Below are 53,659 nucleotides of genomic sequence, written 5' to 3'. Positions count from 1 at the left end.
TCACCACGCGGCGGGCGCGGCGGACATGCTCCCATTTCGCGGCCAGCGGTTCGTTCAGCCAATCCGCGGGGGTGGCCGCGAAATCATGCAGATGCACGCTGTCATCCTCGGACGGGAAGCGCGACAGCCAGACATCCTCCATGGTGAAGGGCAGGATCGGCGCCAGCCAGGTCACCAGCCGGTGGAACAGCAGATCCAGCACCGTCCGCGCCGCACGCCGCCGCGGGCTGTCCGCCGCGTCACAGTACAGCGCGTCCTTGCGCACGTCGAAATAGAAGGCCGACAGATCGACGGTGCAGAACTGGAACAGCGTCTGGAACACGCCCTGGAAATCGAAGGCGGCATAGCCCTTGCGGACCTGGTGATCCAGCTGCGCCAGCCGGTGCAGCACCCATTGCTCCAGTTCGGGCATCTGCGCGGGCTGGATGCGCTCGGCCTCCTCGAACCCCGCCAGCGCGCCCAGCAGGAAACGCAGCGTGTTGCGCAGCCGGCGATAGCTGTCGGCGGTGCCCTTCAGGATCTCGGGGCCGATCCGCTGGTCGGCGGTGTAGTCGGCCTGCGCCACCCACAGGCGCAGGATATCGGCGCCGTACTGCTCGATCACCTTGGCGGGCACGATGGTGTTGCCAAGCGACTTGGACATCTTCATGCCCTTCTCGTCCAGCGTGAAGCCATGCGTGACCACGTTGCGATAGGGCGCGCGGCCCTTGGTCGCCGACGCCTGCAGCAGCGAGGACTGGAACCAGCCGCGATGCTGGTCGGTGCCTTCCAGATAGACGTCGGCGATGCCGTCCGGCGCGCCATCCTCGCGGTCGCGCAGCACGAAGGCATGGGTCGAGCCTGAATCGAACCACACGTCCAGCACGTCCATGACCTGCTCATAGGCCTCGGGGTCCGCGATCCCGTCCAGCATGCGCGTCTTGAAGCCCGCGCTGTACCAGACATCCGCGCCCTCCGCCTCGAAGGCCGCGACGATGCGCTCGTTCAGCCGCGCATCGCGCAGCAGGAAATCGTCATCGGTGGGCTTCGCCCCCTTCCTGACGAAGCAGGTCAGCGGCACGCCCCAAGCCCGCTGGCGCGACAGGACCCAATCGGGGCGGTTCTCGACCATGGAATGGATGCGGTTGCGCCCGGTCTGGGGCCACCACTTGACCAGCGTGTCGATGCTGGTCAGCGCCCGCGTGCGGATCGTGTCGCCATGCGCACCCATGCCGTCATCCAGCGGCTTGTCGATGGCCGCGAACCATTGCGGCGTGTTGCGATAGATCAGCGGCGCCTTGGACCGCCAGCTGTGGGGGTAGGAGTGCTTGATCTTGCCCTTGGCCAGCAGCGCCCCCGCCCAGGCCAGCTGCTTGATGACGCTGACATTGGCGGGGCCGTCCTTGCCGTCCGGCGCGATGATCGCCTCGCCGCCGAAGATCGGCAGGTCGCGGCGATAGCTGCCGTCGGGTTCGACGTTATAGGTCATTTCCAGATTGAAGCGCAGGCCCAGCTGATAATCGTCATCGCCATGGCTGGGCGCGGTGTGGACGAAGCCTGTGCCGGCCTCGTCGGTGACATGATCGCCGGGCAGCATGTGGACGGGGTAATCCCATTCCCCGTTTCCACCCTCCACACCACGAAGCGGGTGAGCTAACGTCATGTGCCTCATGCGGTCAGCCGGAACGGCCATTAACTTTCTAAATTCCGTGACTTTCGCAGCTGCCATAACGGATTCAGCGAGTGCATCTGCGAGAATAATTTTCTCACCCGCAACAGCCGTTGCGTTATCCGCAACGGCTTCCACTTCGTAGATGCTGTAAGAGATGGTTGGATTGTAGGCGACCGCCCGGTTTTGGGGGATAGTCCATGGCGTGGTTGTCCAGATTACAAAACTTGCGCCAAGGAGTGCCCTCAGATCAGCTTCGAGTGTCTCCGGGTCATTTGGCGCTTCTGTACCGACCCATGTCGCAGCCGCGGCGCCCAACGGACGGAACCGCACCCAGATCGTGTGGCTGGTATGGTCGTGATACTCGACCTCGGCCTCGGCCAGCGCGGTCTTCTCAACCGGAGACCACATCACCGGCTTTGACCCCTGATAGAGCGAGCCGTTCATCACCAGCTTCATGAACTCGGCCGCGATGACGGCCTCGGCGTGGTAATCCATCGTCAGATAGGGCCGGTCCCAGGCCCCGGTCACGCCCAGGCGCTTGAACTCCTCGCGCTGGATGTCGACCCATTCGTCGGCGAAACGGCGGCATTCCTGGCGGAACTCGACCATGTCGACCGCGTCCTTGTCACGGCCCTCCTTGCGGTACTTCTCCTCGATCTTCCATTCGATGGGCAGGCCGTGGCAGTCCCAGCCCGGCACATAGCGCGCATCGAAGCCCATCATCTGATGCGACCGCACCACGATGTCCTTGATCGTCTTGTTCAGCGCGTGGCCGATATGCAGATGCCCGTTGGCATAGGGCGGGCCGTCATGCAGCACGAAGGGCTTGCGCCCCGCCGCGCTGGAGCGCAGCCGGTCATAGACGCCGATCCGCGCCCACCGCGCCAGCCATTCGGGTTCGCGCGCAGGCAGGCCCGCGCGCATCGGGAATTCGGTCTGGGGCAGAAACACGGTGTCGCGGTAATCGGGGGCGGTGGGCGTCGTGGCGTCGGCCATCGGGGCGTTCCTTCAAGAGAGGTTCGGACAAGGCTGACCCGGCGGTATGAAACCTCACACCGCCGGGCTGCTAATTCGAGATCCGAACGCCGCAAAATCCATCCGCCCTCTATAGGAACCGCCGCCCATGGCTGCAAGCGGCGAAGCTGGCGCGGTCCGGGCCGCGCCGCTAGACTGCGTGCCATGGACCCGCGCCCCGCCCCCCTGACCACTCCCGCCACCCGGCGCGAGGCCACGCTGCGCCGCTTCGTCGCGCGCCGATACGGGCTGCGGGGGACGCTGGCGCTGCATCGGCACGCGCTTGGCGCGGACCTGCTGCGCGCGCCGCTGAACGTGATGCTGGCGCCCGTGGCGCTGATCCTGGCCGGGCTGGGCTGGGCCGCGGGGCGGCTTGGCGCGCGCCGTGCCGGGGCCTGGCTGCGCGGGCGGCGGGTGTTCCTGCCGTCGGACATGTCGCGGGTGATCGCGGCCGACCTGACCGCGCTGATGGCCGATCTGCGGGCGCAGGGCCTGGCCCCCGACGCCCCGCCCGACCGCATCGCCCGCGCCATCCGCGCCCATGTCGAGACCCGCAACGCCGTGGCCGAGATCACCACCTCGCTGATTGTGCTGGCGACCGGCATCCTGCTGTTCCAGCGCGCGACGCCGGGGCTGATCTCTCTGGCCGGGCCCTTTGCCGAACTGCGCGCCCATGGCGCGGCGGTGCGGGATTTCGCCTTGGGCGACACCTTGGGACGGGCCTGGTATTGGGCCTTTCCGGTCGAACTGTCGCCGTTCTATGTCATCGCGACCGGGGTGATAGTGGCCGTGGCCGGGTCGCTGGTCACGACCTTCGCGGGGCTGGTGGCGGACCCGGTGCAGGCTTGGACCGGCCTCCACCGCCGCCGCCTGTCGTGGATGCTGGCCCGGCTGGACGGGGCCGACGACCACGACGCCCCGGCCCCCGAACATCTGCTGGCGCGCTTGGGCGATGTGATCGACGCGGGCCTGCTGGCGCTCAGGTCCTGGCGGGGCTAGCCGCGACCGCGATAGGTCGGCACGCCCTGATCGGGCAGCCACAGGCCCGCCGGTGCGGCCCCCGTCTGCCAGAACACGTCGATGGGCATGCCGCCGCGCGGATACCAGTAGCCGCCGATGCGCAGCCATTGCGGCTCCAGCAGGTCGGCGATGCGGCGGCCGATGCCCACGGTGCAATCCTCATGAAAGGCGCCGTGGTTGCGGAAACTGCCCAAAAACAGCTTCAGCGATTTCGATTCGACCAGCCAGTCGCCGGGGACATAGTCGATCACCAGATGCGCGAAATCGGGCTGGCCGGTCAGCGGGCACAGGCTGGTGAATTCGGGCTGGGTGAAGCGCACGGCATAGGTCTGGCCGGGCTGGGGGTTGGGGACCCGCTCCAGCACGGCCTCGTCGGGGTGCTGCGGCAGGGGGGTGGCGCTGCCCAGCTGGGTCAGCGCGTCGGTGTAATGGGCCATGGGATGCTCCTGTTTTGTCCGGGTGGGCTGCGACCGGGTCGCCTTCCTTACGGCGGCACGCGGCCCCTTGCAACCAGGCGGCCCCTGTCCCAGATGCGACGGATGGACCCCCGTTTCGACATCACCGAAGCCGAGATCTCCCGCGTGGTCGCGGTCTTCTATGGCGCCGTGCGCCGCCACGAGGTGCTGGCCCCGATCTTTGCCGAACATGTCGGCGACTGGCCCGCGCATGAGGATCGCATCGCGGCCTTCTGGAAGGGCGCGATCCTGCACAAGGCGGGCTACAACGGCAGCCCGATGCGCGCGCATTTGTCCGCGGGCAACGTCCGCCCCGAGCATTTCGAGATCTGGCTGGCGCTGTTCGATGAAGCTTTGCGCCGCACCCTGCCGCCCTGGTCGGCGCGGGCCTGGTCGCAGCTGGCGCATCGCATCGGCCAGGGGCTGCGCGCCGGGGTGCAGAACATCGACGCGGGCCGCGCGGGGCCACCGGTGCTGCGCTAGCGCCGCGGCGGTCGCGGCTTGTAGAGCGGCAGCCGCCAGCCGAAGGCCAGGCTGCCCGCGCGCAGCACCCAGACCACGACCGCCCCCGCGATCAGCGCCTCGGCCCGCGCGACGCCCAGCCCGTCCAGCGCCACCGCCGCCACCGCACCGCCAAAGGCCGCGGTCAGATACAGCTCGCCCTGCTTGAAGACCAGCGGCACCTCGTTGCCCACGACATCGCGCATCAGCCCGCCGAATGTGCCGGTGGCGATGCCCATGATGACCACGATGACCGGGCCGAACCCGCCCTCCATCGCGACACCCGCGCCTGCGGCCACCGCCACGGCCAAGGCCACGCTGTCCAGCCAGACGAGCCAGCGCTGGCGGCTCTCCAAGAGATGCGCGGTCCAGAACACGGTCAGCGCCGCCCCCGCCGCCAGCAGCACATAGGACGGGTTGGCGACCCAGAACACCGCCTCGCGGTTCAGGATCAGGTCGCGCAGCGTCCCGCCCCCCACCGCCGTCAGCGCCGCCATGAAGACGAAGCCCACCGGGTCCAGCTGCGCCCGGCTGGCCACCAGCGCCCCGGTCAGCGCAAAGATCAGCACCGAGCCGTAATCCAGCACCGTGACCAGCGCATCCAGCGTCATTTGAAGGGCGCCATCCCCGCACGGGCCAGCTCGTCGGCGCGCTCGTTCTCGGCATGTCCCGCATGGCCCTTGATCCAGCGCCACTCGACGTCATGCGTCGCCTGCGCGGCATCCAACCGCTGCCACAGTTCGACATTCTTGACGGGCTTCTTGTCCGCGGTCTTCCAGCCGTTGCGCTTCCAGCCGTGGATCCACTGGGTCACGCCGTTCTTGACGTAGTTGCTGTCCGTCACGATCACGATCTGGCTGGGACGCGTCAGCGTCTCCAGCGCGCTGATCGCGGCCATCAGCTCCATGCGGTTGTTGGTGGTCTGCGCCTCGCCGCCCTGCAGCTCGCGCTCCTTGACCACGGTGGCGCCGTCCAGCGCGCGCATCAGCACGCCCCAGCCCCCGGGGCCGGGATTGCCGCTGCAGGCGCCGTCGGTCCAGGCGAACAGCTCAGGCATCCAGCCCCACAGCCCCCGGCAGCGCCGCGACCCGGTCCAGCCAGGCCGTGACCGCCGGGAACCGCGCCATGTCGAACCCGCCCCGGCTGCCCGCCGTATGGGTATAGGCATAAAGGCAGATGTCGGCCAGGCTGACCGCATCGCCCACCAGCCAGTCGCGCCCGGCCAGATGCCCCTCCATCCGGCCCAGCAGCCGATGCCCTGCCTCCAGGAGCGCGGCCATCCGCTCGGGCGTGGCATCCGCGGCCCGATGCGGATAGGAGGCCAGCGCGGCGCGCACGGCGATCACGCCCTCATGCTGGTTCTGCTCCCAGAACATCCAGGCCAGCATCTCGGCCCGCGCCACCGCATCCGTGGGCCAGAACCGCGTCCCTTTGCCCAGCCAGCACAGGATCGCGTTCGATTCGGGCAGCAACCGCCCATCCGGCAGTTCCAGCACGGGCGCCTTGCCCAAGGGCAGCCGCCCCTCCCGATGCGCCGCCTCCAGCGCGGGGCTGCCATATTCGACGTCGATCATCGCGCAATCGCGGCCCAGCAGGGCCAACAGCAGCCGCACCTTGTAGCTGTTGCCCGAAGACGGCATGGAGTAGAGCCTCACCAGAAACCCCTTCTTCTTCATGAAAATATCCCGGGGTCCGGGGCAGAGCCCCGGCGCTCTCCGCCCAGACCTCAGGCCGCGGGCTCGCGCAGCACGCGCGGCACCTTGAACTCGACCCGCTCGACGGCGGTCTCGACCACCTCGATGGTCACGTCGAACCGGTCGCGAAAGGCGTCGATCACCTCATTGATCAGCACCTCGGGGGCGCTGGCCCCGGCGGTGATGCCGATGCTGCCGATCCCCTCCAGCGCGCGCCAGTCGATCTCGGCCGCCCGCATCACCAGCTGCGCATAGCCGCAGCCCGCCGACCGGCCGACCTCGACCAGACGCTTGGAGTTGCTGGAATTCTCGGCCCCGATCACCAGCAGCGCATCGACATGCGGCGCGACCGCCTTGACCGCAGCCTGGCGGTTGGTGGTGGCATAGCAGATGTCCTCCTTGGCCGGGCCCACGATGGCGGGAAAGCGCGCCTGCAGCGCCGCCACCACGGCGGCGGTGTCGTCGACCGACAGGGTGGTCTGGGTGATGAAGGCCAGACGCTCGGGGTCGCGCACCGCGATCCGGGCCACGTCGGCCACGTCCTCGACCAGGATCACCTCGCCCTCGGGCAGCTGGCCCATGGTGCCCAGCACCTCCGGGTGGCCCGCATGGCCGATCATGACCATCTGCAGACCCGCCGCGTGATGACGCTCGGCCTCGATATGGACCTTGCTGACCAGCGGACAGGTCGCGTCGACATAGACCATCTGGCGGCGCTGCGCCTCGGCGGGAACGGCCTTGGGCACGCCATGGGCCGAAAAGATGACCGGCCGGTCGTCGGGACAGTCGTCCAGCTCCTCGACGAAGACTGCGCCCTGGTCGCGCAGCTGGTCGACGACGTATTTGTTGTGCACGATCTCGTGGCGGACATAGACTGGGGCGCCCCATTTCTGCAGCGCCATCTCGACGATCTTGATCGCGCGGTCGACGCCCGCGCAAAAGCCGCGCGGCGCGGCCAGATAGAGCTTCAGGGGGGGCTTGATCTGTTCCATTCCCCTCAGGTAGCGCGAAGCCCCGCCCTCGTCCAGCACCAGAAGGTCACAACCGCCGGACCGCCGCGCCGCTCAGCGCGCCAGCGCCAGAAGCCCCGCCACGTCCAGATGCACCTCCAGATGATTGGCCAGATCGTCCAGCGCGGCATCCACCCCGGCCTCGTATCCGGGCTGCGATGCGACCCCCAACCGGGCCAGGAACGCCGCCCGGAACGCATCGTCCGAGAACAGCCCGTGCAGATAGCTGCCCGCCACCCGCCCATCCGCGCTGGTGGCGCCGTCGGGTTCCGGGATATGGGCGAAGGGGCGCGCGCAGTCGGGACCGGTCGTGCGGCCCATGTGGATCTCATAGCCCGAGACCGGCTGGCCCAGGGCCGTGCCGGTCACGCGGATCACCCGCTTGTCGGGCGACATGACCGTGGCCACGTCCAGAAGGCCCAGCCCCGCCACCTGCCCCGCCACCCCGTCCGCGCCCGAGGGATCGTCGATCACCCGGCCCAGCATCTGATAGCCGCCGCAGATGCCCAGCACATGGCCCCCGCGCCGGTGATGCGCGGCCAGGTCGATGTCCCAGCCCTGCGCCCGCAGGAAGGCCAGATCGCCCAGGGTCGATTTCGACCCCGGCAGGATCACCAGATCCGCATCGCCCGGAATCGCCCGGCCCGGCCCCAGCATGGTCAGCCGCACCCCCGGCTCGGCCGCCAGCGGGTCCAGGTCGTCGAAATTGGCGATGCGCGACAGGGTCAGGCAGACGACATGCAGCCCCGCCCCCCGCCCTGCCCGCAGATCGACCGCATCCTCCGCCGGCAGGCGATGCGCATCCGCGAACCACGGCACGACGCCGAAGCCGCGCCAGCCGGTGCGGGCCTCAATCATCCTGTAGCCGTCGTCGAACAGGCGCGGATCGCCGCGGAACTTGTTGATCAGGAAGCCGCGGATCATCGCGGCGTCGTCCGCGTCGATCACCGCCTGGGTGCCCACGATCTGGGCGATGACCCCGCCCCGGTCGATGTCGCCCGCCAGCACCACGGGCGCCCCCGCCGCGCGGGCAAAGCCCATGTTGGCGATGTCGCGCGGGCGCAGGTTCACCTCGGCCGGGCTGCCCGCCCCCTCGACGATCACCAGGTCATGCGCGGCCGACAGGCGCGCGAAACTCTCCAGCACGCCCGCCAGAAGGCGCGGCTTCAGGGCCTGGTAATCGCGCGCCTCGGCCCGGGCGATGGCGCGGCCCTGAAGGATCACCTGCGCGCCGCGGTCGGTCTCGGGCTTCAGCAGGACGGGGTTCATGTCGGTGACCGGCTCCAGCCCGCAGGCGCGGGCCTGCAGGGCCTGGGCGCGGCCGATCTCTCCGCCGTCGGCGGCGACGGCGGCGTTGTTCGACATGTTCTGCGGCTTGAAGGGCGCGACCGACAGGCCGCGCCTGCGCGCGGCGCGGCACAGGCCCGCGACCAGCATCGACTTGCCCACATTCGAGCCGGTGCCCTGGATCATCACTGCCGGCATGGGACACTCTCGCTTGCCATCACCCTGACAGGTGACTAGATAGGCGCGTCCGTGAATGAAAGGCCGAAAGCCGTGGAAAACGTCATCCTGACCGTCCATCTGATCCTGGCAGTATTGCTGGCCGGGGTCGTCCTGCTGCAGCGTTCCGAAGGGGGCGGGCTGGGCATGGGCGGCGGCGGCGGTGGCGGCGGCGTGATGTCGGGCCGCCAGGCGGCCAACATGCTGACGCGCGCGACCTGGATTCTGGGCACGGCGATCTTCGTGACCTCGATCGCGCTGACTATCCTGGCGGCGCGCGAGGCCAGCAACGGCTCGATCATGGACCAGTTCGGCGGCCAGGCCCCGGCCGAAGCCCCCGCCGGGGCGCCCGCCCTGCCGGGCATCGGCACCTATACCCCGCCGCCCGCGACCGGCGGCAACCCGCTGACCCCGCCCGCGCCGGACGCGGCCACCCCGGCCGCACCCGCGGCGGAAGCACCCGCGACGGAGGCCCCTTCGACCGAGGCCCCCGCAACCGCGCCGGCCGACGCGCTGACCCCGCCCGCCCCCGAGGCCGCGGCACCGGCAGCCGAGGCCCCCGCGACCACGGCCCCTGCCGCAGAGACCCCGGCGGAGACGCCCGCAACGGAGGCCCCGGCCGAAGCACCCGCCACGGAGGCCGCGCCCGCGCAGACGGACACGACGACGGACACGGCCCCGGCGGCACCCGCCCCGGCCAACTGATCAAGACACCATCACGGGGCGGTCGTAGGATCGCCCCGATCCACTTGCGGTCCGTTGCGACCACGGGGCGAATCGGGTATCTCGCCGGTCCCGTGGTCTGACCCATTCGGACGGGCCGAACCTGAACCGCACATCACGGGGGCCTCATGGCGCGTTACATCTTCATCACCGGCGGCGTCGTGTCGAGCCTTGGCAAGGGGCTGGCATCGGCGGCACTGGGGGCGCTGCTGCAGGCGCGGGGATTCACCGTCCGCCTGCGCAAGCTGGACCCCTACCTGAACGTCGATCCCGGCACGATGAGCCCCTTCGAGCATGGAGAGGTCTTCGTCACCGACGACGGCGCCGAGACCGACCTGGACCTGGGCCATTACGAACGCTTCACCGGCGTGGCCGCGCGCAAGACCGACAGCATCAGCAGCGGGCGCGTCTATTCCAACGTGCTGGAGAAGGAACGCCGGGGCGAATACCTGGGCAAGACCATCCAGGTCATCCCGCACGTCACCAACGAGATCAAGGACTTCCTGTCGATCGGCGATGACGAGGTCGACTTCATGCTGTGCGAGATCGGTGGTACGGTCGGCGACATCGAGGGCCTGCCCTTCTTCGAGGCGATCCGCCAGTTCATCCATGAGCGGCCGCGCGGCGAGTGCATCCTGATGCACCTGACGCTGCTGCCCTATCTGGCCGCCAGCGGCGAGCTGAAGACCAAGCCCACGCAGCACAGCGTCAAGGAGCTGCAGTCGATCGGCCTGGCGCCCGACGTTCTGGTCTGCCGGTCCGAGCACGCGATCCCCGAGAAGGAGCGCGCCAAGATCGCGCTGTTCTGCAACGTGCGTCCCGATGCGGTCATCCCGGCCTATGACCTCAAGACCATCTACGAGGCGCCCCTGGCCTATCACCGCGCGGGTCTGGACCGCGCCGTGCTGGACGCCTTCCAGATCAGCCCCGCGCCGCGCCCCGACCTGTCGCGGTGGGAGGACGTGATGGACCGGCTGGAGCATGCCGAGGGGCAGGTGAACATCGCCATCGTCGGCAAGTACACCCAGCTTGAGGACGCCTACAAATCCATCGCCGAGGCGCTGACCCATGGCGGCATGGCCAACAAGGTCCGCGTCAAGGCCGACTGGGTCGACAGCGAAAAGCTGGAGGGCGAGGGCGCGCATCTGCTGGACGGCTATCACGGCATCATCGTGCCGGGCGGCTTCGGCGAGCGCGGCACCGAGGGCATGGTCGCCGCCGCCCGCTATGCCCGCGAGAAGAAGGTGCCCTATCTGGGCATCTGCCTGGGGATGCAGATGGCCGTGATCGAGGCCGCGCGCAACCTGGCGGGCATGCCCGACGCGGGGTCCGAGGAGTTCGACCACGAGGCCGGGCAGACGCGCTTCACCCCGGTCGTCTATCACCTGAAGGAATGGGTGCAGGGCAACTATACCGTCAGCCGCAAGGTCGGCGACGACAAGGGCGGCACGATGCGCCTCGGCGCCTATACGGCCGTTCTGACCGAAGGCTCGCGCATCTCCGAGATCTACGGCGGCGCGACCGAGATCGAGGACCGCCACCGCCACCGCTACGAGGTCGACGCGACCTATCGCGAACAGCTGGAGGAGGCGGGCCTGCGCTTTTCGGGCATGTCGCCCGACGGCAAGCTGCCCGAGGTCGTGGAATATGCCGACCACCCGTGGTTCATCGGAGTGCAGTCCCACCCCGAGCTGAAGTCCAAGCCCTTCGAACCGGCGCCGCTGTTCGCGGGCTTCGTGCGCGCGGCCATGGAGGAAGGGCGGCTGGTCTGACCGCGCCCGACCCCTCTCCCGCCTCGCTGGACGCCGCGCTGTCGCTGACCGCGCGGCGTTATGCGTTCGAGCGTCGCCACACGGTCGCGGGCAGCGCCTTCGCGGCCTTCTTCCGGCGCGACGTGGCGGCGATGGCGCGGGCCGCGGTCGCCGCGCGCCCCGAGACGCTGATGGTGCGCGCCAGCACCGGCGCGCCGGGCTGGGCCGCCGTCCCCTGGGTCGCGTGGTTCGCGCCGCAGGTCACCCGCAGCATGCGCCACGGCCTCTATGTCGCGGGTTTCGTCGATCCGCTGACGGAACGGGTGGTGCTGTCGCTGCAGCACGGGGCGGCGGATGCGCTGCGCGACCTGGGCCCCGAGGCCGGGCGCGCCGCGCTGCGCGCGCGGGCGGCGGACACACGGGCGGCCTTGGGCGATGCGGTCGGAGCGGGGCTGATGCCCGGCCCCTGCCCGCTGGCGCCGCCGGGCGATCTGCCGCAGGGCTATCGCGCGGGGTCGGTGCTGTGGCGCGACTGGCCCGCGGGGACGCCGGACCCCGCGGGGTTCGGCGCGGTTCTGACGCGGCTGCTGGACCTCTATCGCTTGGCGGTCGCCGGGTGATTCGCGGCCCGGGCGGTCAGTCCTCCTCGGCGACCTGGCGGCGGGCCTCGTCCATCAGGCGGGCCATCTGGGCGCGGATCGTGGCGGCGTCGGCGACGCCCTCCAGGTCGGCCTCCAGTTTGCGGAAGACATCCTCCTCGCCGGGTTCCTCGAAATCGGCGCTGACCACGCTCATCGCATAGGCGCGGGCGTCGTCGCCTTCATGGCCCAGCTGTCCGGCCGCCCATTCGCCCAGCAGGCGGTTGCGCCGGGCCTCGGCGCGAAAGCGCAGATCGGCGTCATGGGCGAACTTGGTCTCGAAGGCGCGCTCTCGGTCGTCGAAGGTGGACATGGGACACTCCTGTCTGCTCCTGCCCGAAGATAGGGCGGCGTCCCCCGGCCCCGCAAGGCTCGTATTGCCCCCGACAGGCAATCCGGGGTAAGCCGCACCTTCAGGGACATGCGAAAGGACGGTGGGCCCATGGCACCGCGGCGCAAGAAGATTTACGAAGGCAAGGCCAAGATCCTCTACGAGGGCACGGAACCCGGCACGCTGATCCAGTACTTCAAGGATGACGCGACCGCCTTCAACGCGCAGAAGCGCGCCACCATCGAAGGCAAGGGCGTGCTGAACAACCGCCTGTCCGAGTTCTTCATGAACGGGCTGACGAACATCGGCGTCCCGAACCACTTCATCCGCCGCATCAACATGCGCGAGCAGCTGATCCGCCAGGTCGAGATCATCCCGCTGGAGGTGATCGTGCGGAACTTCGCCGCCGGGTCGCTCTCCAAGCGCCTCGGGCTGGAGGAGGGCGCGGCCCTGCCCCGCCCCATCGTCGAGTACAGCTACAAGAACGACGAGCTGGGCGATCCGATGGTGTCAGAGGAATACATCATCGCCTTCGGTTGGGCGACGCAGCAGGACCTGGACGACATCGTCAGCCTGGCGCTGCGCGTGAACGACTTCCTGTCAGGGGTGTTCTACGGCGCGGGCATCAAGCTGATCGATTTCAAGATCGAGATCGGCCGGGTCTGGGACAACGACTTCATGCGCCTGATTGTCGCCGACGAGATCAGCCCCGACAGCTGCCGGCTGTGGGACGTCAAGACCGGCCAGAAGCTGGACAAGGACGTGTTCCGCCGCGATCTGGGCAACCTGACCGACGCCTATACCGAGGTGGCGCGCAGGCTGGGCCTGATGCCCGCGAACACCACCAGCCTGAAACCGACCGCGATCAACTGAGAAGGAACGCCGCCATGAAGGCACGTGTCACCATCATGCTGAAGGACGGCGTCCTGGACCCCCAGGGCGAGGCGATCCGCCATGCCCTGGGGGGCCTGGGCCACAAGGACGTCGCGGGCGTCCGCCAGGGCAAGCTGATCGAGCTGGACCTGACCGGCACCGACCCCGAGGCCGCCCGCGCCGAGGTGGCCCGCATGTGCGAGGGCCTGTTGGCCAACACCGTGATCGAGAAATACTCGATCGAGATTGCCTGAGAGTCGGGCTGACGCCGCGGCAGCCTGCCCTTATGGGCAGGTTGTCCCCTGCACCCCGTTGCAAAACGCGCGCGTTTGACGCCCAATGTGCGGATGATGACCCAGAACCAGCCCCCCCGGACCGCCGACGCGCCTGACGAACCGGTCATCGCGATCAGAGGCCTGCACAAGTCCTATGGCCCGCTGGAGGTGCTGAAGGGTGTCTCCATGACCGCGCCGCGCGGCCATGTGATCAGCCTGATCGGATCGTCCGGGTCGGGCAAGTCCACGCTTCTGCGCTGCTGCAACCTGCTGGAGAACAGCCAGGCCGGCGAGATCCTGTTCGAGGGCGAACCCGTCCGCTGGAAGGGCCAGGGGCAGAACCGCCAGCCCGCCGACCGCGCCCAGGTCACGCGCATGCGCACCAACCTGTCGATGGTGTTCCAGCAGTTCAACCTGTGGGCCCACATGACGATCCTGCAGAACGTGATGGAGGCCCCGGTCACCGTGCTGGGCGAGGACCGCGCCGCCGTCGAGGCCCGCGCCCGCGCCCTGCTGGCCAAGGTCGGCATCGGCGACAAGGCCGACGCCTGGCCCGCCCAGCTGTCGGGCGGCCAGCAGCAGCGCGCCGCCATCGCGCGCGCACTGTGCATGCAGCCCAAGGCGCTTCTGTTCGACGAACCCACCAGCGCGCTGGACCCCGAGCTGCAGCAGGAGGTGGTGAAGGTCATCAAGGATCTGGCCGGAGAGCATCGCACGATGATCCTGGTCACCCATGACATGCGGCTGGCCGCCGATGTCAGCGATCACGTCGTGTTCCTGCATCAGGGCGTGATCTGCGAGGAAGGCCCGCCGGACCGGCTGTTCGGGAACCCGCAGACCGAGCGTCTGCGCGGCTTCCTGTCCGCGACCATGGCGACATAAGAAACCAACAGGAGAGACCCCCGAATGAAATCCCTGACGATCGCCGCGGCTGCGCTGGCTCTGACCGCGGGCCTGGCCCAGGCCCAGACCATCCGCATGGGCACCGAGGGCGCCTATGCGCCCTACAACTTCATCGACGACGCCACCGGCGAGGTCACCGGCTTCGAGATCGAGCTGGGCAACGAGCTGTGCAAGCGCGCCGAGCTGGACTGCACCTGGGTGCGCAACGATTGGGATTCGATCATCCCGAACCTGGTCTCGTCGAACTACGACACGATCATGGCCGGCATGAACATCAACGAGGAGCGCAAGGCGGTCATCGCCTTCACCCAGCCCTACACCCCGCCGACGCCCTCGGCCTATGCGGCGCTGGCGGCTGACGTCGATGTCGAGGGCGGCATCGTCGCGGCCCAGACCAGCACCATCCAGGCCGGCTATGTCGCCGAGAGCGGCGCGACGCTGATCGAGTTCCCGAACCCCGACCAGGCCGTCGCCGCCGTCCGTAACGGCGAGGCCGACGCGATCCTGGCCGACCGCGACTTCCTGGCGCCCATCGTCGAGGAATCCGGCGGAGAGTTGGTCTGGGTCGAGGGCAAGGACCAGATCGCCCTGGGCGAGGGCATCGGCATGGGCCTGCGCCAGTCCGACACCGAGCTGCTGGAGAAGTTCGACGCGCAGATCACCGCGATGAAGGAGGACGGCAGCCTGAACGCGATGATCACCAAGTGGTTCGGCGACGACGCGCTGCTGTTCGAATGATCTGACCCGCCGCCGCGGCCCCGTGCCGCGGCGGCCCTTCGGGACGTCCCATGTTCGCATATTGCTCCGATCCGTCCCTGCTGCAGGGGCTTGCCTGGCTGTCGTGCTACCTGACCTCGGGCACACATCTGCTGTTCTATGCCAGCTTCGGAACGGTGCTGCTGCTTCTGGCGATCACCGCGCCCATCGCGCTGCTGTTCGGCTTTGGCGGCGCCATGGCCAGCCGCTCGCGCATCGCGCCGTTGCGCTGGTTCGGGGGGATCTACACCTCGATGGTGCGGGGCGTGCCGGACATCATCTTCTTTCTCTTCGTGCCGATCGCGCTGGACCAGGGCTTCGAATGGCTCCGCCATCAGGTCCTGTGCGACAGCAACGCGCCCGTACGCCAGGGCAACGACTTCGTCGTCTGCGCCGCGGCCAAGCTGCCGCTGAACGACGCGGCGCCTTGGGTGCATGACGTCTATGGCATCTTCCTGGCGGTCATCGCCTTCTCCATCGTCTTCGGCGCCTTTGCCGCCAACGTGCTGTCGGGCGCCATGGCGGCCGTGCCCCGCGCCCAGCTGGAGACGGCCGAGGCCTACGGCATGTCGCCCGCCCAGGTGAACCGCCGCGTGCTGATCCCGCAGATGTGGACCTATGCCCTGCCGGGCCTGTCGAACCTATGGATGATCCTGATCAAGGCCACGCCGCTCCTGTTCCTGCTGGGGGTCGAGGACATCGTCTACTGGGCGCGCGAGCTGGGCGGCTCCAAGACCAGCGCCTTCAGCTATCCGCATCCCGACTGGCGGCTGTACTACTTCTTGGGCATCCTGGTGTTCTATCTGGGCATGACCTGGATCTCGGAACGCGTGCTGGGCCGCGTCACGCGGCGGCTGTCGCGCGGGCAGGCGACGCTTGGCGGCGAGGCCCTGCGCAAGGGAGCCCCGGCATGAGCTGCATGGAGACCATCCAGGCCTATGCCCTGCGCTCGATCGGCTATGGCGAGCGGCTGCTGCCGCGCGAGGGCTATGACCTGTGCCAGCAGGCGGTCCTGATCGGCTCGGGGCTGATCTGGAACGTCTATTTCGCGGTGCTGGCGCTGTCGGTGGGCTTCTTCATCGCGACGGGCGTGGCCTTGGCCAAGGCCAGCGGCAACCCGTGGCTGCGCAGGCCGGCCGATGCCTTCATCTTCGTCTTCCGGGGCAGCCCCCTCTTCATCCAGTTCTTCATCGCCTACGAGGCGCTGGTCCTGCTGCCCCGCGCGGGCGTCGAGGTCATGGGCATCACCGTCCAGACCAGCTGGCTGACGCGGGCCTGGGCGGGGGCGCTGATCGTGCTGATCCTGAACACCGCCGCCTACAGCGCGCAGATCTTTCACGGCGCGCTGATGTCCGTCCCCCGGGGCGAGGTCGAGGCCGCCGACGCCTACGGCCTGACGGGCTGGAAGCGCTTCCGGCGCGTCGTCTGGCCGACCATGCTGCGCCTGGCCTGGCCCAGCTACACGAACGAGGCGATCTTCCTGTTCCATGCCACGACGCTGGTCTATTTCTCGGGTTTTCCGGCCTTCCAGCAGAAGGGCGACGCGCTCTACTACGCCAGCTACTTCGCGGACCGGACCTTCAACCCCTTCGTGGCCTATCCCATTGCCGCCGCTTACTTCATCGCCGCCACCTTGGCTTTGATCTGGCTCTTCGGCAGGGTGAACCGGCGGCTGAACCGGCACCTGCCCGGCGCGGCCTCCCGCGTCCGATACCGTCCCCAGCTGATGAGATGATCCCATGGAATGGCTGCGCGAACACCCCGAGGTCAAGACGATCCGCGTGGCGGCAGCCGACCTGAACGGGGTCGCACGCGGCAAGCGCATTCCCGCACGATACGCCGGCAAGCTGCTGGAGGAGGGGACCAAGTTTCCCTATTCCGTGCTGAACCTGGACATCTGGGGCGAGGACGTCGAGGACAGCCCGCTGGTCTTCGAATCGGGCGATCCGGACGGGCTGCTGCTGCCGACCGAGCGGGGCTTTCTGCCCATGCCTTGGCTGGACGCGCCCACCGGCCTGCTGCCGCTGTGGATGTTCCATCCCGACGGCCGCCCATACGAGGGCGATCCGCGCCAGGCGCTGGCGCGCGTCGCCGACCGCTACAAGGCCGCGGGCCTGACCCCCGTGGTCGCGACCGAGCTGGAATTCTTTCTGATCGACGACAGCGGCAAGACCCTGCGCGTGCCGCCCAGCCCGCGTTCGGGCAAGCGCCGGACCGGCGGCGAGGTCCTGTCGCTGCGCGCGCTGGACGCGTTCGACCAGTTCTTCACCACGCTTTACGACGCCTGCGAATCGATGGACATCCCGGCCGACACCGCCATCTCCGAGGCGGGGCCGGGCCAATTCGAGATCAACCTGATGCATCAGGCCGATCCGCTGAAGGCCGCCGACGACACCTGGCTCTTCAAAATGCTGGTCAAGGGCATCGCCCGGACCTACGGCTTCGCGGCCAGCTTCATGGCCAAGCCCTACGAGACCTTCTCGGGCAACGGGATGCACATGCATTTCTCAATCCTGGACCGGTCGGGGCGCAACATCTTCGACAATGGCGGCGAGGAGGGCACCGAGGCGCTGCGCCATGCCGTGGCGGGCTGCCTGCGCGCCATGCCCGGCTCGACGCTGCTGTTCGCCCCGCACGAGAACAGCTATGATCGGCTGGTGCCCAATGCGCATGCGCCGACCGGCATCGGTTGGGCCTACGAGAACCGCACCGCAGCCATCCGCATCCCTTCCTCCGGCCCCAAGGCCCGGCGGATCGAGCATCGCGTGGCCGGCGGCGACGTGAACCCCTACCTGACCATCGCGGCCATCCTGGGCGCCGCGCTGAACGGGCTGGAGGAGAAGCTGGTCGCGCCCGAGCCGTTCAAGGGCAACGCCTATGACAAGAAGCTGGCCCAGCTGCCCGGAGACTGGGGTGCGGCCATCGAGGCCTTCGACCGCTGCCCCGACATCCGCCGCATCCTGCCCGCGCATCTGGTGGACAACTACCTGATGACCAAACGCCAGGAGCTGCACTACATGGCCGAACTCTCCGATGAGGAGACGGTGGAGCTGTATCTGGATACGGTCTGATCCTGCAGACCGCCGGAACGCTGCGCGGGGCGCGCGTGACCTTAGCCGCAAGTCGCGGAGGCGGCGACTTCGTGACGCCCCGCGGTTTGTGATGGGCGTCAAGGCTAGGCCCTCCAAGGGACGTCGCTGCTAGGGTCATTCGTGACCTGCCGGGCCATGCGTCTGGTCAGCGCGTCATCGCGCCGGACCACCGTCCGGACACGGACCGCGCGCGGCTCGGGGTCGTCGGTTGACTGATGCCTGCCCGTGGTCCGCGTTGACGGCACTGATATAGCGTCAAAACAGCTTGCTGATCATGAAGACTGCCAGCGAGCCAGTGTCGCCGCGACCTGCGGGCGCGCACGACAACGTGCTTGAGGGCGCAGACCCGCATTCGTCGCCCATACCATTTATCGGTCGTCCCTCACCCACCAGACCACCGCTCATCAGCCGAAACGCGAAAGGCCGCCCCGGAAGGGCGGCCTTTCGGCGATGATCGTGGTGCCGCTGAAGGGACTCGAACCCCCGACCCCATCATTACGAATGACGTGCTCTACCAGCTGAGCTACAGCGGCCTCCGACGATGTCGGGCGGATAGCACCTTCCCGGCGTCGGGGAAAGGGGGGCCGCGCGATTTTTTCGCGCTGCCCCCCGTGGGTGCAGGGCCTGTCACCGGCGGGGCGGCGTCTCGGTCCAGTCGCCAGCGTCGGCAGGCTCGACATCGGGGCGCACCATCACCGGCTCGGAGTCCGTCGCCCGGTCAGGGGTCACCGCGGGCTCGGGATCGGCCGGGACCACCTGCGGCGCGGGTTCCGCGACGGGCGCCAGAGCGGGTTCGGGCGTGGTCACGGTCGAGGACGGCTCGTCGATGACGCGATAATCGCTCTCGCGCGGGACCATGCCGGGGGCCACGGCGGCCATCTCGACCCGGCGGGCGGGCGCGGCGGCCTTGGGCTCCTCTGGTTCGGCGGGTCCCGGCGGGTGCGGCTGCACGGGCGAGGTCAAATCCGGCGCCTCCGCCTCGGGCTGTCGCGGCGTGCCGATCAGCAGGGGCAGCATCTCGGCTCCGGTGGCGGTGCTGGCGCTGCGCCGGGTCTCGGGCTCGCGCCAGGTCAGCGTGTCAAAGCCGCCGCAGCTGTCGCAGACCGGTGCCCAGTCCGCCATCACGTTGTGGCACTTGTCGCAGCACCATTGCGGCCCGCGCGAGGCCGACAAGGCCCGCGTCAGCCAGCCGCGCACGACGCTGTCATCGGCCCCCTCGCCCCGCTCGACCGCTGCCATGATCGACAGGGTACGGACGGTGGGATGGGTCTCGGCCAGATCGCCCAAGGCACGCCGCGCGCCGGGGAAGTCCTCGGCGACCAGCAGCAATTCCGCCTTCAGCAGGCGCGATTCGCGATGCTCGGGGTTCTTGCGGATCAGCGCGTCGAAGCGGCGGAGGCGGGCGGCCGGCGTCTCGTCCGGGACGATCTCGGCATAGGCCGCGGCCAGATCGGGGTGGGGCTGCACCGACCAGGTCTTCTCCAGGATCCGCGAAGCGTTGCGGAAGTCCTTCTGCGCGACATAGCTGCGCGCGGCCAGCACCGCCGCCGGAACCAGATCCGGAGAAGCCTTGGCCGCCGAGATCGCCGCTTCGCGCGCGCTGATGGAGCTGCCCGCAGCCAGCACGTCGCTGGCCTCCTGGAGGGCCAAGACCGCGTCGCGGCGCAGCGCGACATCCTTGGGTAGGTCGCCCTGCGCACGCTTGTCCTTCAGGGTTTGGCGGGCGCCCTTCCAGTCATGCTCGCGCGTCTGCAGCTCCAGCAGCGTGTCCTGCAGCTCCTTGTGGCGCGGTTTCAGCGCATAGGCCTTCTGCGCCAGCAGCAGCGCCTTTTGCGTGTCGCCCTCGGCCAGCTTCTGGCGCATCAGACCGCGGATGCCGACGAAGCGCGTGCGGTCGTCGTCCAGCAGGCTGCGATAGATGTCGCCCGCGCGGGCAGTATCGCCCGACACCTCGGCGGCCTGGGCGGCCAGCAGATTGGTCAGGTGCGGACGGTTGAGGTATTTCGCGGCCTTCACGGCCTTGTCCTGCGCCAGCTTGCCCTCGCCTGACGCGACGGCCAGCATTCCCTCGCCAAAGGCGGCATAACCCTTGCGCTCGCGCGAGCGGGCGAAGTGGCGGTTGATGGCGGTTTCGTCGCCCACCAGAAAGCGCAGCACCGCGATGGCCAGGCCCAGCAGCTTGAAGATCACCCAGGCCGCGACCATCAGCACCAGCAGCGCGATCAGCGCCTTGAGCGGCGAGAGCGCATATTCCATCCCGCCATATTCCAGGCGCAGCACCTGACCGGTTTCCGACAGCTGCACCGCGCCCAGGGCCAGCGCCAGGACGACCGCGAAGAAGAACAGGATTTTCAGCAGAGACAACAGCATCCGGCGGCCCTCAATTCGTGCCCGAGGACAGGTCGGTCAGCGCCGCCCGTGCCTGGGAATAGGCGGTTGCGCGCGACAGCCAGTCGGCCATGGCGGGGGCCTCGGCCGCGGCGGGCGGCAGGGCCGACAGCTGCTCCAGCGCCGCCTCGACGCGGCCCGCGGCCATGTCGGCATCGGCGCGCGACAGGACCGCATCGGCATCGTCGCCCTCGCGCGGCTCGACCGAGCGTGCGCCGGTCTGAGCGCGCAGGAAGTTCGTCAGCAGGTTCCCCTCGCCGCTGGCGCTGGACTCGCGCAGGGTGGCGCGCAGCGCGCCGCGCGCGGCCTCGGGGAAATCGGCCTGCAGCTCGGTCAGGCTGGGGACCTGCGCCTGGAGCGCCTCGGGCGTCTCCAGCCCGGCACCCTCCAGCGTCTCGCGCGCCTGATCGGGGGTCACGCCCGCATCCAGCGCGCCCTGCAGTGTGGCGACAGCGGCCACGGCCTCGGCGCGGCGCGTGCTTTCGGCGGCTGCGTCCTGCAAGGACTGGGCCTGAGCCTGCACCTCGGCCAATTGCGCCTGCGCATCGGCGACGCTGGCCTCGATCTGCTGCTGCAGCGTCTGGACGGCCTGCGGATCAAGGCCCGGACGCGATTCCAACTGATCCAGCCGCTGCTGCAGCGCTGTCAGCGCATCGGTATCGGTCGTCCCGCCACCCGCCTCCAGTGCCGCCAGACGCTGTTCAAGATCGGCCGGCAGACCGGCGCCCGGCGCGTCAGTGGGCTGGTTGGCCAAGACCTCCTCGGCCGCGGCGCGGCCCGCATCGCGGGCGGCGTCCAGCGCGGCCTGCGGATCGGCAGGCGCCTCGGATGCGGGTGCGGCGGGCAGCCAGCCCGCGGGCAGGTGCGGCAGGGCATAGATGGTCGCGGCGGCACCCAGACCGGCGGCGACCACGCCCCCGAACGCCACCGGCCAGAAGCCGGTGCGGCGCACCGTCACCGGCGCAGCGGAAACCGGCGCGGCAGGCGGCGGAGGCGACTGACGCTCGACCTTCGGCATGGCCGATTCGGAGGGCGGGATTGGGGGCGTGGTCGGGGTCGCCACGCGCTTCGGCTCGGCTGCGGGCAGGCCGTCGGTGCCGTCGCCGACCAGCCCCGAGCGGTCGGCGGTCACCTCGCCGGGCTGTCCGGCCTGGGCGGGCTGTCCGGCACCGACGGGCACATGGGCCACGACGCCCACGTGGGCGGGGATGCGCCGGATGTCGGGGGTGGCCGGCTTGTCCGTCCCGGAATTGTCTTTCTGTCCTGTCGTCACGTCCTGTCCCCGTCTCGTGCCCGTCTTGTCCTGCGGCTGCGCCGCCGATGCCGCCCCTGCGGGCGCAGACGGCAGCCTAATCAGCGCAGGCCGAACGCTCAACCCGCCGTCGTCAGCTTTGTTCCGCCGCCAGCATCCGACGAATCGCCGCATCCATGGCCTGCCCCGAGGGCGCACCGGCAATCACCCGCCGCTCTGCCGGCGCGGTCCAGGCGGCATCGGCCGCGGCGCTGATCGCGACCAGCCGGATCGGCGCCCGCGCCCCCTGCGCCATCACCGACAGAAGCCGCGACGATCGCGGCGAATAAACCGGCACCACCAGCGCCCGCGCGCCCATCAGCGCCGCCCTCGCCCGGGGCGTCAGGGCCAGCGGCTGCTGGTCATAGACCACCATTCCGGGCGCCGGAAGCCGCTGCGCCAGATGCCGACCGTGCGGATGGATCAGCGGCACGCCGCTGGCCGCGATCAGCGGCGCGAGGCTGTCGGCGGTGCCCTGCCCGACGGTCACCGCAAAGCCCGCCTGACGGGCGGCCTCGGCGGTGCGCTCTCCGACGCAGATCGCGGGGCGGCCGCGTCCCGGCCCCGCAGCAGCCACCGCCTGCGCGGAGGTGAAGACCAGCCCCGGCGCCCGCGCAAGCGCGGCCCCGTCATGCGCGACCGGCACGATGCGCAGGACCGGCGCGATGATCGCCTCGGCCCCGATCCGCGCCGCGACGGACCGCGATTCCGCCTCGGGGCGGGTCAGCAGCAGCAGCGGGCGGGGCGCGGGCGGCATTGGCATCCTGTCGGGCGGGTGTTACGCCCCTGTGGGTACGCGTCCCCCCTGATCCGGGCAAGAGCCATGACCGAGACGATCTTTCTGGGCATCGAGAGCAGCTGCGACGACACCGCCGCCGCCGTCGTCACGGGCGACCGCCGCATCCTGTCCAGCGTGGTCAGCGCGCAGTCCGACCTGCACGCCGATTTCGGCGGCGTGGTCCCCGAGATCGCGGCCCGCGCCCATGCCGAACGGCTGGACCTGGTCGTCGAAGAGGCGCTGCGCGAGGCGGGGCTGGACCTTGACGCGCTGACCGGCATCGCGGTCACCGCCGGGCCGGGGCTGATCGGCGGGGTGATGGCCGGGGTGATGTGCGCCAAGGGCATCGCCGCGGGCACCGGCCTGCCGCTGGTGGGGGTGAACCATCTGGCGGGGCATGCGCTGACCCCGCGCCTGACCGACGGGGTGGGCTTTCCCTATCTGATGCTGCTGGTCTCGGGCGGGCATTGCCAGTTCCTGCGCGTGGACGGGCCGGACGCCTTCACCCGGCTTGGCGGCACCATCGACGACGCCCCCGGAGAGGCCTTCGACAAGGTCGCGAAACTGCTGGCCCTGCCCCAGCCCGGCGGCCCGCATGTGGAGGCCGAGGCCGCGGGCGGCGACCCGGCCCGCATCCCCCTGCCCCGCCCGCTGCTGGACCGGCCCGGCTGCGACATGAGCTTTTCGGGGCTGAAGACGGCGGTGCTGCGCGCCCGCGACGCGCTGATCGCGGATCACGGCGGGCTGCGCGCGGCCGACCGGCGCGACCTCTGCGCGGCCTTCCAGCGGGCCGTGGCCGAGGTGCTGGCCGAAAAGACCCGCCGCGCGCTGGCCCTGTCGCCCGTCCCGGTCATCGCGGTCGCCGGGGGCGTCGCCGCCAACGGACCGATCCGGGCGGCGCTGGAGCAGGTCGCGGAGGAGGCCGGGGCGCGCTTCCTGGCCCCGCCCCTGCGGCTTTGCACCGACAATGGCGCGATGATCGCATGGGCCGGGATCGAGCGGTTCCGCATGGGCCATCGCGACGACATGACCCTGTCGGCGCGGCCCCGCTGGCCGCTGGATCAGGCTGCTGCGCCGATGCTGGGCAGCGGCAAGCGGGGGGCCAAGGCATGATCGCGGTCCTCGGCGCGGGCGCCTTCGGCACGGCGCTGGCGGTGGCGCTGACCGCCAACGGGCCGGTGACGCTCTGGGGGCGGCAGATCGGCTGGTTGGGCGAGAACCCGCGCCTGCCCGGCGTGCGCCTGCCCGATGGGGTGACCGTCACCGACGACCTCCCGGCCGCGCTGGCCTGCGACACGATCCTGCTGGCGCTGCCCGCGCAGGCCATGGGGGCGTTCCTGGCCGAACAGGGGGCGCATCTGTCGGGGCGGGCGCTGGTCAGCACGGCCAAGGGCATCGACCTCAACCGGCTGACCGGCCCCTCGGCGCTGATCGCGGTGCATGTTCCGCAGGCCCGCATCGCGGTGCTGACCGGGCCGTCCTTCGCCGCCGACATCGCGCGCGGCCTGCCCACCGCGCTGACCCTGGCCGCGACGGACGCCACCCTGGGCGCGGCGCTTCAGGCGCGGCTGTCGACCCCGGTGCTGCGGCTTTACTGGACGACCGACGTGGCGGGAGCGGAGCTGGGCGGGGCGCTGAAGAACGTCATCGCCATCGCGGCGGGCGTGGTCATCGGCGCAGGCCTGGGCGACAGCGCGCGCGCCGCGATCATCACCCGCGGCTTCGCCGAGATGACGCGCCTAGCCACCCATCTGGGCGCGCGCCCCGAGACGCTGACCGGCCTGTCGGGCCTGGGCGATCTGGTGCTGACCTGCACCTCGGACGGCTCGCGCAACTTCCGCTTCGGCCGGGCGATCGGCGCGGCCGCGCCCTGGGACGACGCCATCACGGTCGAAGGGGCGGCGACGGCCCGCGCGCTGGACCGGCTGGCGCTGCGCGACGGGCTGGACCTGCCCATCGCGCGGATGGTCGCGCGGCTTGCCGAAGGGGCGGTTTCGGTGGAAAAGGCCATGGACGCCCTGCTGGCCCGACCCCTGAAGGAGGAATGATGCCGCTTTTCGCCGTGATCTGCCGGGACAATCCCGGCGCCCTGCAGACCCGCCTGGACACCCGCGAGGCGCATCTGGCCCATATCCGCGACAGCGGCATCGTCGCCATGGCCGGCCCCCTGATCGAGGCGGGCGAGATGCGCGGATCCCTGGTCATCCTGGACTGCGCCGACCTGGGCGCCGCCGAGGCCTGGGCCGGGGCCGACCCCTATCGCGCGGCGGGCCTGTTCCGCGACGTGCAGGTCACCGAATGGAAGAAGGTGATCGGCTGATGGCATATTGGCTGTTCAAGTCCGAGCCCGACGTCTTTGGCTGGGACGACCTGGTGGCCAGGGGCGAGGCCGGCGAGGAGTGGGACGGGGTGCGCAACTATCAGGCGCGCAACAACATGCGCGCCATGAAGGTCGGCGATCTGGGCCTGTTCTATCACTCCAACATCGGCAAGGAGGCCGTGGGCATCTGCGAGGTCATCGCGCCCGCCCATCCCGACAGCACCGCGGCCGATCCGAAATGGGAATGCGTCGATCTGCGCGCGGTCCGCAAGCTGCCGCGCGCGGTCACGCTGGAGGAGGCCAAGGCCGAGCCCCGGTTGAAGGACATGGCGCTGGTCACCAACACGCGCCTGTCGGTGCAGCCGGTCACCGAGGCCGAATGGGCGGTGATGATGGAGCTGTCGGGCGATCGCGGCTGAGGCGCGGCCCGACCGCACGCCGGACCTGCCAGCCTGGCGTGCGGCCTGCTGCGGGCACACCCCGTCCCGCGATGGTTCCGGGCTTCTGCCCTCGGGGGTCAGGATAACCCCGCGACGCGCCGCCCGGCAAAGCCCGAACGCCCGCAATTTTAACGAAATCGCCTTCAACCCGGACGCGGCACGCGCTAGGGTCCGGGCCGATTGAAACGCCCCTCAGGAGGTCCCATGAGCCAGCGTCTGCATCTCGTCTTCGGCGGCGAGCTGGTCGATCCGTCCAGCACCAAGTTCCGCGACACAAAGGCCATCCACATGGTCGGGATCTTCCCCGATTACGCCAGCGCCTTCCAGGCCTGGAAGGCCGAGGCGCAGCGCACCGTGGACAGCGCCCATACCCGCTACTTCATCGCGCATCTGCACCGCCTGCGCGACGAGGAACGCGAGGTCAGCCCGACCGAGGAACTGGGCGGCTGATGAGCCCGGCCCAAGCCAGCGGCGCAGACGACGGCCCTGCGGCCGTGGCGCCGCCGCCGCCGGGCCGGTCCGGCGGCTCGGGGCTGGGCCGTCTGGCGCTGTGGCTGCATCTGCGCCGCAGCGCCTCCCATGACGTGGCGCTGCCCCTGCTGCCCGCGGGCAGCGGTCCCGTCATCGTGATCCATGTCTCGCCCGATGCGGCCCGGGCCGAGCCGCAGATCCTGCGCAGCCTGTCGCGCGCCCGTCCGACGGCCCGCATGCTGCGGCTGACCCCCGCCGATCTGGGCCGCGACCCGGTCCTGGTCGCGCAGCTGCTGGAGCGTGCGCATCCGCGCGCCGTGCTGCTGCTGGGGGGCGATCTGCCCCCGGCGCTGATCGCCGCCGCCTCGGCCCGCGACATCCCGCTGATCTTGGCGGAGGCGCGCCTCTCGCCCGCCGATCTCGCCTGGGGCATGCGGGCCGGCCTGCGCTGCCACCTGCTGTCGCTGCTCGACCAGGTGCTGCTGTCGGACGCGGCCAGCCTTGCCGTCGCGCGGCGCATGGGCCTGGCGCCGGGGCGGTTGGCCATGACCGGCCCCGTCTCCGAGATCCGCGAGCCGCTGCGATGTTCCGAGACCGAGCGCGCCTCCATGGCGCAGCAGCTGAACGGCCGCCACGCCTGGTTCGCCGCCAGCCTGCCGCAATCCGAGGAGGCCGCGGTCCTGGCCGCCCATCAGGCCGCGCTGCGCCGGTCGCACCGGGCGCTGCTGATCCTGGCGCCGCGCGACCCGGCGCGCATCGATGGCCTCGCGCGCGACATCGAGGCCCAGGGACTGACCGTCGCCCGCCGCAGTGAGGACGAGGATTTCGGCGACGAGATCCAGGTCCTGCTGACCGACGGCCCGACCGAGATGGGCCTGTGGTACCGCCTGGCGCCCGTCAGCTTCATGGGCGGCACCCTGTCCGGAGAGGCCGACGCGATGCGCCACCCGTTCGAACCCGCGGCCCTCGGCTCGGCCATCGTGCACGGCCCCCGACACGGCCCCTTCGAGACCGAATGGCGTCAGCTGACGGGCGCCCAGGCCGCGCGCCTGGTCCGCAGCCCCGAGGACATGGCCCAGGCCATCACCGAACTGACCCAGCCCGAATCCATCGCCACCCTGGCCAGCAACGCCTGGACGGTCAGCACCGGCGGGGCCGACGTGGCCATCGGCATCGCCGAACGCGTCGCGGCCGCGATGGACGCGCGCGCAAAGGCCCCCGCATGACCCGCGCCCCCGCCTTCTGGTTCCGGACACCGCCAATGCTGCGCGCGCGCGTGCTGGCGCCGCTTGGCGCGGCCTATGCGCGGGCGACGGCGCGGCGGCTGGCCGCGGGTCCGCGCGAGCGCGTGGGCGTGCCGGTGATCTGCGTCGGCAACCTGAACGCGGGCGGCACCGGCAAGACGCCCACGGTGATCCATCTGATGACGGTGCTGGCCGCGCGGGGCGTGGCCGCGCATGTCGTCTCCAAGGGCTATGGCGGCAGCGCCACCGGCCCCCTGCGCGTCGAGGAGCGGACCCATGACGCCGCCCTGACCGGGGACGAGCCGCTGCTGATGGCGGCCTTCGGCCCGGTCTGGGTCGCGCGCGACCGCGTGGCGGGTGCCCGCGCGGCGGTGGCGGCCGGGGCGCAGGCGGTCATCCTGGACGACGGGTTCCAGGACCCCGCCCTGGCCCATGACCTGGGCGTGGTGGTGGTGGATGCGGCCAAGGGCTTCGGCAACGGGCTGTGCATCCCTGCCGGACCGCTGCGCGAGCCGGTGGCCACCGGGCTGGCGCGGGCCGACCTGCTGCTGTCGATCGGGCCGGATGCGGCGCAGGCCGCCTTCACCGCCCCGCCCGGCGCGCCCCCGCATCTGCGCGGCAGGCTGGCGCCCCTGCAGACGGGCATCGACTGGCGCGGGCACCGGGTGCTGGCCTTTGCGGGGATCGGCCACCCCGAGAAGTTCTTCGCCACCCTGCGCGATCTGGGCGCCGAGGTGCTGCGCGCCGAGGGGCTGGACGACCATCAGCCCTTCACCCCCGCCCTGCTGACGCGCCTGGAGACCGAGGCCCGGCTGCTGGGCGCGCAGCTGGTCACCACCGAGAAGGACGCGGCCCGCCTGCCGCGCGGCTTCCGCCCCAAGGTCATGGCCCTGCCGGTGCGCCTGGCGCTGCGCGACGACGCGCCGCTGACCGCCGCGCTGGACCGGCTGTTCCCCCGCCCGGCCTGAGGGGGCGCGATCGCGGTTTGAAATCCGCGCTCGGATGCCGATATATGCGGGAACGACCCGCGAAAGGATCTTCATGTCCCGCAATGCCCAGGCCCGGCTGAGCTTCTATCTGCTGCTGATGCTGACGCTCTATGCGTCGCTGGCCGGCGCGGGCTGAGGGGGCACGCCATGTCGCAGCGTTTCGGCGGGCGCTTTTCGCCCATGCCGGCGGAGGCCGATCCCCTGCCGCCCACCCCGCGCCACCCCCATGAGGGACGGCCGAAATGGATCACCCTGGCCGCGACGCCTTTCCTGCTGGGCGCGTTCTTTCAGGGCGCCACCGGCATGGTCACCGACCTTGCGGCCTTCGGTCTGGTGGCTAGCGGCATGTGGATGACCCGCGAGGGGCTGGTGGCGCAGGCGACCTATCAGGCGCGGCGCATCGCCCGCCGCCCGGCCATCCCGCGCAAGCTGTTCGGCGGCGTCATGGCGGGCCTTGGTCTGGGTCTGGGCGCCGCCGAGCCGGGGGTCTGGGCCGAGGCGGGGCTGATCGGTGCGGCGGGACTGGCGCTGCACCAGATCGCCTTCGGGCTGGACCCGTGGCGCGACAAGCGCCCCGAGGGCGTGGACGATTTCCAGCAGTCCCGCGCCGACCGCATGATCGAGGAGGCCGAGGCGCATCTGCAGGCCATGGCCCAGGCCATCGCCCCCCTGGGCGACCGCCGCCTGTCCGCACGGATCGCGATGTTCGACGCCAGCGTGCGCCAGCTGTTCGACCGGGTGCGCGACAATCCTGCCGGTCTGGCCTCGGCGCGGCGCTATCTGGGCGTCTACCTGATGGGCGCGCGCGACGCGACGGCGCGGTTCGCGGAACTTCACGCGCGGCGGCGCGATGCCGCGGTCCGGGCCGATTTCGAGACGTTCCTGGACGATCTGGAAAAAGATTTCATCGCGCGCGCCGACCGGCTGCTGGAGGGCGACCGCCAGGCGCTGGACATCGAGATGGCGGTGCTGCGCGACCGGCTGGCCCGCGAGGGGCTGACCGGGGCGGCGACCCGCATCGACCCCGCCGAACGCCCCGCGCTGGAAAGCCGCGAGGCGCAGACGCTGGACGAGCTGCTGCGCGCGCCCTTTCCCGGCCAGCGGACGCCGCGCGACTGATGCCGCGCTTTGCCCTGCAGATCGAGTATGACGGCGCGCCGTTCGCCGGCTGGCAGTCGCAGGCCGACCAGCCCAGTGTGCAGGGCGCGGTCGAGGCGGCGCTGGCGCGGCTGGACCCGGGCTTTGCCGCCGGCGCGCGCATCGCGGCGGCCGGGCGCACCGATGCCGGGGTGCATGCGACGGGCCAGGTCGCCCATGCCGACCTGGAACGCGATTGGGACCCGTTCCGCCTGTCCGAGGCGCTGAACTGGCACCTGAAGCCCGCGCCCGTCGCGATCCTTCAGGCCGCACGGGTGCCGGACGATTTCCACGCCCGGTTCTCGGCCATGGAGCGGCGCTATCTGTTCCGGCTGGTGGCGCGCCGCGCGCCCATGACCCATGGGCAGGGCCAGGTCTGGCAGGTGCAGAACCCGCTGGACATCGACGCCATGCGGGCGGGGGCAGCGCATCTGGTCGGGCATCACGACTTCACCACCTTCCGGTCGTCGATCTGCCAGGCGAAGAGCCCGGTGAAGTCGCTGGACGAGATCCGGATCGAGGCCGTGGCGATCCCGCAGGGCACGGAGTACCGGTTCCACCTGCGCGCGCGGTCCTTCCTGCACAATCAGGTGCGCAGCATCGTCGGCACGCTGGAGCGGGTGGGCGCAGGGGCGTGGGCGCCGGACCGGGTGGGACAGGCGCTGGCGGCGCGGGACCGGGCGGCCTGCGGGCCGGTCTGTCCGCCGCAGGGCCTCTATCTGACGGGGGTGGGTTACCCGCGCGACCCCTTCGACGGGCCGACGGGCAGGTAGTTGCTGCCCCGCCGCCTCCGGCGCGGGCGTTCGTCGCGGCGCGACACCACGATCTTGACCGTGTTCCACAGGATCCACAGGTCCAGCCGCAGGCTGCGGTGGCGCTGATAGATCAGGTCGATCTTCAGCTTGGCCGGCAGGCAGCGGCGGTAATAGGCCCGCTCGGTCGCCTCGGCCGACTTGCAGCGGGCCAGAATGCGGTCCTCGTGGCGGTGATAGATCAGCGTGGCAAGGCCGGTGACGCCGGGCCGCGAATGCAGGACCTGGCCATAGACGGCGGGGAACCGCTCGACATATTCGCGCAGCGGCGGCCGGGGTCCGACAAAGCTCATGTCGCCGCGCAGGATGTTGAACAGCTGCGGCAGCTCGTCGATGCGGGACCGGCGCAGGAAGCGGCCGATCGGGGTGATGCGCCAGGCCTTGTGCGCGCCGGTCGCCCCGAAATCGTCCTCCTCGCACAGCATGGTGCGGAACTTCCACTGGGTGAAGGGCTGGTTCGGGCCGCGCATGCGGTGGGCGGCATAGAGCAGCGGGCGCCCCTGCAGGATCAGCAGCAGGACCGCGACCGTGGCCATCACCAAAGACAGCGGAATCAGCAGCATCAGGGCAAAGCCGATGTCGAAGGCGCGCTTGGACGGCGGCATGGGGTTCACGCCGGGCGCGCGCGCCTCGCCCATGAACCACGCCATGCGCGGCGCGGTCAGCGGGCCCAGCTGCGCGGCATCCGTCTTTTCCCAGTCATGGTGGATCGTCACGACACCGTCCGCATTGCACACTCCGGGCCTCAGCCTCGCTGCGGCTAGCACAACGCGCAACCCTTTGGAACAGCGCTGGCGCTTTCTTGCGCATTCGCTTGCGCGGGCATGGCACATCGGCCACTGTTCCGGGGAAACAACCACGGGTGCCGGGTCATGCGGAAATTTCTGGTGCTGCTGGACGACAGCCGGGAATGCCTGAACGCCATGCGCTTTGCCGCGATGCGCGCGGCCAAGTCCGACGGCGCCTCGGTCGTCATCCTGTCGGTCATCCCGGCCGAGGAGATCCAGCACGGCTTCGGCGTGGCCGACGTGATGCGCGCCGAGGCGCGCGAGCGGATCGAGGCGCATTTCGAGGTCTTTGCCAAATGGATGCGCTCGCGCCCCGGCGTCGATCCCGTCCTGGTGATCCGCGAAGGCGACACGGCCGAGGAGCTTCTGGCGCAGATCACCGAGGATGGCGAGATCGGCGTGGTCGTGCTGGGCCTGGCCTCCGACAAGGGCAGCGCGAACCCGGTCCTGACCCGGCTGATGCGCGATCCGACCGCCCTGCCCTGCGCGATCACGCTGGTGCCGGGCGATCTCTCCAAGGAGCGGCTGGAGGCGATCACCTGAGCGGTCCGCCGGGTTGACCCAAGGCCGCCGGATCGCCATATCAGGCCTCAAAGGAGCGCCCCCATGTTCATCCAGACCGAGACGACGCCGAACCCCGCTACGCTGAAATTCCTGCCCGGAGAGACCGTGCTGGGCAGCGGCACGGCCGATTTCCCCACCTCCGAGACCGGGGCCGCATCGCCCCTGGCGCGGCGCATCTTCGCCGTGGACGGGGTGACCGGCGTGTTCCTGGGCCGCGACTTCGTGACCGTGACCAAGGCCGACCAGGTGCCGTGGGATCACCTGAAGCCGTCGGTGCTGGGCGCGATCATGGAGCATTTCCAGTCGGGCGCCCCGGCCATCGAGGGCGCGGCGGCGGACACCGGCGGCCATGTCGCCCATGAGGCGGGCCCGGACGCCGAGATCGTGGTGCAGATCAAGGAGCTGCTGGACACGCGCGTGCGCCCCGCCGTCGCGCAGGATGGCGGCGACATCACCTTCCACGGCTTTGACCGCGGCATCGTCTATCTGCACATGCAGGGGGCCTGCGCGGGCTGCCCGTCCTCGACCCTGACGTTGAAGATGGGGATCGAGAACCTGCTGCGCCACTACATCCCCGAAGTGGTCGAGGTCAGGCCCGTTGCCTGACCGGATCATCCTGGGTTTCGACACATCGGCCGCGCATTGCGCGGCCGCTTTGCTGCGCGGCGATGCGGTTCTGGCGGCGGTCCATGAGGACATGGCCAAGGGGCAGGCCGAGCGGCTGATGCCCCTGCTGGAGAAGATCCTGGCGGGGGCGGGCCTGGGCTGGCGCGACCTGGACGCGATCGGGGTCGGCACGGGGCCGGGCAACTTCACCGGCATCCGCGTGGCAGTGGCGGCGGCGCGCGGTCTGGCCCTGTCCCTGGGCATCCCCGCCATCGGGGTCGGGGCGCCCGAGGCGCTGGCCTGGGGCCTGCCGCGGCCCTGCCGGGTGGTGATCACGGGCCGGGGCGACATGGTTATCTGGCAGGACTTTGCCGAGGGCGCGGAGAGCCGGCCGCAGCAGGCCGCGGCCGGCGCGCTGCCGCCCGGCCCCGCGCAGGCTGCGCCTGCGGTCGGCATCGCCTTGGGCGTGACGCGCCTGGCCGCGGCCCGCGCCCATCTGCCGCAGCCGCGACCCACGCCGGTCTATCTGCGCCCCGCCGACGCGGCACCGGCCCGCGATGCGTCGCCGGTGATCCTGGCGTGACGCCCGAGGATCTCGCCGCGCTGCATGCGCGGTGCTTCGACACACCCCGCCCGTGGTCGGCCCATGAATTCGCCAGCCTTCTGGAGGGGCGCGGCACCTTCCTGCTGAAGGCGCCGCACGGCTTCCTGATGGGGCGCGCCATCGCCGGCGAGGCCGAGCTGCTGACCGTGGCCGTGGACCCGCAGGCGCGACGGGCGGGCACGGGCCGTGCGCTGGTTGCCGCATTCGCGGGCAGAGCGGCGGCGATGGGGGCCGAGGAGGCCTTTCTGGAGGTCGCGCATGACAACCTTGCGGCACGGCGGCTGTATCTGGCGACGGGATGGCTGTTAGCGGGCGTGCGGCGGCGATATTACGGGCCAGCGACGGACGCGATCGTGATGCGTCTGACGCTGCGTGCGACCCAAGAAGGCGGTTGACCGGACCCCGTGCGATGCGCCCTAATCGGGCGATCAGCGGGCCCGTTGAATCGCCCGCGAAAAACAGGATGAGGTTCCTTTATGTCCCTGATGAAATCGCTGCTGGCGGGCTCGGCCCTGGCCGTGCTGTCGACCGGCGCGGCGCTGGCCGATCCGGCGCTGATCTATGACCTGGGCGGCAAGTTCGACAAGTCGTTCAACGAGGCGGCGTTCGGCGGCGCGCAGCGTTGGGTCGAGGAGACCGGCGGCACCTATCGCGAGCTGGAGATGCAGTCCGAGGCACAGCGCGAGCAGGCGCTCCGCCGCTTGGCCGAGAGCGGATCGAACCCCATCGTCATGACCGGTTTCGCCTTCGGCGACGTGCTGACCAAGGTCGCGGGCGATTACCCGGACACGAAATTCGCCATCATCGACATGGTGGTCGAGGCGCCGAACGTGCAGTCGGTCGTCTTCACCGAGGAGCAGGGCAGCTATCTGGCCGGCGTGATGGCCGGGATGGCGTCCGAATCCGGCACCGTCGGCTTCATCGGCGGCATGGACATCCCGCTGATCCGCAAGTTCGAATGCGGCTTTGCCCAGGGGTTCAAGTCGGTCCAGCCCGAGGGCTCGGTCGTCAGCAACTATACCGGCACGACGCCCGCGGCCTGGAACGACCCGGTCAAGGGCGGTGAGCTGGCGCGCGCGCAGAAGTCGCAGGGCGCCGACGTGATCTATGCGGCCGCGGGCGGCACCGGCATCGGCGTGCTGCAGGCCGCCGCGGACGAGGGCATCCTGGCCATCGGCGTGGACAGCAACCAGAACGCGCTGCATCCGGGCAAGATCCTGACCTCGATGGTCAAGCGCGTGGACAACGCGGTCTTCGACGCCTTCACGGCGGGCACCGACCTGGAGCCGGGCGTCAAGGTCATGGACCTGGCCGCGGGCGGCGTGGACGTCGCCATCGACGAGAACAACGCCGAGCTGGCCACCGCCGAGATGCAGGCCGCCGTGGACGAGGCGAAGGCCGCCATCGCCTCGGGCGAGGTCACGGTGCACGACTTCATGACCGACAACGCCTGCCCGGCCTCGTAATGACCGCCGCAAGCGACATGATGGGGGGGCGGTCGGCGACGGCCGCCCCCGCTGCCATCGAGCTGCGGGGCATCTCGAAGGCGTTCGGGGCGGTTCAGGCGAACCGCGACATCAGCCTGTCGGTGCCGCGCGGCACGATCCACGGCATCATCGGAGAGAACGGCGCGGGCAAGTCGACGCTGATGTCGATCCTCTACGGCTTCTACAAGCCCGACGAGGGCCAGATCCTGGTGGGCGGTCAGCCGATCACCATCAGCGACAGCCAGACCGCGATCCGCGCGGGCATCGGCATGGTGTTCCAGCATTTCAAGCTGGTACAGAACTTCACCGTGCTGGAGAACATCATCCTGGGCGTCGAGGACGGCGCGCTGCTGCGCCCGTCCCTGTCCAAGGCGCGCGGCGTGCTGAAGCGCCTGGCCGCCGAATACCAGCTGAATGTGGACCCCGACGAGGTGGTGGAAAACCTTTCCGTCGGACACCAGCAGCGGGTCGAGATCCTCAAGGCGCTGTATCGCCAGGCCGACATCCTGATCCTGGACGAGCCCACGGGCGTGCTGACGCCCGCCGAGGCCGACCACCTGTTCCGCATCCTCAAGGGGCTGCGCGACGAGGGCAAGACGATCATCCTGATCACCCACAAGCTGCGCGAGATCATGGAGATCACCGACAATGTCAGCGTGATGCGCCGCGGCGAGATGGTCGCCTCGGTCCGCACGCCCGAGACCAGCCCCGAACAGCTGGCCGAGCTGATGGTCGGCCGCAAGGTGCTGCTGAACGTGGACAAGCAGCCGGCACGGCCGCAGGCCCCGGTCCTGGAGGTGCGCGGCCTGACCATGGTCGATGCCGAGGGGGTGGAACGCCTGCGCGGCATCGACCTGGACATCCGCGCCGGAGAGATCCTGGGCATCGCGGGGGTCAGCGGCAACGGCCAGACCCAGCTGCTGGAGATCCTGGGCGGATACCCCGAGAAGGGCGCCAGGGTCACGGGCGAGGTGCGCATGAACGGCACCGCCCTGCCCGTGGCCGGATCGGGCTGCGATGCCGGTCAGCGCCGCCGCGACGGCGTGGGCCACATCCCCGAGGACCGTCAGGTCGAAGGCCTGATCATGGATTTCGCCGCGTGGGAGAACGTGGCCTTCGGCTGGCACGACGCGCCCGAGTTCAACAGGGGCTGGCTGATGGACAACGACGCCATCCGCCGCGACGCCCAGGCCAAGATGGAGCGGTTCGACGTGCGCCCGCGCGACTGCCACCTGGCGGCGCGCAACTTCTCGGGCGGGAACCAGCAGAAGATCGTCGTGGCCCGCGAGATCGAGCGCAACCCCGACCTGCTGCTGATCGGCCAGCCCACGCGCGGCGTGGACATCGGCGCGATCGAGTTCATCCACAAGCAGATCGTGGCCCTGCGCGACGCGGGCAAGGCCATCCTGCTGGTCAGCGTCGAGCTGGACGAGATCCTGGCCCTGTCCGACCGCGTGGCCGTGATGTTCGACGGCCGCATCATGGGCGAACGCCTGCCCGGCCAGACCACCACGGGCGAGCTGGGCCTGCTGATGGCGGGCATCACCGACGCCCGGACCACGCCCGCGGCGGCCGGCATCCCGCCCGAGACCACCCATGACCTGCCGGAGGGACGCGCCTGATGGACAAGATGCCGAAATGGGCGGACGTCATCCTGACGCCGCTGATCTCTCTGGTGCTGGCGATGGGCATCTCCGCGCTGGTGATCCTGGCCATCGGGGAAAGCCCTTGGATGGCGCTGACCACGATGGTCCAGGGGGCGCTCGGCTCCAGCTATGGCTGGGGATTCACGCTCTATTACGCGACGAACTTCATCTTCACGGGGCTGGCGGTGATGGTCGCCTATCATGCCGCCCTGTTCAACATCGGCGGCGAGGGGCAGGCGGCGATGGGCGGCCTGGGGGTCGCGCTGGTGCTGCTGTTCCTGCCGCTGCCGCATTGGGCCATCGCCCTGCCGGTGGCGATGCTGGGTGCGGCGGCCTTCGGGGCGGCCTGGGCCTTCGTGCCCGCCGTCCTGCAGGCGAAACGCGGCAGCCACATCGTGATCACCACGATCATGTTCAACTTCATCGCCGCGGCCACGCTGAACTATGTGCTGGTGAACCAGCTGCGCCCGACGGGCAGCATGGACCCGGCCTCCGCCCGCTTTCCGGAGGTGACGCACCTGCCCGCGCTGACCGACATCGCGGCGGGCATGGGCTTTGAATGGGGCCGCAACACGCCGGTCAATGTGACCTTCCTGGTGGCGCTGGCGGCCTGCTTCCTGACCTGGGTGCTGATCTGGCGGACGCGTCTGGGCTATCAGATCCGCGCCTTCGGCAAGTCCGAACCCGGCGCGGTCTATGCGGGCATCAACCCCACGCGCATCACGATCATCGCCATGCTGATCTCGGGCGGGCTGGCGGGCATGATGGCCATCAACAACGTCATGGGCGAATCCGAACGTCTGGTCCTGAACGCGGTCGAGGGCGCGGGCTTCATCGGCATCGCAGTCGCGCTGATGGGCCGCAACCACCCCCTGGGCATCCTGCTGGCGGCGCTGCTGTTCGGCTTCCTCTATCAGGGCGGTGGAGAGCTGGCGCTGTGGACCACCATCCCGCGCGAGCTGATCATCGTGATCCAGGCCTTGGTGATCCTGTTCACCGGCGCGCTGGACAACATGGTCCGCATGCCGCTGGAACGGCTGTTCCTGACCATGAAACGGACCAGCTGGGGGGCGGTGAAATGAACATCCGCGAATCGCTGATCGCGATCATCGTCCTGGCGATCTGCCTGGTCTGGGCGTTCGCCGACGGCGCCGCCGCCCAGCAGGGCATCGGCAGCGCGCTGCGCCTGATGACGCCGCTGCTGCTGGCCTGCCTGGCCGGGCTCTATTCCGAACGCGCCGGGGTCTTCGACATCGGGCTGGAGGGCAAGATGCTGATGGCGGCCTTCACCGCCGCCTCGGTCGCCTACATCACCGGCAGCGCCTGGCTGGGCCTGGCCGCGGGCATCGCAGGCTCTCTGGCCCTGTCGCTGGTCCATGGCCTCGCCTCGATCACCTTCATGGGCAACCAGCTGATCTCGGGCGTGGCCATCAACTTCCTGGCCTCGGGGCTGACGGTGCTGGTCGGGCAGAACGCCTTTGGCCTCGGCGGCCGCACCCCGTCGCTGGAGGGGGAGGCCCGCTTCGCCCCCATCACCCTGCCCGGCGCCGAGGCGCTGCGCGACGTGCCCGTGCTGGGTCCAATCTATTCCGGGCTGATCTCGGGGCAGACGATCCTGGTCTATGTGGCCTTCGCGCTGGTGCCGATCACCTGGTGGGTGCTCTACCGCACCCGCTTCGGCCTGCGCCTGCGCGCGGTCGGGGAAAACCCGGCATCCGTCGACACGGCGGGCGTGTCGGTCACCCGGCTGCGTTACACGGCGGTGGCGATCTGCGGCATCCTGTGCGGCATCGCGGGGGCCTATCTGGCGACCGGCCTCTCGGCGGGCTTCGTCAAGGAGATGACGGCCGGGCGCGGCTTCATCGCGCTGGCGGCGCTGATCTTCGCCAAATGGCGGCCCTGGCAGGCGCTGTTCGCGACCTTCCTGTTCGGCCTGCTGGAGGCGATCGCGAACCTCTATCCGAACCTGGACCTGGGGATCGTCACGGTGCCGTCGATGTTCATGAACGCGCTGCCCTATATCCTGACGGTGGTGATCCTGGCGGGCTTCGTCGGCCGCGCCATCCCGCCCCGCGCCGGAGGAGAGCCCTATGTCAAGGAGCGCTGATCTGGCCGCCCTGATCCGCGACCGCGCGGGTCAGGAGGCGCCCGAATACGGACTGATCCTGGGGTCCGGTCTGGGCCACCTGTCGGCCACGGTGGACGGCGTGGCGATTCCCTATGACGACCTGCCGGGCTTTCCCCACGCGGGCGTGTCGGGCCATGTGCCACAGCTGGTCATCGGCCAGCTGGAGGGCGTGCGCGTCGCGGTCTTCGGCGGGCGGTCGCATTACTACGAATCCGGGCGGGCGGACGCGATGCGCCTGCCGCTGGAGGTGCTGGCGGCCCTGGGGACGACGAAACTGATCCTGACCAATGCGGCCGGATCGCTGCGCCCCGACATCCCGACCGGCGGGCTGATGCTGCTGAACGACCATATCGCCTTTGCCGGGACCAATCCGCTGATCGGAGAGGCGACCGACGCGCGCTTCGTCCCCATGACCGACGCGCATGACGCCTCGATGCGCGCCGCCCTGCTGGCCGCGGCCGAGGCCGAGGGGGTGGATCTGCCGCAGGGCGTCTATTGCTGGTTCTCGGGGCCCAGCTTCGAGACCCCGGCCGAGATCCGCGCCGCCCGCACGCTTGGCGCGGATGCGGTGGGCATGTCCACCGTGCCCGAGATCATCCTGGCGCGGTTCCTGGGCCTTCGGGCGGCGGCGATCTCGGTCATCACCAACATGGGGGCGGGGCTGTCCGACGAATCGATCAGCCACGACCACACCAAGGCGATGGCCCCCCTGGGCGCGGCCAAGCTGGAGGCGGTGCTGCGCCGCTTCCTGCGGGATCAGGCCAAGTAGCGGCCGAACCAGTCCAGCGTCCGCCGCCAGGCCAGATCGGCGGCGGCCTGGTCGTATCGGGGCGTCGAATCGTTGTGAAAGCCGTGGTTGACGCCCGGATAGACATGCCCCTCGAAGGTCTTGCCCGCCCAGCGCAGGGCGGCCTCATAGGCGGGCCAGCCCTCGTTGATGCGCTCGTCCAGCTCGGCATAATGCAGCAGCAGCGGCACCTCGATCCGGGGGACGTCCTCCAGGGGCGCCTGGCGGCCATAGAAGGGCACCGACGCACCCAGTTCAGGATAGGCCACCGCCAGCGCGTTGCAGACGCCCCCGCCATAGCAGAAGCCCACCGCCTCCACGCGGGTCACGTCCTCGCGGCCCATCAGATGCTCGGCCCCGGCAAAGAAGTCGTTCATCAGCCGCGTCGGATCGACCTCGGCCTGCAGGGCGCGGCCCTCCTCGTCATTGCCGGGATAGCCGCCCTTGGAGGTCAGCCCGTCAGGCGCCAGCGCCAGATAGCCCGCCTTGGCCAGCCGGCGCGCGACATCCTCGATATAGGGGTTCAGCCCGCGATTCTCATGGATCACCAGCACGGCGGGAATCGCCCCCTCGGCCCCGGCCGGGCGCACCTGATAGGCGCGCACTTCGCCATGCCCCTCGGGCGAGGGATAGGTCACGTATTCCGGCACAATCTCGGGGTCGTTGAAGTTCACCTGCTGGGCCAGCGCGTAATCCGGGCGCAGCATGTTCAGCAGCGCCAGCGCGGTGACGCCGCCCACCGCGAACTTGCCCGCGCGGTCCAGGAACTGCCGCTTGGTGATGCGGCCATGGGCGTAGAAGTCGTAAAGCTCCAGCAATTCCTGCGGGAAATCCCTGGCGGTCATCCGGGTCATCGCACGCTCCTGTTCCTGGGGTCGCGCAACACTAGGCCGGATGGGCGCGCCGGGCGGATCACAAAAGAGCGACCGCCCCGGCGACAAACCCGCGCAGGTCAGCCCATGCGGGCCAGCGCGGCCTCGACCCGCGCCGTCGCGGCCTCCAGGTCGGTCAGCCCCTCCAGCGCCACGACCGCGCCGCGCCCGCCATCATGGCGCGCGCGGTGCTTGTCATAGCGCGGATCGTAATGGTCCCGCAGCAGGCCCTCGGACAGCAGCTGCCAGTCGCGCCGGGCCAGCGCGCCGCGCCAGCCCTCGACCCGCTCGGCCGGGTGCAGGGGCGCGATCAGGTCCAGGATGCCCGCGACCCGGTCCGGATCGGCGACCATGTCGCGATAGGTGGCGGCGGTGAAGGCCGCGCGGGCCGCGACCGGCACCTGCAGGCGCAGGCGGGGCGCGGCGCAGATCGCCTGCCACATGGCCTTGGGGACGGTGATCTGGCCCACGCGGCTGCTCTCGGCCTCGACCAGAACGGGGCGCGTGGGGTCCAGCCCCTCCAGCGCGACGGCCAGGCGGCCCTCGAACATCTTCTGGCTGGGCTGGCCCTCGGGATGGCCGCCGAACAGGCTGCCGCGATGATGGGCCAGCCCCTCCAGGTCGATCACCTGATGGCCCCGCGCGGCCAGCCGCTGCAGGATCGCGGTCTTGGCGCTGCCGGTGTTGCCGTCCAGCACGATCACGGGGGCCGCGATGGGACCGTTCTGCACCCGGTCCACGACCAGCGACCGCCACGCCTTGTAGCCGCCCGCGACGCGCCCCACGCGCCAGCCGATCTGGGACAGGATCGTGCCGAAGCTGCCAGACCGCTGCCCGCCGCGCCAGCAATAGACCAGCGGCTTCCACGCCCCGCCCCGGTCGGCCAGCGGCCCCCGCAGGTGCCGGGCCGCATTGGCCGCGACCAGTGCCGCGCCCAGCTTGCGCGCGTCGAACGAGGAGACCTGCTTGTAGATCGTGCCGACCTGCGCGCGTTCGGCATCGCTCAGCACCGGCAGGTTGATGGCGCCGGGCAGGTGATCCTCGGCGAACTCCGCCGGGGCGCGGACGTCGATGATGTCGTCGAACCCGGCCAGCACCGGGTCCGCCGCGCGGGACAGCGTCAGGTCCAAGATCAGAAGACGTAGACGGGCGTGCCGATCGGCACTTGATCAAACAGGCTGATCACGGCCTCGTTGCGCATGCGCAGGCAGCCGTTCGACACCGCCCGCCCGATCGAGCCGGGATCGGTCGTGCCGTGGATGCGGATCGCGGTGTCGTTGCCCCGGTCGTCATAGAGATACAGCGCCCGCGCGCCCAAGGGGTTCTGCGGCCCGCCCGGCATGCCGTCGGCATATTTCGCATAGGCATCGGGGTTGCGTTCGATCATGTCGTTGGTCGGGCGCCAGCTGGGCCATTCAACCTTGCGGCCGATGGTGGCCTTGCCCTTCCAGACCAGCTCGGCCGTGCCCACGGCCACGCCGTAGCGGGTGGCGCGGCCCGGCGCGGTGACGTGATAGAGGAAGAAGTCGCGGCTGACGACCACGATGCTGCCCACCTCGAAATCCTCGCGGATGGCGACCTCGGTCGGGGCATAGGGGTCGGAGGCGGCCTGCGCCCAGCCCGGCACCGGCGCCAGCGTCCGGGCCAGTGCGGGGGCGGCGACCGCCAAGGCGGCCAGCGAGATCATCCGACGACGGTTCATGGGGCGGTCCTTATTCACATGCGTCCTTTGGCCCGTGGATACAGGCAAACCGCCCCCGCCCGCAACTCACGACCGCGTTCTGGCCGCGCGTGCGGGGCCGTAGGGCTTGACCCCGCGGCGCTTGGGCCACATCTCTTGGGGCATGAACCGCATCCCCACCATGCCCGCCGCCCCGCCGCAAGGACGCTGCGCGCCATGACCACCGCGACCGATCTGGACCTGTCCATTCCGGGCATCAGCTGCGCCGCCTGCGCCGGCCGCGTCACCCGCGCGCTCAGCGCGCTGCCGGGCGTCAATGGGTTGGGCGTCGATCCGGTCGGCCGCACCGCGCATCTCCGGCTGGACGGGGCGACGCTGCCGCAGGTCCAGGCCGCGCTGAGCGCGGCGGGCTATCCCGCGGACCTGCCGGTGACCCGGCTCAGCATCTCGGGGATGAGCTGCGCGTCCTGCTCCGGCCGCATCGCCCGTGTGCTCAAGGCCCGCCCCGACATCGCCGCGGCCCAGGTCGACCTGACCGCCGGCGAGGCGCAGGTGACCCATGCGGAGGGACTGACCCCCGCCGCGCTGGCGCGGATCGTGACCGACCTGGGCTATCCCGCGCGGGTCGCCGATGACGGCCCCTCCGCGGACCCCGTGGACGAGGCCCCCGCCTTGCGCCGCGCCTTCCTGACCGCGGCCCTGCTGACCCTGCCGGTCTTCGTCACCGAAATGGGCGGCCACCTGGTTCCCGCCTTCCACCACTGGCTGCACGGGATGGTCCCGCAGCGGGCGCTGTGGCTGGCCCAGATGCTGCTGACGCTGGCGGTGCTGGCGGGTCCGGGGCGGCGGTTCTTCGCGACGGGTCTGGCGGCCCTGCGGCGCGGCGCGCCGGAGATGAACAGCCTGGTGGCCCTGGGGGCGGGGGCGGCGTTCCTCTTCTCGACGGCGGTGGTGCTGGCGCCGGGGCTGGTGCCCTCCGCCTCGCGGCAGGTCTGGTTCGAGGCTGCCGCCGTCATCGTCACCCTCATCCTTCTGGGCCGCTGGCTGGAGGCCCGCGCCAAGGGGCAGGCCGGTGCCGCGATCCGCGCGCTGGTCGCGCTGGCCCCCGACCGGGCGACGGTCCTGCGCGACGGCCGCCCGGTGACCCTGCCCGTGGCCGATCTGGTGCCCGGAGACCTGATCCGGCTGGCCCCCGGAGAGCGGGTGGCGCTGGATGGCGTGCTGACCGAAGGACGCGGCGCCATCGACGAATCCATGCTGACCGGAGAGCCTCTGCCGGTCGACAAGCGCCCTGGCGACGCGGTGACCGGCGGCACGGTGAACGGCGCCTCGGCGCTGACCTATCGGGTGACGGCGACCGGCGCCGACACGGTCCTGTCGCGCATCGTCGCGCTGGTCCGCGGCGCGCAGGCCGCCCGCCTGCCGGTGCAGGACCTGGTCGACCGGGTGACGCGGATCTTCGTGCCCGGCGTCATGGCGCTGGCGGCGGTGACGTTCCTTCTGTGGCTGGCCTTCGGCCCCGATCTGGCCCATGCGGTCGTGGCGGCGGTGTCGGTCCTGATCATCGCCTGCCCCTGCGCGATGGGGCTGGCGGTGCCGGTCTCGATCATGGTGGGCAGCGGCCGGGCGGCGCGGCTCGGCATCCTGTTCCGGCGCGGAGAGGCGTTTCAGGCGCTCTCTCAGGCCCGCGTCGTTGCCTTCGACAAGACCGGCACCCTGACGCAGGGCCGCCCGCGCGTCACCGCCATCCACAGCCGGCATCTGGACCCCACCGCGCTGCTGCGCCTGACCGCCGCGGCGGAGGCGCGGTCCGAACATCCGCTGGCCCACGCGATCCTGGAACGCGCCGCTGGCTGCGACCTGCCCGCCGCGCAGGATGTGGTGGCCCGTCCCGGACAGGGCCTGTCGGCCCGCGTCGAGGGACAGGCCCTGCTGATCGGCAACCTCCGCGCGCTGGAGGCCGCGGGCGTCGCGGTCGATGCCGATCTGGCCGCGCGCGCCCAGGACGACGCCGCGCAGGGCGCGACGGCCGTCCATGTCGCGCTGGACGGGCGGCATGTGGCGGCGTTGGCCCTGTCCGACCCCGCCCGCCCTGAGGCCGCGCCGGCCATCGCCGCGCTGCGGGCCATGGGCATCGATTGCGTGATGCTGTCGGGCGATCAGCCCGCCGCCGCCCGCGCGGTGGGCGCCGGGCTGGGCCTGACCGACAGCCGCGGCGGGCTGTCGCCCGAGGACAAGCTGGCCGCGCTCCGCGCCATGGGGGCGCGGAGCGTCTTCGTCGGCGACGGCATCAACGACGCCCCGGCCCTGGCCGCGGCGGGCACCGGCATCGCCATCGGCACGGGCACCGACATCGCCATCGAATCGGCCGATGCGGTGCTGATGTCGGGCGATCCGCAGGGGGTGGCGCGGGCCATCCGCCTGTCGCGGGCGGTGATGCGCACCATCCGCCAGAACCTGTTCTGGGCCTTTGCCTATAACGTCGCGCTGATCCCGGTGGCGATGGGGGCGCTGGTCCCCTTCGGCGGGCCGGCCCTGTCACCGATGCTGGGCGCGGGGGCGATGGCGCTGTCCTCGGTCTTCGTAGTCGCCAATGCCCTGCGCCTGAGGACCGCCGCATGAGCCGACACCTTCCCGCCCTGTCCCGCCGCGCCCTGCTGGCCGGTGCCGCCGCACTAAGCCTAGTGCGCCCCGCCCGCGCGCAGCAGGCCCTGCCCCGGCTGCTGTGCTTCGGCGACAGCCTGACGGCCGGATACGGCCTGTCCCAAGGCGAGGGGCTGGTGCCGCAGCTGTCGGCTTGGCTGGCCGCCGCGGGCCGTCCGGCGCAGCTGATCGATGCGGGCCTGTCGGGCGACACGACCTATGGCGGGCGGGTGCGGATCGGCCTGTCGATGCGCCGCCACCTGCCCGACGCGGTCATGGTCGAGCTGGGCGGCAACGACATGCTGCGCCGCTGGAACCCCGACCAGGCCGAGGAGAACCTGGATGCCATCCTAGCCACGGCCGGGTCGGGCGGCCGGCCCGTGCTGCTGGTCGGCATCCACGCGCCGTCCGGCGATCCGGACTGGCGCCGGGCCTGGAGCAGGCTGTGGCCGCGGCTGGCCGAGCGGCACGGCACGCTGCTGCTGCCCGACCTCTATGCGCCGCTGGCCCGGGTGCCCGCGGCGCAGAGGCGGCCCCTGATGCTGCGCGACGGGGTGCATCCCTCCGCGCAGGGGGTTCGGCTGATCGTGGACCATCTGGGCCCGACGGCCGCCGAACTGGTCGCCCGCGCGGCCTAGCGACGCGGCTCAGTGTCCGGCGTGATCGCCGTGACCATGCCCGCCGGCGCCGTGATCCATGCCCGCATCGGCGCGGGCATTGTCCACGATGGCCTCGACCGTCTCCTGACCGCAATCGCCGAAATCCAGCTCCAGTGACACGGCGTCGCCATCGGCCAGCGGCTCGGTCAGGCCCAGCAGCATGATGTGATTGCCCCCGCGCGACAGGGCACGCGTCTGACCGGCGGGAACGGCGATCTCGGGGATCTGGCCCATCTTCATCACGCCGTTCTCCTCGGTATGGGTGTGCAGCTCGGCGCGTTCGGCGGCCTGGGTGGTGACGGCCTGCAGGCTGCAATCCACCGCGCGGTGGTTCTCCAGCTGCAGGAACACCGACGCCACCATGGGATTGGTGCTGCGGGCATAGGCGTCGTTCACATGCATGCCGTCATGGGCCAGCACGGCGGCGGGCAAAGCCGCGATCAGCGCGGCCAGGGAAAGGGTCTTCATGGGGTCGTCCTTCGGATGGGTGTCAGGTCTGGCGGATCGGTCGCGGCGCGACGGGCGGGTCGCGGGCGCGCAGATCGGCGGAATGACGGGGCGCGGGACGCTCTCCCGGAGCACGAACAGCAGGTTCGCTCGGGGCCGACCGCGGCGGCAGGGTGACAAGAGGCGGCGTGACGGCGGCCAGCAGGCTCAGCGCCATGTCGGGGCACAGATGGGCCCGGACCTCACCGGGCGCGCCGTCGGGACGCGGCACCATGACGACCCCCTGCCCGGTGCACAGCACGATCCGGTCGGCCATCATGACCGTGCCGCGTGCCGCGCCCAAGCCCATGGCGGACAGCATCACGACCAGGATCAGGATCGGCGTCAGGACCGGATGGGACATGCGACGGGACATGGCGGCATCCTAACCGCGACCGCGGCCGGGGTCAGCAGGCAATCGGGTCGCAGGGCCGCAGACGCAGGGCACCCGGACATGCAAAGGCCCCGCCGATCGGCAGGGCCATGCAGGATGGATCGCGGTGAGGCGATCAGGCGTTGGCGGCTTCGGCCTTGACCAGCTCACGCTTGATCTTCTGGGCGCGATCCGACAGGTCGGCGTCCTTGGCCTTGGCCAGGAAGGCGTCCAGACCGCCACGGTGATCGACCGAACGCAGCGCCGCGGCCGAGATGCGCAGCGAATAGCCGCGGCCCAGCTTCTCGGACAGCAGCGTGACCTCGTTCAGGTTCGGCAGGAACCGGCGACGGGTCTTGTTGTTGGCGTGGCTGACATTGTTACCGCTCATCGGGCCTTTGCCGGTCAGTTCGCAGACGCGCGACATGGTGTGTTCCTTCGTCTCAGCTGTGCGGGCGGGGGGTCCGTCCCAATGTGAAAGGGCGCCGCGAGGCAGCGCCCGGAATTCCGTTCGCGGGTGGCTACCGCATGACGGCCCGCGCGTCAAGCCTTGTCGGCTGATTCGCCTTGGCCGCGCCAGCCGCGTTCCAGCGCGATCAGCCGCTCCTTGCGCCACAATCCCCCGGCATAACCGGTCATGCTGCCATCCGCGCCGATGACGCGGTGGCAGGGCACGACCAGCGCCAGCCGGTTCGCCCCGTTGGCCGCCGCGACCGCCCGGACGGCGGTGGGCCGGCCGATGGCCGCGGCCAGCTGCGCATAGCTGCGCTTGCCGCCCGGCGCAATCGCCCGTAATTCCTGCCAGACCTGCACCTGGAAGGGCGTGCCGCGCAGGCGCACCGGCAGGTCCAGCCGCCCGTCGCGCCCGGCAAAGAACGCCTCCAGCGCGGCCTTGGTGCGGTCGGTCACGGCGCTGCGGCCCAGCCCGATGCGTCCCCCGGCCAGCGCCGACAGCCGCCGCAGCCCCTGCGGCAGCGCCTTGCGGTCGGTGAATTCCAGCAGGTGCAGCGCCGCGTCGTCGGCAATCGCGATCATGCCGCCCAGGGGCGTCTCGATCCAGTCGGCGCGCAGGTCGGCGCCCCCCTGCATGCGGTGCGGCGGGTGGCCGAACAGGCGCGCGAAGGCGCCCCGGAACCCCGATGCCGAATCGAATCCGGCCTCCAGCTGCGCGTCGATCATCGCTCCTCCCTGTTCCAGGACGGTCATGGCGCGGCGCAGGCGGGCCGCCCGCGCCATCTGCAGAAAGCTGTGGCCCAGATGCCGCCGGAACAGCCGCCGCACGGTCGAGGGGTCCAGCCCCATCGCCTGCAGGTCGGCCTGGCTCCAGCGGCGGTCGGGCGCGTCGCGCAGCGCCTGCACCAGCCGCGCCACCACCGGGGGCAGCGCCCCGTCCGGGTGACAGCGCAGGCAGGCGCGGAACCCCGCCGCCCGCGCGGCACCGGCATCCGCGAACCAGCGGCAGTTCTCGGGGCGGGGCTTGCGCGCCGGGCAGGTCAGCCGGCAATAGATCCCGGTGGAGGTGACGCCCACCAGCGCCACCCCGTCATAGCCCGCGTCCCGCGCCAGAAGCGCGGCATAGAGCCGGTCGTGATCCAGTCCGTCGCGCATGGCGCCCCCCTTGCCGTCACGCCCTTATGCCACGGCCCGGCGCGGCACGGGGCGCGAAAACGGGCATCTCATCGCGACGCGCGCAGCCAGTCCAGCACCTGCGCCGCCGCCTGCCCCGCAGGCAGCGCGCCCTGCGCCACGCGGCCACCCAGATCGTCGATGCGCGCCCGCGCGGCAGGGGTCTCCAGCTGCGCCAGAAGGCCCGCGCGCAGTTCGGACAGGAACCAGTCCCGCGCCTGCTCGGCCCGGATGCGGTCGAAATGGCCATGATCGCGCCGCCAGTCGGCTAGCGCCCGCATGCGCGCCCAGGCCTCCTCCAGCCCCGCCCCCGTCGTGGCCGAGACGGGCATGGCCAGCGGAAACTCGGGCGGGTCCTGCACGCGCCTGCGCAGCAACCGCAGCGCGCCCGCGTAATCGGCCACGGTGCGGCGGGCGGCGGACAGCAAGTCGCCATCGGCCTTGTTGACCAGGATCAGGTCGGCCATCTCCATGATGCCGCGCTTGACGCCCTGCAATTCGTCGCCCCCCGCCGGGGCCAGCAGCAGGACGAACAGGTCGGCCATCTGCGCCACCAGCGTCTCGGACTGGCCGACGCCCACCGTCTCGATCAGGACGATGTCATGGCCCGCCGCCTCGCACAGGCGCACGGCCTCGCGGGTGCGGCGGGCGACGCCGCCCAGATGCGCGCTGGAGGGGCTGGGCCGGATGAAGGCGCGCGGGTCGCGCGACAAGAGCTCCATCCGCGTCTTGTCCCCCAGGATCGAGCCGCCCGACCGGGTCGAGGAGGGATCGACCGCCAGCACCGCGACGCGCAGCCCCTGCCCGGTCAGCATGGTCCCGAAGGCCTCGATGAAGGTGGACTTGCCCACCCCCGGCGTGCCCGACAGCCCGATGCGCAGGGCCTGCCCCTCGGGCAGCGCGGCGATCAGCGCCTGCGCCCGGTCGCGGTGGTCGGGGCGGGTCGATTCGACCAGCGTGATCGCGCGGGACAGCGCCCGGCGGTCGCCCGCCAGCAAGGGTGTCAGAAGTTCGTCGGTCATCGCCACTCCGCCAGCCGCCTGGCGGGAGACTGGACCAGCCGCCCCGGCGGGGCAAGCCCGGCCCGCCTTGTGCGCGGGCGCGCCCGGGCCTATCCTGCGCGCCATCCGATCGCGGAGATCCGGCCATGTCCCACATCCTGACCCGGCGCCGGCTGATGCTGTCCGCGGCCTGCGCGCTGCTTCCCGTGGTGGTCGCCGCCGAAGGGCCGCGCGACTGGAGCGACGCACCGTGGCAGCTGATGATGGTCGGCTCTCCGGCCTGTCATTTCTGCCGGGCCTGGGAGGCCGAGATCGGCCCCGGCTATGCCGCGTCGCCCGCGGGCCGGGCCGCGCCGCTGTTCCATGTCGATGTGGACGGCCCCTATCCCGACGGCCTGGCGCTGGCGCGGCGGCCGTGGATCACGCCGACCTTCGTGCTGCTGCGGGACGGGTCGGAGGTGGGGCGGGTCGAGGGCTATGTCGGCAAGCGGCACTTCCATCCGGTGCTGGGCCAGGTGATGCGCGACGCGGGGCTGGACCCCGGCGCCTGATCCGCGTCCGGGCGGGCTTTTGTCGGCGCGCGGCTTGCGCTAGTCAGGCGGCGACCCCCAAGCCGCGAAGGTGCGCCCATGCATGACATCCGTGCGATCCGAGAGAACCCCGAAGCCTTCGAGGCCGCCCTGTCGCGGCGCGGCCTGACCGGGGTCACCGCGCAGATCCTGTCGCTGGACGAGGCGCGCCGCGCCCGCATCAGTGCCGCCGAGACCGCCCAGGCCGAACAGAACCGCGCCAGCAAGGAGGCTGGCGCCGCCAAGGGCCGCGGCGACGAGGCCGCCTTCGAGCGCCTGCGCGCCCAGGTCGGCCAGGCCAAGGCCGACATCGCCGCGATGCAGGCCGAGGCCGAGGGGCTGGACGCGCAGCTGCGCGATCTGCTGATGGGCATTCCGAACCTGCCGCTGGAGACCGTCCCGGAGGGCCGCGACGAGGACGACAATGTCGAGCTGCGCCGGTGGGGCAGCCCGCGCGCCCTGGACTTCGCCCCGCGCGAGCATTTCGAGATCCCGGGCGTCGCCGCCGGGATGGATTTCCAGACCGGCGCCAAGCTGTCGGGCAGCCGCTTCGTCGTGCTGAAAGGTGCGGTCGCGCGCATCCATCGCGCGCTGGCGCAGTTCATGGTCGACCTGCATGTGGACGCGCATGGGCTGGAGGAGACCTGGACCCCCGTCCTGGTGCTGGAGCCGATGATGGTCGGCACTGGCCAGCTGCCCAAGTTCGGCGAGGACAGCTACAAGACCCGCGAGGGCTACTGGCTGATCCCCACGGCCGAGGTCACGCTGACCAACACCGTGCATGGCGACCTGCTGGAGCACTCCGCCCTGCCCCGCCGCATGGTCGCCCACAGCCAGTGCTTCCGCTCGGAGGCGGGCAGCGCGGGTCGCGACACCACCGGCATGCTGCGCCAGCATCAGTTCGAGAAGGTCGAGATGGTCTCGATCACCGATGCCGACAGCGGGCTGGCCGAACATGACCGCATGACCCGCTGCGCGGAGGCGGTGCTGGAGGCGCTGGAGCTGCCCTATCGCACCATCGTCCTGTGCACGGGCGACATGGGCGCGGGTGCGCGCATCACCCATGACCTGGAGGTCTGGCTGCCCGGCCAGGACCGCTATCGCGAGATCAGCAGCGTCAGCTATTGCGGCGACTATCAGGCGCGACGGATGAACGCCCGCTATCGCCCGGCGGGGGGTGGCAAGCCGGACTTCGTGCACACGCTGAACGGCTCCGGTCTGGCGGTCGGACGCGCGCTGATCGCGGTGCTGGAGAACGGCCAGCAGGCCGACGGATCGGTCGTCCTGCCGGCCGTGCTGCACCCCTATCTGCGCGGCGCGGGCACCCTGACGGCCGACGGCCGACTGGTCTGACAAGTCGCGCTGCGGGCGCGAAACTGTGGCAGGCCGACTCGCGTTGGCCTGCATGGCACGAACGGGATCCCTTCTTCAGATGGCGGCCGCGGCGATCTTCGTGATCAGCTGCACCCTGTTCGCCTGGCTGACGGAAAGCCCGGGCCAGCTGGATGCCGCGCGGCTGGCCGGGCCGCTGCTGCCGGTGGCCCCGCCGGACCGGACCGCCATCCCGCTGCTGTATCTGGACCCTGACAATGCCGTGATGTGGACGCTGATGATCGCCATCTGCGCCTTGGTGCTGCTGGATGCGGTCGGCCAGTGGATCGACAACACCGACCGCGAACCGGTGCGCACAGGCCGCCGCCGGGTCTGGCCCTTCATCACCGCCGCGGCGCTTCTGGCGGCGACCTGGCCCGCGCTGATCACGCTGCCGCTGCTGCTGACCGCGGTGACGACCGCCAGCGCGGTCTTGGCCACGGTGGGGGCACGCCACGCGGCAGGGCGTCACCGCCCGGCCATCGGCTTTTTCGCGGGCTGGGCCACGGCGCTGTCCTCCGCGGCACTGGCCGAACTGTCGGTCCGGCTGCTGGACCTGCCGCAGATCGCCGTGCCCGCCGTGGCGATCCTGCCTGCCGCGGCCCTGGGCATGGTCGCGCAGATGTGGATCGGGACCAGCATCGGCTATTCCGTGGCGCTGATCTGGGCGTTCTGCGGGCTGGCCATATCGACCATGGGCACCGATCCGATGATCGCGCTGGTGGCGATCATCGGGATCAGCGCGATGGCCGCCGTCCTGATCCGCGCGGCTAGCTGAGCGTCAGCTGCCCTTGGGCTTCTGGCGGTTCTTGTGCTTGGACAGCGCGCCCGACTGCACGATCTTGGTGGCCTTGGCCTTGTACGGGTTGTCGCCCCCCTGATCGCGGAAGAACAGCCGGATCGGCGTGCCCGGCATGTCGAAATCCTGCCGCAGCCCGTTGATCAGGTAGCGCTGATAGCTGTCGGGGATCTTGTCCGTATGCGTCGCCTTGACGATGAAGGCGGGCGGGCGCGTCTTGACCTGCGTCATGTAGCGCAGTCGGATGCGGCGGCCGCCCGGCGCGGGGGGCGGGTGGCTCTCGGTCATGGCGCTCAGCCACTGGTTCAGGCGCGCGGTGGACACGCGGCGGTTCCAGACCTCGTGCGCCTTGACCACGGCGTTGTGCAGCCGGTCCAGACCTTTGCCCGTGCGGGCCGACACGGTGACCAGCGGCGCGCCGCGCAGCTGCGGCAGCAGCTTCTCGAAGCTGGCGCGCATTTCGTTCAGCTTGTGGGGCTTGTCGTCCTCGAGGTCCCACTTGTTCACCGCGACCACGACGGCGCGGCCCTCGGTCTCGGCGAAATCGGCGATGCGCAGGTCCTGCGTCTCGAACGGGATCTCCACGTCCAGCAGCACGACCACGACCTCGGCAAAGCGCACCGCGCGCAGACCATCGGCCACCGACAGCTTCTCCAGCTTCTCGGTCACGCGGGCACGCTTGCGCATGCCAGCCGTGTCGAAGATGCGCATGGGCGTGCCCATGAAATTCGCGGTGACGCTGATCGAATCGCGGGTGATCCCGGCCTCGGGGCCGGTCAGCAGGCGGTCCTCGCCCAGGATCTTGTTGATCAGCGTGGACTTGCCCGCATTGGGGCGCCCGATCACGGCCATCTGCAGCGGGCGCGCCTCGGAGGGACGCCAATCCTCGGCGCCCTCGCCGGTCTCGGCATCCTCGTCGGTCAGGTCGATGTCGGTCGCGGCCTCGATGGGGGCGGGACGCTCGGCCTCGATCTGATCGGCCAGCGGCACCAACACGCGATAGAGGTCGTCCATCCCCTCGCCATGCTCGGCCGAGATGCGCAGCGGCTCTCCCAGGCCCAGGGCATAGGCCTCCATCGCCCCCGCCTCTCCGGCGCGGCCCTCGGACTTGTTGGCGGCGACGATGACATGCTTGGCGCGGCGCCGCAGGATTTCGGCGAAATACTCGTCGGCGGCGGTGACGCCGATGCGCGCATCGACCACGAACAGGCAGATGTCGGCCTCGTCGACCGCCCGCTCGGTCAGGCGGCGCATGCGGCCCTTAAGGCTGTCATCCTCGGCCATCTCGAGGCCCGCGCTGTCGATCACGACGAATCGCAGATCACCAAGGCGGCCAGCGCCCTCGCGGATGTCGCGGGTCACGCCGGGCTGGTCGTCGACCAGCGCCAGCTTTTTCCCGACCAGTCGGTTGAACAGGGTGGACTTGCCCACATTGGGCCGCCCGACGATAGCAAGGGTGAATGTCATCGGAATGCGTGCAACTGGCCGTTGCGTGCAACGACGTAAAGGGTTTGACCGGCGACCACCGGGGCCGACGCCGCCCCGCCGGGGATCTGCGCCTGCCCGACCAGCGCGCCGGAGGCGGGATCGAAGCTGCGCAACATGCCATCGCTGGAGGCGACATGCAACCGCCCTCCGGCCAGGACCGGTCCGTAATGGGCATGGACCGCGTTCTGCTTGCGCACGCGCTCGGTCGTGAAATAGGGCAGCGGCTGACGCCAGATCACCCCGCCGGTGGCTGCGTCCAGACGCACAAGCTGGGCCTGGTCGTTCACCGCGAAGACCGATCCACCCGCCACGACGACGGGGCTGTTGTCACCCTCGCGCGCGCTCCAGTCCGACAGGCCGGTGGCCAGCTCGACCGAGGCGATGCGCCCCGAGGAGGTCCCGGCATAGACGCGGCCCCCGGTGATCACCGGGTCGCCGGTCACGTCGCGGATGACCGCGATGGCGCGTCCCGGCCGCGTGCCCGCGATGGGCGCGGTCCAGGCGGTCAGGCCCGAGGCGCGATCGACCGCGACCAGCTCGCCCGAGGAGAAGGGGAAGACGACCCTGTCGCCCTGCACCGCCGGCACCGCGACGCCCATGACGCCCGATCCCGACTGTGTGCCGGCTGTCTGCCACAGCACGCGCCCGTCACTGGCGCGCACCGCATAGCCCACCGAATTGCGCGAGGCGACATAGACGACGCCATCCTGCACGGTGGGACCGCCGCTGATCGCGGCCTCGACGCGCTGGCGCCACAGGACGCCGCCGCTGGCCGCGTCCAGCGCGACCAGCTCGCCAAAGCCGGTGGTGACGTAGAGACGCCCGCCCTCATAGGCCAGCCCGCCGCCCGAGGCGCTGTCGGGGTTCTCGCGCGGAGGGGTGACGTTGCTGGACCAGACGCGGCCGCCGTTCGGCGCGGTGGCGGTCACGCCCGCGCGGCTGTCCAGCGTGAAGATCAGCCCGCCGCCCACGACCGGATCGGCGGTGATGCGATAGCGGCGGCTGTCGCCCGCGCCGATATCGGCCGACCAGATGCGCGTTCCCGCAGCACCCAGGGCCAGGTGGCCGGGCGCATGGGCCGCATTGCCGCCGCGATGGGTCCATTCGGCATTCGCCACGGGCGCGGCCAGCGACAGGGCGGTGCTGCTGACGCCCGGCGCGCCGACGACCGCGGGGCCGTCCGGCGAGGTGACGGCCAGCGGGTCCAGACGCTCTCCGGGCAGGATCACGTCGCGGTCGCCGCAACCGGCCAGCGCCAATGCGGCGGCCATCGCCAGGGTCAGTCGCTGCATCACCGTCACTCCCTCAAGCAGTCTGTCAGCCGCGTTTGGACGCGGTCATTCGGTGGGTTCGGGCGTCTCGCCCAAGGCGATCATCATCTCGGACAGGCGGCGACGCAAGGCCTCGGTCAGGCCGCTCTT

Annotated in this window: 59 protein-coding genes and 1 tRNA gene (2 of these 60 running past the window's edge); 36 read left to right on the top strand and 24 right to left on the bottom strand. The window is 70.7% G+C overall.

What is annotated here, in order from left to right:
- Positions 1–2,647 carry the 5' portion of an isoleucine--tRNA ligase gene (ileS, locus tag AC2SGK_RS01665; protein WP_488321859.1) on the bottom strand. It extends 323 nt beyond the left edge of the window, so the window shows 2,647 of its 2,970 coding nt (coding positions 1–2,647); its start codon is at positions 2,645–2,647; the stop codon falls past the left edge of the window.
- 183 nt (positions 2,648–2,830) lie between these two features.
- Between ileS and AC2SGK_RS01660 the strand changes: the two genes are divergently transcribed.
- Positions 2,831–3,664, top strand: coding sequence for a DUF6635 family protein (locus AC2SGK_RS01660; protein ID WP_488321858.1), 834 nt, complete (start codon positions 2,831–2,833; stop codon positions 3,662–3,664).
- Here AC2SGK_RS01660 and queF read toward each other — a convergent pair.
- Positions 3,661–4,122, bottom strand: coding sequence for a preQ(1) synthase (queF, locus tag AC2SGK_RS01655; RefSeq protein ID WP_488321857.1), 462 nt, complete (start codon positions 4,120–4,122; stop codon positions 3,661–3,663). The genes AC2SGK_RS01660 and queF overlap by 4 nt on opposite strands.
- A 102-nt stretch (positions 4,123–4,224) precedes the next feature.
- On the opposite strand from queF, the gene AC2SGK_RS01650 reads away from it, so the two are divergent.
- Positions 4,225–4,623 carry a group III truncated hemoglobin gene (locus tag AC2SGK_RS01650; RefSeq protein ID WP_488321856.1) on the top strand — a complete coding sequence of 133 codons (399 nt, stop codon included), beginning with the start codon at positions 4,225–4,227 and terminating at the stop codon, positions 4,621–4,623.
- Here AC2SGK_RS01650 and AC2SGK_RS01645 read toward each other — a convergent pair.
- The 5 genes from AC2SGK_RS01645 to AC2SGK_RS01625 all read right to left on the bottom strand — a co-directional run bounded on the left by AC2SGK_RS01645 (position 4,620) and on the right by AC2SGK_RS01625 (position 8,830).
- Positions 4,620–5,252, bottom strand: coding sequence for a trimeric intracellular cation channel family protein (locus AC2SGK_RS01645; protein ID WP_488321855.1), 633 nt, complete (start codon positions 5,250–5,252; stop codon positions 4,620–4,622). The genes AC2SGK_RS01650 and AC2SGK_RS01645 overlap by 4 nt on opposite strands.
- Complete coding sequence (gene rnhA, locus AC2SGK_RS01640; protein ID WP_488321854.1) at positions 5,249–5,698, bottom strand: ribonuclease HI; 450 nt, start codon at positions 5,696–5,698, stop codon at positions 5,249–5,251. Before rnhA ends, AC2SGK_RS01645 begins: the two co-directional genes overlap by 4 nt.
- On the bottom strand, positions 5,691–6,317 hold the full coding sequence (locus tag AC2SGK_RS01635; protein WP_488321853.1) for a glutathione S-transferase family protein: 627 nt from the start codon (positions 6,315–6,317) through the stop codon (positions 5,691–5,693). Before AC2SGK_RS01635 ends, rnhA begins: the two co-directional genes overlap by 8 nt.
- 50 nt (positions 6,318–6,367) lie before the next feature.
- Positions 6,368–7,327 (bottom strand): 4-hydroxy-3-methylbut-2-enyl diphosphate reductase, encoded by a 960-nt coding sequence (ispH, locus tag AC2SGK_RS01630; protein WP_488321852.1) that lies wholly within the window; start codon positions 7,325–7,327, stop codon positions 6,368–6,370.
- 72 nt (positions 7,328–7,399) lie between these two features.
- Positions 7,400–8,830, bottom strand: a complete 1,431-nt coding sequence (locus AC2SGK_RS01625; protein ID WP_488321851.1) for a cobyric acid synthase — start codon at positions 8,828–8,830, stop codon at positions 7,400–7,402.
- 72 nt (positions 8,831–8,902) lie between these two features.
- On the opposite strand from AC2SGK_RS01625, the gene secG reads away from it, so the two are divergent.
- From secG to AC2SGK_RS01610, 3 genes are all read left to right on the top strand, one after another.
- Positions 8,903–9,553 (top strand): preprotein translocase subunit SecG, encoded by a 651-nt coding sequence (gene secG / locus AC2SGK_RS01620; protein WP_488321850.1) that lies wholly within the window; start codon positions 8,903–8,905, stop codon positions 9,551–9,553.
- 146 nt (positions 9,554–9,699) lie between these two features.
- Complete coding sequence (gene pyrG / locus AC2SGK_RS01615; protein ID WP_488321849.1) at positions 9,700–11,343, top strand: CTP synthase; 1,644 nt, start codon at positions 9,700–9,702, stop codon at positions 11,341–11,343.
- Positions 11,232–11,942: an MrcB family domain-containing protein gene (locus AC2SGK_RS01610; protein ID WP_488321848.1), complete on the top strand. Its 711-nt coding sequence runs from the start codon at positions 11,232–11,234 to the stop codon at positions 11,940–11,942. Before pyrG ends, AC2SGK_RS01610 begins: the two co-directional genes overlap by 112 nt.
- Positions 11,943–11,958: 16 nt before the next feature.
- Here the strand turns inward: AC2SGK_RS01610 and AC2SGK_RS01605 are convergent, their stop codons facing one another.
- A complete protein-coding gene (locus AC2SGK_RS01605) occupies positions 11,959–12,273 on the bottom strand; it encodes a DUF1476 domain-containing protein (RefSeq protein ID WP_488321847.1) in 315 nt (104 codons plus the stop codon).
- 129 nt (positions 12,274–12,402) lie between these two features.
- On the opposite strand from AC2SGK_RS01605, the gene purC reads away from it, so the two are divergent.
- The 7 genes from purC (at position 12,403) to AC2SGK_RS01570 (ending at position 18,169) form a co-directional block, all read left to right on the top strand.
- Positions 12,403–13,164, top strand: a complete 762-nt coding sequence (gene purC, locus AC2SGK_RS01600) for a phosphoribosylaminoimidazolesuccinocarboxamide synthase (RefSeq protein ID WP_488321846.1) — start codon at positions 12,403–12,405, stop codon at positions 13,162–13,164.
- Between the two features lie 14 nt (positions 13,165–13,178).
- Complete coding sequence (gene purS / locus AC2SGK_RS01595) at positions 13,179–13,418, top strand: phosphoribosylformylglycinamidine synthase subunit PurS (protein WP_488321845.1); 240 nt, start codon at positions 13,179–13,181, stop codon at positions 13,416–13,418.
- A gap of 93 nt (positions 13,419–13,511) precedes the next feature.
- Positions 13,512–14,321 carry an ABC transporter ATP-binding protein gene (locus tag AC2SGK_RS01590; RefSeq protein WP_488321844.1) on the top strand — a complete coding sequence of 270 codons (810 nt, stop codon included), beginning with the start codon at positions 13,512–13,514 and terminating at the stop codon, positions 14,319–14,321.
- A 24-nt stretch (positions 14,322–14,345) separates the two neighbouring features.
- On the top strand, positions 14,346–15,080 hold the full coding sequence (locus AC2SGK_RS01585) for a transporter substrate-binding domain-containing protein (RefSeq protein ID WP_488321843.1): 735 nt from the start codon (positions 14,346–14,348) through the stop codon (positions 15,078–15,080).
- Between the two features lie 50 nt (positions 15,081–15,130).
- Positions 15,131–16,012: an ABC transporter permease gene (locus AC2SGK_RS01580; protein ID WP_488321842.1), complete on the top strand. Its 882-nt coding sequence runs from the start codon at positions 15,131–15,133 to the stop codon at positions 16,010–16,012.
- The gene (locus AC2SGK_RS01575) at positions 16,009–16,833 is read left to right on the top strand and encodes an ABC transporter permease (protein ID WP_488321841.1); all 825 of its coding nucleotides are present in this window, start codon (positions 16,009–16,011) and stop codon (positions 16,831–16,833) included. Before AC2SGK_RS01580 ends, AC2SGK_RS01575 begins: the two co-directional genes overlap by 4 nt.
- Positions 16,834–16,837: 4 nt before the next feature.
- A complete protein-coding gene (locus AC2SGK_RS01570) occupies positions 16,838–18,169 on the top strand; it encodes a glutamine synthetase family protein (RefSeq protein WP_488321840.1) in 1,332 nt (443 codons plus the stop codon).
- A 478-nt stretch (positions 18,170–18,647) separates the two neighbouring features.
- Here AC2SGK_RS01570 and AC2SGK_RS01565 read toward each other — a convergent pair.
- From AC2SGK_RS01565 to AC2SGK_RS01550, 4 genes are all read right to left on the bottom strand, one after another.
- Positions 18,648–18,723, bottom strand: a tRNA-Thr gene (locus AC2SGK_RS01565).
- A gap of 94 nt (positions 18,724–18,817) precedes the next feature.
- A complete protein-coding gene (locus tag AC2SGK_RS01560) occupies positions 18,818–20,560 on the bottom strand; it encodes a heme biosynthesis HemY N-terminal domain-containing protein (protein ID WP_488321839.1) in 1,743 nt (580 codons plus the stop codon).
- 10 nt (positions 20,561–20,570) lie between these two features.
- Positions 20,571–21,851 (bottom strand): COG4223 family protein, encoded by a 1,281-nt coding sequence (locus tag AC2SGK_RS01555; RefSeq protein ID WP_488321838.1) that lies wholly within the window; start codon positions 21,849–21,851, stop codon positions 20,571–20,573.
- A 112-nt stretch (positions 21,852–21,963) separates the two neighbouring features.
- On the bottom strand, positions 21,964–22,626 hold the full coding sequence (locus AC2SGK_RS01550; protein ID WP_488321837.1) for a uroporphyrinogen-III synthase: 663 nt from the start codon (positions 22,624–22,626) through the stop codon (positions 21,964–21,966).
- A 66-nt stretch (positions 22,627–22,692) separates the two neighbouring features.
- Here AC2SGK_RS01550 and tsaD point away from each other — a divergent pair, with 66 nt between their 5' ends.
- From tsaD to truA, 10 genes are all read left to right on the top strand, one after another.
- On the top strand, positions 22,693–23,760 hold the full coding sequence (gene tsaD, locus AC2SGK_RS01545) for a tRNA (adenosine(37)-N6)-threonylcarbamoyltransferase complex transferase subunit TsaD (protein ID WP_488321836.1): 1,068 nt from the start codon (positions 22,693–22,695) through the stop codon (positions 23,758–23,760).
- On the top strand, positions 23,757–24,695 hold the full coding sequence (locus AC2SGK_RS01540; RefSeq protein WP_488321835.1) for an NAD(P)H-dependent glycerol-3-phosphate dehydrogenase: 939 nt from the start codon (positions 23,757–23,759) through the stop codon (positions 24,693–24,695). The genes tsaD and AC2SGK_RS01540 overlap by 4 nt, the downstream gene beginning before the upstream one ends.
- Positions 24,695–24,967 carry a YciI family protein gene (locus AC2SGK_RS01535; protein ID WP_488321834.1) on the top strand — a complete coding sequence of 91 codons (273 nt, stop codon included), beginning with the start codon at positions 24,695–24,697 and terminating at the stop codon, positions 24,965–24,967. Before AC2SGK_RS01540 ends, AC2SGK_RS01535 begins: the two co-directional genes overlap by 1 nt.
- A complete protein-coding gene (locus AC2SGK_RS01530) occupies positions 24,967–25,386 on the top strand; it encodes an EVE domain-containing protein (RefSeq protein ID WP_488321833.1) in 420 nt (139 codons plus the stop codon). Before AC2SGK_RS01535 ends, AC2SGK_RS01530 begins: the two co-directional genes overlap by 1 nt.
- 225 nt (positions 25,387–25,611) lie before the next feature.
- On the top strand, positions 25,612–25,857 hold the full coding sequence (locus tag AC2SGK_RS01525) for a DUF4170 domain-containing protein (RefSeq protein ID WP_411838529.1): 246 nt from the start codon (positions 25,612–25,614) through the stop codon (positions 25,855–25,857).
- Positions 25,857–27,104: a 3-deoxy-D-manno-octulosonic acid transferase gene (locus AC2SGK_RS01520; RefSeq protein ID WP_488321832.1), complete on the top strand. Its 1,248-nt coding sequence runs from the start codon at positions 25,857–25,859 to the stop codon at positions 27,102–27,104. Before AC2SGK_RS01525 ends, AC2SGK_RS01520 begins: the two co-directional genes overlap by 1 nt.
- Positions 27,101–28,090 carry a tetraacyldisaccharide 4'-kinase gene (gene lpxK, locus AC2SGK_RS01515; RefSeq protein ID WP_488321831.1) on the top strand — a complete coding sequence of 330 codons (990 nt, stop codon included), beginning with the start codon at positions 27,101–27,103 and terminating at the stop codon, positions 28,088–28,090. Before AC2SGK_RS01520 ends, lpxK begins: the two co-directional genes overlap by 4 nt.
- Before the next feature lie 34 nt (positions 28,091–28,124).
- Positions 28,125–28,247 carry a hypothetical protein gene (locus AC2SGK_RS01510; RefSeq protein WP_411838526.1) on the top strand — a complete coding sequence of 41 codons (123 nt, stop codon included), beginning with the start codon at positions 28,125–28,127 and terminating at the stop codon, positions 28,245–28,247.
- An 11-nt stretch (positions 28,248–28,258) separates the two neighbouring features.
- A complete protein-coding gene (locus AC2SGK_RS01505) occupies positions 28,259–29,230 on the top strand; it encodes a 5-bromo-4-chloroindolyl phosphate hydrolysis family protein (RefSeq protein ID WP_488321830.1) in 972 nt (323 codons plus the stop codon).
- Entirely contained in the window at positions 29,230–30,021 is a 792-nt protein-coding gene (gene truA, locus AC2SGK_RS01500; RefSeq protein ID WP_488321829.1) for a tRNA pseudouridine(38-40) synthase TruA, read from the top strand. Before AC2SGK_RS01505 ends, truA begins: the two co-directional genes overlap by 1 nt.
- Here truA and AC2SGK_RS01495 read toward each other — a convergent pair.
- Positions 29,982–30,665: a sugar transferase gene (locus AC2SGK_RS01495; RefSeq protein WP_488321893.1), complete on the bottom strand. Its 684-nt coding sequence runs from the start codon at positions 30,663–30,665 to the stop codon at positions 29,982–29,984. The genes truA and AC2SGK_RS01495 overlap by 40 nt on opposite strands.
- A gap of 267 nt (positions 30,666–30,932) precedes the next feature.
- Here AC2SGK_RS01495 and AC2SGK_RS01490 point away from each other — a divergent pair, with 267 nt between their 5' ends.
- From AC2SGK_RS01490 to AC2SGK_RS01450, 9 genes are all read left to right on the top strand, one after another.
- Positions 30,933–31,391, top strand: coding sequence for a universal stress protein (locus AC2SGK_RS01490; protein ID WP_488321828.1), 459 nt, complete (start codon positions 30,933–30,935; stop codon positions 31,389–31,391).
- Between the two features lie 63 nt (positions 31,392–31,454).
- Positions 31,455–32,018 carry a NifU family protein gene (locus tag AC2SGK_RS01485; RefSeq protein ID WP_488321827.1) on the top strand — a complete coding sequence of 188 codons (564 nt, stop codon included), beginning with the start codon at positions 31,455–31,457 and terminating at the stop codon, positions 32,016–32,018.
- Positions 32,011–32,601, top strand: coding sequence for a tRNA (adenosine(37)-N6)-threonylcarbamoyltransferase complex dimerization subunit type 1 TsaB (gene tsaB, locus AC2SGK_RS01480; protein WP_488321826.1), 591 nt, complete (start codon positions 32,011–32,013; stop codon positions 32,599–32,601). The genes AC2SGK_RS01485 and tsaB overlap by 8 nt, the downstream gene beginning before the upstream one ends.
- Complete coding sequence (locus AC2SGK_RS01475; RefSeq protein ID WP_488321825.1) at positions 32,598–33,017, top strand: GNAT family N-acetyltransferase; 420 nt, start codon at positions 32,598–32,600, stop codon at positions 33,015–33,017. The genes tsaB and AC2SGK_RS01475 overlap by 4 nt, the downstream gene beginning before the upstream one ends.
- Before the next feature lie 81 nt (positions 33,018–33,098).
- A complete protein-coding gene (locus tag AC2SGK_RS01470) occupies positions 33,099–34,088 on the top strand; it encodes a BMP family lipoprotein (RefSeq protein ID WP_488321824.1) in 990 nt (329 codons plus the stop codon).
- Positions 34,088–35,731: an ABC transporter ATP-binding protein gene (locus tag AC2SGK_RS01465; RefSeq protein WP_488321823.1), complete on the top strand. Its 1,644-nt coding sequence runs from the start codon at positions 34,088–34,090 to the stop codon at positions 35,729–35,731. Before AC2SGK_RS01470 ends, AC2SGK_RS01465 begins: the two co-directional genes overlap by 1 nt.
- The gene (locus AC2SGK_RS01460) at positions 35,731–36,837 is read left to right on the top strand and encodes an ABC transporter permease (RefSeq protein ID WP_488321822.1); all 1,107 of its coding nucleotides are present in this window, start codon (positions 35,731–35,733) and stop codon (positions 36,835–36,837) included. Before AC2SGK_RS01465 ends, AC2SGK_RS01460 begins: the two co-directional genes overlap by 1 nt.
- Entirely contained in the window at positions 36,834–37,862 is a 1,029-nt protein-coding gene (locus AC2SGK_RS01455) for an ABC transporter permease (protein WP_488321821.1), read from the top strand. Before AC2SGK_RS01460 ends, AC2SGK_RS01455 begins: the two co-directional genes overlap by 4 nt.
- Positions 37,846–38,652 carry a purine-nucleoside phosphorylase gene (locus tag AC2SGK_RS01450; protein WP_488321820.1) on the top strand — a complete coding sequence of 269 codons (807 nt, stop codon included), beginning with the start codon at positions 37,846–37,848 and terminating at the stop codon, positions 38,650–38,652. The genes AC2SGK_RS01455 and AC2SGK_RS01450 overlap by 17 nt, the downstream gene beginning before the upstream one ends.
- On the opposite strand, the gene yghX is transcribed toward AC2SGK_RS01450, so the two are convergent.
- The 3 genes from yghX to AC2SGK_RS01435 form a co-directional block, all read right to left on the bottom strand.
- Complete coding sequence (gene yghX, locus AC2SGK_RS01445; RefSeq protein ID WP_488321819.1) at positions 38,640–39,524, bottom strand: YghX family hydrolase; 885 nt, start codon at positions 39,522–39,524, stop codon at positions 38,640–38,642. The two genes, AC2SGK_RS01450 and yghX, sit on opposite strands and share 13 nt — an antisense overlap.
- Before the next feature lie 98 nt (positions 39,525–39,622).
- Entirely contained in the window at positions 39,623–40,672 is a 1,050-nt protein-coding gene (mnmH, locus tag AC2SGK_RS01440; RefSeq protein WP_488321818.1) for a tRNA 2-selenouridine(34) synthase MnmH, read from the bottom strand.
- A 2-nt stretch (positions 40,673–40,674) separates the two neighbouring features.
- A complete protein-coding gene (locus tag AC2SGK_RS01435; protein WP_488321817.1) occupies positions 40,675–41,244 on the bottom strand; it encodes a L,D-transpeptidase in 570 nt (189 codons plus the stop codon).
- A gap of 195 nt (positions 41,245–41,439) precedes the next feature.
- Between AC2SGK_RS01435 and AC2SGK_RS01430 the strand changes: the two genes are divergently transcribed.
- Positions 41,440–43,845, top strand: a complete 2,406-nt coding sequence (locus AC2SGK_RS01430) for a heavy metal translocating P-type ATPase (protein ID WP_488321816.1) — start codon at positions 41,440–41,442, stop codon at positions 43,843–43,845.
- Positions 43,842–44,504 carry an arylesterase gene (locus tag AC2SGK_RS01425; RefSeq protein WP_488321815.1) on the top strand — a complete coding sequence of 221 codons (663 nt, stop codon included), beginning with the start codon at positions 43,842–43,844 and terminating at the stop codon, positions 44,502–44,504. Before AC2SGK_RS01430 ends, AC2SGK_RS01425 begins: the two co-directional genes overlap by 4 nt.
- Positions 44,505–44,513: 9 nt before the next feature.
- Here AC2SGK_RS01425 and AC2SGK_RS01420 read toward each other — a convergent pair whose 3' ends face one another.
- The 5 genes from AC2SGK_RS01420 to meaB all read right to left on the bottom strand — a co-directional run bounded on the left by AC2SGK_RS01420 (position 44,514) and on the right by meaB (position 48,038).
- Positions 44,514–44,993, bottom strand: a complete 480-nt coding sequence (locus AC2SGK_RS01420) for a copper chaperone PCu(A)C (protein WP_488321814.1) — start codon at positions 44,991–44,993, stop codon at positions 44,514–44,516.
- Between the two features lie 22 nt (positions 44,994–45,015).
- Positions 45,016–45,375, bottom strand: coding sequence for a hypothetical protein (locus AC2SGK_RS01415; RefSeq protein WP_488321813.1), 360 nt, complete (start codon positions 45,373–45,375; stop codon positions 45,016–45,018).
- A 145-nt stretch (positions 45,376–45,520) separates the two neighbouring features.
- Entirely contained in the window at positions 45,521–45,811 is a 291-nt protein-coding gene (rpmB, locus tag AC2SGK_RS01410; protein ID WP_411838507.1) for a 50S ribosomal protein L28, read from the bottom strand.
- A gap of 116 nt (positions 45,812–45,927) precedes the next feature.
- Positions 45,928–46,992 (bottom strand): bifunctional transcriptional activator/DNA repair enzyme AdaA, encoded by a 1,065-nt coding sequence (locus AC2SGK_RS01405; RefSeq protein ID WP_488321812.1) that lies wholly within the window; start codon positions 46,990–46,992, stop codon positions 45,928–45,930.
- A gap of 68 nt (positions 46,993–47,060) precedes the next feature.
- Positions 47,061–48,038, bottom strand: a complete 978-nt coding sequence (gene meaB, locus AC2SGK_RS01400; protein WP_488321811.1) for a methylmalonyl Co-A mutase-associated GTPase MeaB — start codon at positions 48,036–48,038, stop codon at positions 47,061–47,063.
- Between the two features lie 119 nt (positions 48,039–48,157).
- On the opposite strand from meaB, the gene AC2SGK_RS01395 reads away from it, so the two are divergent.
- The 3 genes from AC2SGK_RS01395 to AC2SGK_RS01385 all read left to right on the top strand — a co-directional run bounded on the left by AC2SGK_RS01395 (position 48,158) and on the right by AC2SGK_RS01385 (position 50,729).
- Positions 48,158–48,562: a thioredoxin domain-containing protein gene (locus tag AC2SGK_RS01395; protein WP_488321810.1), complete on the top strand. Its 405-nt coding sequence runs from the start codon at positions 48,158–48,160 to the stop codon at positions 48,560–48,562.
- Positions 48,563–48,640: 78 nt separating this feature from the next.
- Positions 48,641–49,933 (top strand): serine--tRNA ligase, encoded by a 1,293-nt coding sequence (serS, locus tag AC2SGK_RS01390; RefSeq protein ID WP_488321809.1) that lies wholly within the window; start codon positions 48,641–48,643, stop codon positions 49,931–49,933.
- Positions 49,934–49,985: 52 nt separating this feature from the next.
- A complete protein-coding gene (locus AC2SGK_RS01385; RefSeq protein ID WP_488321808.1) occupies positions 49,986–50,729 on the top strand; it encodes a hypothetical protein in 744 nt (247 codons plus the stop codon).
- A gap of 3 nt (positions 50,730–50,732) precedes the next feature.
- Here AC2SGK_RS01385 and der read toward each other — a convergent pair whose 3' ends face one another.
- The 3 genes in view from der to AC2SGK_RS01370 are tightly spaced (at most 45 nt apart) and all read right to left on the bottom strand, a layout consistent with a single transcriptional unit that may run on beyond the window.
- Positions 50,733–52,217, bottom strand: a complete 1,485-nt coding sequence (gene der, locus AC2SGK_RS01380) for a ribosome biogenesis GTPase Der (protein ID WP_488321807.1) — start codon at positions 52,215–52,217, stop codon at positions 50,733–50,735.
- Positions 52,214–53,530 (bottom strand): outer membrane protein assembly factor BamB family protein, encoded by a 1,317-nt coding sequence (locus tag AC2SGK_RS01375; RefSeq protein ID WP_488321806.1) that lies wholly within the window; start codon positions 53,528–53,530, stop codon positions 52,214–52,216. The genes der and AC2SGK_RS01375 overlap by 4 nt, the downstream gene beginning before the upstream one ends.
- A gap of 45 nt (positions 53,531–53,575) precedes the next feature.
- A protein-coding gene (locus AC2SGK_RS01370; protein WP_488321805.1) for a tetratricopeptide repeat protein crosses the window boundary here: on the bottom strand, positions 53,576–53,659 show its 3' end. The gene runs 558 nt beyond the window's last position; only the last 84 of its 642 coding nucleotides appear in the window; its start codon lies beyond the right edge, outside the window; the stop codon is at positions 53,576–53,578.

Source organism: Paracoccus sp. NIOT.M2S5SZ12 (assembly GCF_057748165.1).
This window is presented reverse-complemented; position numbering and strand designations above follow the sequence as displayed.

Bases quoted from the DNA above. Each gene is read 5' to 3' on its own strand.
- AC2SGK_RS01590 (WP_488321844.1), top strand. From the start codon at position 13,512: ATGATGACCCAGAACCAGCCCCCCCGGACCGCCGACGCGCCTGACGAA.
- AC2SGK_RS01535 (WP_488321834.1), top strand. From the start codon at position 24,695: ATGCCGCTTTTCGCCGTGATCTGCCGGGACAATCCCGGCGCCCTGCAG.
- AC2SGK_RS01465 (WP_488321823.1), top strand. From the start codon at position 34,088: ATGACCGCCGCAAGCGACATGATGGGGGGGCGGTCGGCGACGGCCGCC.
- AC2SGK_RS01510 (WP_411838526.1), top strand. From the start codon at position 28,125: ATGCCGATATATGCGGGAACGACCCGCGAAAGGATCTTCATGTCCCGC.
- AC2SGK_RS01495 (WP_488321893.1), bottom strand. From the start codon at position 30,665: ATGCCGCCGTCCAAGCGCGCCTTCGACATCGGCTTTGCCCTGATGCTG.
- ispH (WP_488321852.1), bottom strand. From the start codon at position 7,327: ATGGAACAGATCAAGCCCCCCCTGAAGCTCTATCTGGCCGCGCCGCGC.
- AC2SGK_RS01650 (WP_488321856.1), top strand. From the start codon at position 4,225: ATGGACCCCCGTTTCGACATCACCGAAGCCGAGATCTCCCGCGTGGTC.
- queF (WP_488321857.1), bottom strand. From the start codon at position 4,122: ATGGCCCATTACACCGACGCGCTGACCCAGCTGGGCAGCGCCACCCCC.
- AC2SGK_RS01585 (WP_488321843.1), top strand. From the start codon at position 14,346: ATGAAATCCCTGACGATCGCCGCGGCTGCGCTGGCTCTGACCGCGGGC.
- purC (WP_488321846.1), top strand. From the start codon at position 12,403: ATGGCACCGCGGCGCAAGAAGATTTACGAAGGCAAGGCCAAGATCCTC.
- der (WP_488321807.1), bottom strand. From the start codon at position 52,217: ATGACATTCACCCTTGCTATCGTCGGGCGGCCCAATGTGGGCAAGTCC.
- pyrG (WP_488321849.1), top strand. From the start codon at position 9,700: ATGGCGCGTTACATCTTCATCACCGGCGGCGTCGTGTCGAGCCTTGGC.
- serS (WP_488321809.1), top strand. From the start codon at position 48,641: ATGCATGACATCCGTGCGATCCGAGAGAACCCCGAAGCCTTCGAGGCC.
- lpxK (WP_488321831.1), top strand. From the start codon at position 27,101: ATGACCCGCGCCCCCGCCTTCTGGTTCCGGACACCGCCAATGCTGCGC.
- AC2SGK_RS01660 (WP_488321858.1), top strand. From the start codon at position 2,831: ATGGACCCGCGCCCCGCCCCCCTGACCACTCCCGCCACCCGGCGCGAG.
- AC2SGK_RS01580 (WP_488321842.1), top strand. From the start codon at position 15,131: ATGTTCGCATATTGCTCCGATCCGTCCCTGCTGCAGGGGCTTGCCTGG.
- AC2SGK_RS01520 (WP_488321832.1), top strand. From the start codon at position 25,857: ATGAGCCCGGCCCAAGCCAGCGGCGCAGACGACGGCCCTGCGGCCGTG.
- AC2SGK_RS01490 (WP_488321828.1), top strand. From the start codon at position 30,933: ATGCGGAAATTTCTGGTGCTGCTGGACGACAGCCGGGAATGCCTGAAC.
- AC2SGK_RS01560 (WP_488321839.1), bottom strand. From the start codon at position 20,560: ATGCTGTTGTCTCTGCTGAAAATCCTGTTCTTCTTCGCGGTCGTCCTG.
- AC2SGK_RS01625 (WP_488321851.1), bottom strand. From the start codon at position 8,830: ATGCCGGCAGTGATGATCCAGGGCACCGGCTCGAATGTGGGCAAGTCG.
- AC2SGK_RS01420 (WP_488321814.1), bottom strand. From the start codon at position 44,993: ATGAAGACCCTTTCCCTGGCCGCGCTGATCGCGGCTTTGCCCGCCGCC.
- AC2SGK_RS01460 (WP_488321822.1), top strand. From the start codon at position 35,731: ATGGACAAGATGCCGAAATGGGCGGACGTCATCCTGACGCCGCTGATC.
- AC2SGK_RS01635 (WP_488321853.1), bottom strand. From the start codon at position 6,317: ATGAAGAAGAAGGGGTTTCTGGTGAGGCTCTACTCCATGCCGTCTTCG.
- AC2SGK_RS01405 (WP_488321812.1), bottom strand. From the start codon at position 46,992: ATGCGCGACGGACTGGATCACGACCGGCTCTATGCCGCGCTTCTGGCG.
- AC2SGK_RS01505 (WP_488321830.1), top strand. From the start codon at position 28,259: ATGTCGCAGCGTTTCGGCGGGCGCTTTTCGCCCATGCCGGCGGAGGCC.
- purS (WP_488321845.1), top strand. From the start codon at position 13,179: ATGAAGGCACGTGTCACCATCATGCTGAAGGACGGCGTCCTGGACCCC.
- AC2SGK_RS01570 (WP_488321840.1), top strand. From the start codon at position 16,838: ATGGAATGGCTGCGCGAACACCCCGAGGTCAAGACGATCCGCGTGGCG.
- AC2SGK_RS01415 (WP_488321813.1), bottom strand. From the start codon at position 45,375: ATGTCCCATCCGGTCCTGACGCCGATCCTGATCCTGGTCGTGATGCTG.
- AC2SGK_RS01525 (WP_411838529.1), top strand. From the start codon at position 25,612: ATGAGCCAGCGTCTGCATCTCGTCTTCGGCGGCGAGCTGGTCGATCCG.
- AC2SGK_RS01395 (WP_488321810.1), top strand. From the start codon at position 48,158: ATGTCCCACATCCTGACCCGGCGCCGGCTGATGCTGTCCGCGGCCTGC.
- AC2SGK_RS01450 (WP_488321820.1), top strand. From the start codon at position 37,846: ATGTCAAGGAGCGCTGATCTGGCCGCCCTGATCCGCGACCGCGCGGGT.
- AC2SGK_RS01425 (WP_488321815.1), top strand. From the start codon at position 43,842: ATGAGCCGACACCTTCCCGCCCTGTCCCGCCGCGCCCTGCTGGCCGGT.
- yghX (WP_488321819.1), bottom strand. From the start codon at position 39,524: ATGACCCGGATGACCGCCAGGGATTTCCCGCAGGAATTGCTGGAGCTT.
- AC2SGK_RS01575 (WP_488321841.1), top strand. From the start codon at position 16,009: ATGAGCTGCATGGAGACCATCCAGGCCTATGCCCTGCGCTCGATCGGC.
- AC2SGK_RS01375 (WP_488321806.1), bottom strand. From the start codon at position 53,530: ATGCAGCGACTGACCCTGGCGATGGCCGCCGCATTGGCGCTGGCCGGT.
- rpmB (WP_411838507.1), bottom strand. From the start codon at position 45,811: ATGTCGCGCGTCTGCGAACTGACCGGCAAAGGCCCGATGAGCGGTAAC.
- AC2SGK_RS01605 (WP_488321847.1), bottom strand. From the start codon at position 12,273: ATGTCCACCTTCGACGACCGAGAGCGCGCCTTCGAGACCAAGTTCGCC.
- AC2SGK_RS01470 (WP_488321824.1), top strand. From the start codon at position 33,099: ATGTCCCTGATGAAATCGCTGCTGGCGGGCTCGGCCCTGGCCGTGCTG.
- AC2SGK_RS01530 (WP_488321833.1), top strand. From the start codon at position 24,967: ATGGCATATTGGCTGTTCAAGTCCGAGCCCGACGTCTTTGGCTGGGAC.
- AC2SGK_RS01485 (WP_488321827.1), top strand. From the start codon at position 31,455: ATGTTCATCCAGACCGAGACGACGCCGAACCCCGCTACGCTGAAATTC.
- truA (WP_488321829.1), top strand. From the start codon at position 29,230: ATGCCGCGCTTTGCCCTGCAGATCGAGTATGACGGCGCGCCGTTCGCC.
- AC2SGK_RS01385 (WP_488321808.1), top strand. From the start codon at position 49,986: ATGGCACGAACGGGATCCCTTCTTCAGATGGCGGCCGCGGCGATCTTC.
- AC2SGK_RS01645 (WP_488321855.1), bottom strand. From the start codon at position 5,252: ATGACGCTGGATGCGCTGGTCACGGTGCTGGATTACGGCTCGGTGCTG.
- AC2SGK_RS01435 (WP_488321817.1), bottom strand. From the start codon at position 41,244: ATGAACCGTCGTCGGATGATCTCGCTGGCCGCCTTGGCGGTCGCCGCC.
- AC2SGK_RS01550 (WP_488321837.1), bottom strand. From the start codon at position 22,626: ATGCCGCCCGCGCCCCGCCCGCTGCTGCTGCTGACCCGCCCCGAGGCG.
- AC2SGK_RS01430 (WP_488321816.1), top strand. From the start codon at position 41,440: ATGACCACCGCGACCGATCTGGACCTGTCCATTCCGGGCATCAGCTGC.
- rnhA (WP_488321854.1), bottom strand. From the start codon at position 5,698: ATGCCTGAGCTGTTCGCCTGGACCGACGGCGCCTGCAGCGGCAATCCC.
- tsaD (WP_488321836.1), top strand. From the start codon at position 22,693: ATGACCGAGACGATCTTTCTGGGCATCGAGAGCAGCTGCGACGACACC.
- AC2SGK_RS01455 (WP_488321821.1), top strand. From the start codon at position 36,834: ATGAACATCCGCGAATCGCTGATCGCGATCATCGTCCTGGCGATCTGC.
- AC2SGK_RS01540 (WP_488321835.1), top strand. From the start codon at position 23,757: ATGATCGCGGTCCTCGGCGCGGGCGCCTTCGGCACGGCGCTGGCGGTG.